General features: G+C 65.4%; 57 protein-coding genes (2 of these 57 cut by a window edge). 24 read left to right on the top strand and 33 right to left on the bottom strand.

Translation table 11 applies throughout. The features are described 5' to 3' along the window. The 3 genes in view from dxs to AC1D09_RS05070 are tightly spaced (at most 56 nt apart) and all read right to left on the bottom strand, a layout consistent with a single transcriptional unit that may run on beyond the window. Positions 1-1030: the 5' portion of a 1-deoxy-D-xylulose-5-phosphate synthase gene (gene dxs, locus AC1D09_RS05080; protein ID WP_477700961.1), read on the bottom strand. The gene continues 878 nt to the left of window position 1, outside the view; 1030 of the gene's 1908 nt are visible here — the first part of the coding sequence; its start codon is at positions 1028-1030; its stop codon lies beyond the left edge, outside the window. A gap of 55 nt (positions 1031-1085) precedes the next feature. Further along, a complete protein-coding gene (locus tag AC1D09_RS05075; RefSeq protein ID WP_477660709.1) occupies positions 1086-2006 on the bottom strand; it encodes a polyprenyl synthetase family protein in 921 nt (306 codons plus the stop codon). Positions 2007-2062: 56 nt separating this feature from the next. Beyond that, positions 2063-2320, bottom strand: coding sequence for an exodeoxyribonuclease VII small subunit (locus AC1D09_RS05070; protein ID WP_477660708.1), 258 nt, complete (start codon positions 2318-2320; stop codon positions 2063-2065). 282 nt (positions 2321-2602) lie between these two features. Here AC1D09_RS05070 and AC1D09_RS05065 point away from each other — a divergent pair, with 282 nt between their 5' ends. The 4 genes from AC1D09_RS05065 to AC1D09_RS05050 all read left to right on the top strand — a co-directional run bounded on the left by AC1D09_RS05065 (position 2603) and on the right by AC1D09_RS05050 (position 6167). Beyond that, complete coding sequence (locus tag AC1D09_RS05065) at positions 2603-3721, top strand: aromatic ring-hydroxylating oxygenase subunit alpha (protein ID WP_477660707.1); 1119 nt, start codon at positions 2603-2605, stop codon at positions 3719-3721. Positions 3722-3818: 97 nt separating this feature from the next. Beyond that, a complete protein-coding gene (locus tag AC1D09_RS05060; protein ID WP_477660706.1) occupies positions 3819-4781 on the top strand; it encodes a DMT family transporter in 963 nt (320 codons plus the stop codon). Positions 4782-4791: 10 nt separating this feature from the next. Then, positions 4792-5691, top strand: coding sequence for a sulfurtransferase (locus AC1D09_RS05055; RefSeq protein ID WP_477660705.1), 900 nt, complete (start codon positions 4792-4794; stop codon positions 5689-5691). A 47-nt stretch (positions 5692-5738) separates the two neighbouring features. Beyond that, the gene (locus AC1D09_RS05050; protein ID WP_477660704.1) at positions 5739-6167 is read left to right on the top strand and encodes a hypothetical protein; all 429 of its coding nucleotides are present in this window, start codon (positions 5739-5741) and stop codon (positions 6165-6167) included. 71 nt (positions 6168-6238) lie between these two features. Here AC1D09_RS05050 and AC1D09_RS05045 read toward each other — a convergent pair whose 3' ends face one another. The 8 genes from AC1D09_RS05045 to AC1D09_RS05010 form a co-directional block, all read right to left on the bottom strand. Continuing rightward, entirely contained in the window at positions 6239-6418 is a 180-nt protein-coding gene (locus AC1D09_RS05045; RefSeq protein WP_007865760.1) for a hypothetical protein, read from the bottom strand. A gap of 172 nt (positions 6419-6590) precedes the next feature. Then, positions 6591-7841 (bottom strand): FAD-dependent oxidoreductase, encoded by a 1251-nt coding sequence (locus AC1D09_RS05040; RefSeq protein WP_477660703.1) that lies wholly within the window; start codon positions 7839-7841, stop codon positions 6591-6593. Between the two features lie 72 nt (positions 7842-7913). Then, entirely contained in the window at positions 7914-8135 is a 222-nt protein-coding gene (locus AC1D09_RS05035) for a hypothetical protein (RefSeq protein WP_477660702.1), read from the bottom strand. A gap of 241 nt (positions 8136-8376) precedes the next feature. Beyond that, positions 8377-8601 carry a hypothetical protein gene (locus AC1D09_RS05030; protein ID WP_477660701.1) on the bottom strand — a complete coding sequence of 75 codons (225 nt, stop codon included), beginning with the start codon at positions 8599-8601 and terminating at the stop codon, positions 8377-8379. Positions 8602-8740: 139 nt separating this feature from the next. After that, the gene (locus AC1D09_RS05025; protein WP_477660700.1) at positions 8741-9583 is read right to left on the bottom strand and encodes a ZIP family metal transporter; all 843 of its coding nucleotides are present in this window, start codon (positions 9581-9583) and stop codon (positions 8741-8743) included. Positions 9584-9806: 223 nt separating this feature from the next. Beyond that, entirely contained in the window at positions 9807-10718 is a 912-nt protein-coding gene (locus tag AC1D09_RS05020) for a dienelactone hydrolase family protein (protein WP_477660699.1), read from the bottom strand. 131 nt (positions 10719-10849) lie between these two features. Then, complete coding sequence (locus AC1D09_RS05015) at positions 10850-11650, bottom strand: fumarylacetoacetate hydrolase family protein (RefSeq protein WP_477660698.1); 801 nt, start codon at positions 11648-11650, stop codon at positions 10850-10852. A 155-nt stretch (positions 11651-11805) separates the two neighbouring features. After that, positions 11806-12711: a helix-turn-helix transcriptional regulator gene (locus AC1D09_RS05010; RefSeq protein ID WP_477660697.1), complete on the bottom strand. Its 906-nt coding sequence runs from the start codon at positions 12709-12711 to the stop codon at positions 11806-11808. Between the two features lie 97 nt (positions 12712-12808). On the opposite strand from AC1D09_RS05010, the gene AC1D09_RS05005 reads away from it, so the two are divergent. From AC1D09_RS05005 to AC1D09_RS04990, 4 genes are all read left to right on the top strand, one after another. Then, positions 12809-13381, top strand: a complete 573-nt coding sequence (locus tag AC1D09_RS05005; protein WP_477660696.1) for a GbsR/MarR family transcriptional regulator — start codon at positions 12809-12811, stop codon at positions 13379-13381. A 66-nt stretch (positions 13382-13447) separates the two neighbouring features. Beyond that, positions 13448-13972 carry a thiol-disulfide oxidoreductase DCC family protein gene (locus AC1D09_RS05000; protein WP_477660695.1) on the top strand — a complete coding sequence of 175 codons (525 nt, stop codon included), beginning with the start codon at positions 13448-13450 and terminating at the stop codon, positions 13970-13972. A 36-nt stretch (positions 13973-14008) separates the two neighbouring features. After that, positions 14009-14428 (top strand): hypothetical protein, encoded by a 420-nt coding sequence (locus tag AC1D09_RS04995; protein ID WP_477660694.1) that lies wholly within the window; start codon positions 14009-14011, stop codon positions 14426-14428. A 46-nt stretch (positions 14429-14474) separates the two neighbouring features. Continuing rightward, positions 14475-15338, top strand: coding sequence for a fatty acid desaturase family protein (locus AC1D09_RS04990; RefSeq protein WP_477660693.1), 864 nt, complete (start codon positions 14475-14477; stop codon positions 15336-15338). On the opposite strand, the gene AC1D09_RS04985 is transcribed toward AC1D09_RS04990, so the two are convergent. From AC1D09_RS04985 to polA, 3 genes are all read right to left on the bottom strand, one after another. Then, positions 15301-16314, bottom strand: a complete 1014-nt coding sequence (locus AC1D09_RS04985) for a M28 family peptidase (RefSeq protein WP_477660692.1) — start codon at positions 16312-16314, stop codon at positions 15301-15303. The two genes, AC1D09_RS04990 and AC1D09_RS04985, sit on opposite strands and share 38 nt — an antisense overlap. A 109-nt stretch (positions 16315-16423) precedes the next feature. Next, positions 16424-17089, bottom strand: a complete 666-nt coding sequence (locus tag AC1D09_RS04980) for a hypothetical protein (RefSeq protein ID WP_477660691.1) — start codon at positions 17087-17089, stop codon at positions 16424-16426. Then, positions 17089-19920: a DNA polymerase I gene (polA, locus tag AC1D09_RS04975; protein ID WP_477660690.1), complete on the bottom strand. Its 2832-nt coding sequence runs from the start codon at positions 19918-19920 to the stop codon at positions 17089-17091. The genes AC1D09_RS04980 and polA overlap by 1 nt, the downstream gene beginning before the upstream one ends. 157 nt (positions 19921-20077) lie before the next feature. Between polA and AC1D09_RS04970 the strand changes: the two genes are divergently transcribed. The 4 genes from AC1D09_RS04970 (at position 20078) to AC1D09_RS04955 (ending at position 23162) form a co-directional block, all read left to right on the top strand. After that, positions 20078-20425 carry a hypothetical protein gene (locus AC1D09_RS04970; RefSeq protein ID WP_477660689.1) on the top strand — a complete coding sequence of 116 codons (348 nt, stop codon included), beginning with the start codon at positions 20078-20080 and terminating at the stop codon, positions 20423-20425. Positions 20426-20479: 54 nt separating this feature from the next. Further along, the gene (locus AC1D09_RS04965; protein ID WP_477660688.1) at positions 20480-21430 is read left to right on the top strand and encodes a homoserine kinase; all 951 of its coding nucleotides are present in this window, start codon (positions 20480-20482) and stop codon (positions 21428-21430) included. Positions 21431-21534: 104 nt separating this feature from the next. Then, on the top strand, positions 21535-22359 hold the full coding sequence (locus tag AC1D09_RS04960) for a BPSS1780 family membrane protein (protein WP_477660687.1): 825 nt from the start codon (positions 21535-21537) through the stop codon (positions 22357-22359). A gap of 32 nt (positions 22360-22391) precedes the next feature. Further along, positions 22392-23162, top strand: coding sequence for a FecR family protein (locus AC1D09_RS04955; RefSeq protein WP_477660686.1), 771 nt, complete (start codon positions 22392-22394; stop codon positions 23160-23162). Positions 23163-23165: 3 nt separating this feature from the next. Here the strand turns inward: AC1D09_RS04955 and AC1D09_RS04950 are convergent, their stop codons facing one another. Then, entirely contained in the window at positions 23166-25595 is a 2430-nt protein-coding gene (locus tag AC1D09_RS04950) for a UvrD-helicase domain-containing protein (protein WP_477700960.1), read from the bottom strand. 21 nt (positions 25596-25616) lie between these two features. Between AC1D09_RS04950 and AC1D09_RS04945 the strand changes: the two genes are divergently transcribed. The 3 genes from AC1D09_RS04945 (at position 25617) to AC1D09_RS04935 (ending at position 30593) form a co-directional block, all read left to right on the top strand. Next, the gene (locus tag AC1D09_RS04945) at positions 25617-26342 is read left to right on the top strand and encodes a hypothetical protein (protein ID WP_477660684.1); all 726 of its coding nucleotides are present in this window, start codon (positions 25617-25619) and stop codon (positions 26340-26342) included. Between the two features lie 77 nt (positions 26343-26419). Further along, on the top strand, positions 26420-29413 hold the full coding sequence (locus tag AC1D09_RS04940; RefSeq protein WP_477660683.1) for a VIT domain-containing protein: 2994 nt from the start codon (positions 26420-26422) through the stop codon (positions 29411-29413). A gap of 202 nt (positions 29414-29615) precedes the next feature. Next, complete coding sequence (locus AC1D09_RS04935) at positions 29616-30593, top strand: GMP reductase (RefSeq protein WP_477660682.1); 978 nt, start codon at positions 29616-29618, stop codon at positions 30591-30593. An 8-nt stretch (positions 30594-30601) separates the two neighbouring features. Here AC1D09_RS04935 and AC1D09_RS04930 read toward each other — a convergent pair whose 3' ends face one another. After that, on the bottom strand, positions 30602-31495 hold the full coding sequence (locus AC1D09_RS04930; protein ID WP_477660681.1) for an alpha/beta hydrolase: 894 nt from the start codon (positions 31493-31495) through the stop codon (positions 30602-30604). A 135-nt stretch (positions 31496-31630) separates the two neighbouring features. On the opposite strand from AC1D09_RS04930, the gene AC1D09_RS04925 reads away from it, so the two are divergent. The 4 genes from AC1D09_RS04925 to AC1D09_RS04910 all read left to right on the top strand — a co-directional run bounded on the left by AC1D09_RS04925 (position 31631) and on the right by AC1D09_RS04910 (position 35583). Continuing rightward, positions 31631-32317 carry a GntR family transcriptional regulator gene (locus AC1D09_RS04925; RefSeq protein WP_477700959.1) on the top strand — a complete coding sequence of 229 codons (687 nt, stop codon included), beginning with the start codon at positions 31631-31633 and terminating at the stop codon, positions 32315-32317. 32 nt (positions 32318-32349) lie between these two features. Beyond that, on the top strand, positions 32350-33231 hold the full coding sequence (locus tag AC1D09_RS04920) for a phytanoyl-CoA dioxygenase family protein (protein WP_477660679.1): 882 nt from the start codon (positions 32350-32352) through the stop codon (positions 33229-33231). Between the two features lie 4 nt (positions 33232-33235). Next, complete coding sequence (locus AC1D09_RS04915) at positions 33236-34594, top strand: NAD(P)H-dependent oxidoreductase (RefSeq protein WP_477660678.1); 1359 nt, start codon at positions 33236-33238, stop codon at positions 34592-34594. Positions 34595-34686: 92 nt separating this feature from the next. Further along, positions 34687-35583, top strand: coding sequence for an NAD(P)-dependent oxidoreductase (locus tag AC1D09_RS04910; RefSeq protein ID WP_477660677.1), 897 nt, complete (start codon positions 34687-34689; stop codon positions 35581-35583). Positions 35584-35683: 100 nt separating this feature from the next. On the opposite strand, the gene AC1D09_RS04905 is transcribed toward AC1D09_RS04910, so the two are convergent. Together AC1D09_RS04905 and orn are read right to left on the bottom strand one after the other, a co-directional pair. Then, positions 35684-37543 carry a DEAD/DEAH box helicase gene (locus AC1D09_RS04905; protein ID WP_477660676.1) on the bottom strand — a complete coding sequence of 620 codons (1860 nt, stop codon included), beginning with the start codon at positions 37541-37543 and terminating at the stop codon, positions 35684-35686. 356 nt (positions 37544-37899) lie between these two features. Then, positions 37900-38463 carry an oligoribonuclease gene (orn, locus tag AC1D09_RS04900; protein ID WP_477660674.1) on the bottom strand — a complete coding sequence of 188 codons (564 nt, stop codon included), beginning with the start codon at positions 38461-38463 and terminating at the stop codon, positions 37900-37902. 35 nt (positions 38464-38498) lie between these two features. On the opposite strand from orn, the gene AC1D09_RS04895 reads away from it, so the two are divergent. The 3 genes from AC1D09_RS04895 to rsgA are packed head-to-tail and all read left to right on the top strand — an operon-like array spanning position 38499 to position 41085. Further along, complete coding sequence (locus tag AC1D09_RS04895; RefSeq protein WP_477700958.1) at positions 38499-39788, top strand: M48 family metallopeptidase; 1290 nt, start codon at positions 38499-38501, stop codon at positions 39786-39788. Continuing rightward, positions 39785-40105 (top strand): 4a-hydroxytetrahydrobiopterin dehydratase, encoded by a 321-nt coding sequence (locus AC1D09_RS04890; protein WP_477660672.1) that lies wholly within the window; start codon positions 39785-39787, stop codon positions 40103-40105. The genes AC1D09_RS04895 and AC1D09_RS04890 overlap by 4 nt, the downstream gene beginning before the upstream one ends. Then, entirely contained in the window at positions 40102-41085 is a 984-nt protein-coding gene (gene rsgA, locus AC1D09_RS04885) for a ribosome small subunit-dependent GTPase A (RefSeq protein WP_477660671.1), read from the top strand. Before AC1D09_RS04890 ends, rsgA begins: the two co-directional genes overlap by 4 nt. A gap of 31 nt (positions 41086-41116) precedes the next feature. Here rsgA and AC1D09_RS04880 read toward each other — a convergent pair whose 3' ends face one another. The 6 genes from AC1D09_RS04880 to rpsP all read right to left on the bottom strand — a co-directional run bounded on the left by AC1D09_RS04880 (position 41117) and on the right by rpsP (position 45371). Further along, entirely contained in the window at positions 41117-42145 is a 1029-nt protein-coding gene (locus AC1D09_RS04880; RefSeq protein ID WP_477660670.1) for a CobD/CbiB family protein, read from the bottom strand. Positions 42146-42279: 134 nt separating this feature from the next. Next, positions 42280-42987: a CoA pyrophosphatase gene (locus AC1D09_RS04875; RefSeq protein WP_477660669.1), complete on the bottom strand. Its 708-nt coding sequence runs from the start codon at positions 42985-42987 to the stop codon at positions 42280-42282. Between the two features lie 130 nt (positions 42988-43117). Beyond that, positions 43118-43474 carry a 50S ribosomal protein L19 gene (rplS, locus tag AC1D09_RS04870; protein ID WP_074575637.1) on the bottom strand — a complete coding sequence of 119 codons (357 nt, stop codon included), beginning with the start codon at positions 43472-43474 and terminating at the stop codon, positions 43118-43120. A 143-nt stretch (positions 43475-43617) separates the two neighbouring features. Continuing rightward, the gene (gene trmD / locus AC1D09_RS04865; protein WP_477660668.1) at positions 43618-44397 is read right to left on the bottom strand and encodes a tRNA (guanosine(37)-N1)-methyltransferase TrmD; all 780 of its coding nucleotides are present in this window, start codon (positions 44395-44397) and stop codon (positions 43618-43620) included. 84 nt (positions 44398-44481) lie between these two features. Next, a complete protein-coding gene (gene rimM / locus AC1D09_RS04860; RefSeq protein ID WP_477660667.1) occupies positions 44482-45090 on the bottom strand; it encodes a ribosome maturation factor RimM in 609 nt (202 codons plus the stop codon). Positions 45091-45119: 29 nt separating this feature from the next. Beyond that, positions 45120-45371 (bottom strand): 30S ribosomal protein S16, encoded by a 252-nt coding sequence (gene rpsP, locus AC1D09_RS04855; protein ID WP_007865872.1) that lies wholly within the window; start codon positions 45369-45371, stop codon positions 45120-45122. Positions 45372-45567: 196 nt separating this feature from the next. Between rpsP and AC1D09_RS04850 the strand changes: the two genes are divergently transcribed. Together AC1D09_RS04850 and AC1D09_RS04845 are read left to right on the top strand one after the other, a co-directional pair. Then, on the top strand, positions 45568-46104 hold the full coding sequence (locus AC1D09_RS04850; protein WP_477660666.1) for an N-acetyltransferase family protein: 537 nt from the start codon (positions 45568-45570) through the stop codon (positions 46102-46104). 7 nt (positions 46105-46111) lie between these two features. Beyond that, positions 46112-46588 carry a hypothetical protein gene (locus tag AC1D09_RS04845; RefSeq protein ID WP_477660665.1) on the top strand — a complete coding sequence of 159 codons (477 nt, stop codon included), beginning with the start codon at positions 46112-46114 and terminating at the stop codon, positions 46586-46588. Positions 46589-46723: 135 nt separating this feature from the next. Here the strand turns inward: AC1D09_RS04845 and AC1D09_RS04840 are convergent, their stop codons facing one another. From AC1D09_RS04840 to AC1D09_RS04800, 9 genes are all read right to left on the bottom strand, one after another. Beyond that, complete coding sequence (locus AC1D09_RS04840) at positions 46724-47761, bottom strand: inorganic phosphate transporter (protein WP_477660664.1); 1038 nt, start codon at positions 47759-47761, stop codon at positions 46724-46726. 17 nt (positions 47762-47778) lie between these two features. Further along, the gene (locus AC1D09_RS04835) at positions 47779-48426 is read right to left on the bottom strand and encodes a DUF47 domain-containing protein (protein ID WP_477660663.1); all 648 of its coding nucleotides are present in this window, start codon (positions 48424-48426) and stop codon (positions 47779-47781) included. A gap of 155 nt (positions 48427-48581) precedes the next feature. Continuing rightward, positions 48582-48944, bottom strand: coding sequence for a DMT family protein (locus tag AC1D09_RS04830; RefSeq protein ID WP_477660662.1), 363 nt, complete (start codon positions 48942-48944; stop codon positions 48582-48584). Between the two features lie 21 nt (positions 48945-48965). Beyond that, positions 48966-49928, bottom strand: a complete 963-nt coding sequence (locus AC1D09_RS04825) for an AEC family transporter (RefSeq protein WP_477660661.1) — start codon at positions 49926-49928, stop codon at positions 48966-48968. Between the two features lie 49 nt (positions 49929-49977). Beyond that, positions 49978-52074, bottom strand: coding sequence for a TonB-dependent receptor (locus tag AC1D09_RS04820; RefSeq protein WP_477660660.1), 2097 nt, complete (start codon positions 52072-52074; stop codon positions 49978-49980). Between the two features lie 81 nt (positions 52075-52155). Next, entirely contained in the window at positions 52156-52581 is a 426-nt protein-coding gene (locus AC1D09_RS04815; protein WP_477700957.1) for a hypothetical protein, read from the bottom strand. Next, on the bottom strand, positions 52562-53134 hold the full coding sequence (locus AC1D09_RS04810; protein WP_477660658.1) for a DUF3299 domain-containing protein: 573 nt from the start codon (positions 53132-53134) through the stop codon (positions 52562-52564). Before AC1D09_RS04810 ends, AC1D09_RS04815 begins: the two co-directional genes overlap by 20 nt. Before the next feature lie 52 nt (positions 53135-53186). Next, positions 53187-53471, bottom strand: a complete 285-nt coding sequence (locus tag AC1D09_RS04805; RefSeq protein WP_477660657.1) for a hypothetical protein — start codon at positions 53469-53471, stop codon at positions 53187-53189. Between the two features lie 5 nt (positions 53472-53476). After that, positions 53477-54519, bottom strand: the 3' portion of a protein-coding gene (locus AC1D09_RS04800; protein WP_477660656.1) for an ABC transporter permease. Its footprint extends 160 nt past the window's final position; only the last 1043 of its 1203 coding nucleotides appear in the window; its start codon lies off the right edge, out of view; the stop codon is at positions 53477-53479.

Below are 54519 nucleotides of genomic sequence, written 5' to 3'. Positions count from 1 at the left end.
CCGGCGTGATGCCGACCAGTCGGGCGTCGTGCTCGGCCATGTCGCACAGCCACTGGCCGAAGACCTGGGTGAAGGTCTGCTTGGCCGGCGCGCTGGATTTTTGCAGGCCCATGGCCGGGTCGAACTTGCCGGGGCCGTGGTAGGCGATGGGGTCAGCTTCGGCCAGCTTGTAGCCCTGGCCTTTTTTGGTGACCACGTGCAGGAACTGCGGGCCGCCGTTGTTGTCCATCAGGTGCTTGATGTTTTCCAGCGTGGGCACCAGCGACTCGAGGTCGTGGCCGTCTATGGGGCCTATGTAGTTGAAGCCGAAGTTTTCAAACAGCGTGGCCGGCACGACCATGCCCTTGGCATGCGACTCCAGGCGCTTGGCCAGCTCGAGCAGCGGCGGCGCCACGCGCAGCACCTGCTTGCCCACATGCTTGGCCGACGCGTAAAAGCGCCCGCTCATGAGCTGGGCCAGGTAGCGGTTGAGCGCGCCCACGGGCGGGCTGATGCTCATGTCGTTGTCGTTGAGCACCACCAGCAGCTTGCAGTGGTCGTGCACGCCCGCGTTGTTCAGGGCCTCGAAAGCCATGCCGGCGCTCATGGCACCGTCGCCGATGATGGCCACGGCATGGCGGTGCTCGCCCTTTTGCTGGGCGGCCAGCGCCATGCCCAGCGCGGCGGAAATCGAGGTCGACGAATGCGCGGTGCCGAAGGTGTCGTACTCGCTTTCGTCGCGGCGCGGAAAGCCCGACAGCCCGCCGAACTGGCGCAGGCTGCCCATGCGCTCGCGCCGGCCCGTGAGGATTTTGTGCGGATAGGTCTGGTGGCCCACGTCCCAGACCAGGCGGTCCTCGGGGGTGTTGAAGACGTAGTGCAGGGCCACCGTGAGCTCCACGGTGCCGAGGTTGGAGCTCAGGTGCCCGCCGGTCTGGGAAACGCTGTCGAGCACGAAGGCGCGCAGCTCGTCGGCCAGGGGTTTGAGGCCGTTGCGCGGCAGCTTGCGCAGGTCGGCGGGGCTGTGGATGGTTTCGAGCAATGGGTACATCGTGGTGTCGTTGTTATGGCGAGGCCGGTTCCTCTTCCCTGGTTGTCTGTCCTGCTTAATGGTGGCGGTTGACCAGCATGTCGGCCAGCGCGCGCAAGGCCTCGGTGCGGGCCAGCCCGCTGGCGTCCAGGCCGGCCAGGGCCCTGGCCAGCAGCTGCTGCGCATAGGCCTTGGAGGCCTCCAGCCCCATCAGCGAAACAAAGGTGGGCTTGTCCTGGGCGGCATCCTTGCCGGCGGTCTTGCCCAGCGTGGCGGAGTCGGCGGTGACGTCGAGGATATCGTCGACCACCTGGAAGGCCAGGCCGACGGCCGCGCCGTAGTCGCGCAAGGCCTGCCAGGCCGCGGGCGCCACAGTGCCGCAGGCCGCGCCCATCATGACGCTGGCCTCCAGCAGCGCGCCGGTTTTCAGGCGGTGCATCTCGTGCAGCTGCTGCGAATTCAAGGGCATGCCCACGCTGGCCAGGTCAATCGCCTGGCCGCCGGCCATGCCCTGGAAACCGGCCGCCTGGGCCAGCATGCGGCACAGCCGCGCCTGCGTGGCGGCGTCGACCGAGCCATCTTCGGGCGTCAGGAATTCAAAGGCCAGGGCCTGCAGCGCGTCGCCGGCCAGCAGCGCCTGGGCCTGGCCGAACTTGACGTGCACCGTGGGCTTGCCGCGGCGCAGCACGTCGTTGTCCATGCAGGGCATGTCGTCGTGCACCAGCGAATAGGCGTGGATCAGCTCGACTGCGCAGGCGGCGCGCAAGGCGGCCTGGCCGTTGCCGCCCACGGCCTCACAGGCCGCCATGACCAGCAGCGGACGCAGGCGCTTGCCGCCGTCGAGCACGGCATAACGCATGGCGTCGCCCAGGCCGGCGGGCGCGGGCGCATCGGTGGGGCAGGCCACCCAGCGGGACAAGGCGCTCTCGACGGTGGCAAGCTGTCTTGCGCTCCAGTCGCTCAGCGTGAACAGGGGCAGTTTGTCAGGGGCGTTCAATCGGTATCTCTGTTTGTGTCTGGATAGGGTTGCGGGGTCGCGACTTTCGCGCCGCTTTACTCCTGCACCCAGGGCTTGAGTTCCGTGCCTTCGAGCACCTTGATCTGGGTTTCCACGGCTTCGAGCTTGTCGCGGCAGAACTTCAGCAGCTGCGCGCCGCGCTGGTAGCCTGTCAGCAGCTGGTCCAACGGCAACTGGCCGGACTCCAGGCTGTCCACCAGTTCCTCGAGTTCCTGCAGGGCCGCCTCATAGCTGGCGGGCAGCGCCGCGGCGGCAGGTGTGGAAGAGGTGGGGGATGAAGCGCTTTTGGCCATGGTTCTCTGGAGGTAGGCCTGATTTTAGGCCGTTGCGAAGGGATTGCGGCGCCCGGTACCCCGGGCTTGCAAATGCAATATTCGTATTATCCGGCGGCGGCGCGCAAAGCCCCCGGATTCACCCCGCGCGGGTACAATTGATAACAGTTCTCGATAACAACGGTGACCCCGTTGCGGGAAACCCGGCCTTGTTTTCACCCGTGGGCTGACGCTCAGCCTGCTTCCCTGGTTTGTCAACTGCCTCCAAAGCCTCGCGCGGCGGCATGTTCACCCGAAATTTGCATGTCTGATCTCAGCCTTCGCCTCCTTCAGGCCACCAGCCAGCTCCCGATTTCCAGCTACTTTGATGCGGGCCTGTACCAGCGGGAGCAGCAAAAGCTGTTCACGCACGGGCCGCGCTACCTGGGCCATGAACTGGCGGTGCCCAACCTGGGCGACTACTACGCCCTGCCGCATGAGGGCGAAGGCCGGGCGCTGGTGCGCAATGCTTCGGGCATAGAGCTGATCTCCAACGTCTGCCGGCACCGGCAGTCGACCATGCTGCAGGGCCGCGGCAACACCGGCAGCAACATCGTCTGCCCGCTGCACCGCTGGACCTACAACACCTCGGGCGAGCTCATAGGCGCGCCGCACTTCGAGATCGATCCCTGCCTGAACCTGAACCGCTACAAGACCACGACCTGGAACGGCCTGGTTTTCGAGGACAACGGCCGCGACGTCGCGGCCGAGATGGCGCAGCTGGCCACCCATACCGACCTCGATTTTGCGGGCTACCAGCTCGACAAGGTGCACCTGCACGAGTGCAACTACAACTGGAAGACCTTCATCGAGGTCTACCTCGAGGACTACCACGTCGGCCCCTTCCACCCCGGCCTGGGCGGCTTCGTCACCACCGACGACCTGCGCTGGCAGCTCGAGGCCGACTATTCGGTGCAGACGGTGGGCGTGTCGGACAAGCTCGGCAAGCCTGGCACCGACACCTACAAAAAATGGCACGACGTGGTGCTGCAGTACCGCAAGGGCGTGCCGCCCAAATACGGCGCGATCTGGCTCACCTACTACCCACACGTGATGGTCGAGTGGTACCCCCACGTGCTGGTGGTCAGCACGCTGCATCCGCAGGGGCCGGACAAGACGCTCAACGTGGTGGAGTTCTTCTACCCCGAGGAAATCTGCGCCTTCGAGCGCGAATTCATCGAAGCCCAGCAGGCCGCCTACATGGAAACCTGTGTGGAAGATGACGAAATCGCCCTGCGCATGGACGCCGGCCGCAAGGCCCTGCTGCTGCGCGGCGACAACGAATTCGGCCCTTACCAAAGCCCCATGGAAGACGGCATGCAGCACTTTCACGAGTGGTACCGCCGCGAGATGGGCGCCAGCAAAACCACACAGATGATCTAACCGCGCGCCCTTGCATATGATGGCTGCAGTCCCGCTTTTTTTCGGGGCCGCAGCCATTTTTCATTCCACCCGCCCCTTCCCCTGAGCCCACCCCGCCATGCAAGCTGTCTGGATGATTTTTTCCTCGTTCATGTTTGCGACCATGGGGGTCTGCGTGAAGTACGCGTCGGAGCATTTCAACAGCGCCGAGCTGGTGTTCTACCGCGGCGTCCTGGGCATTCTCTTCATGGCGGCCTATGCGCGTGCGCGCGGCATCACGCTGGCCACCCGCTACCCGGCCATGCACGCCTGGCGCAGCGTGATCGGCGTGATGTCGCTGTCGGCCTGGTTTTACGCGATTGCGCATTTGCCGCTGGCCACCGCCATGACGCTCAACTACATGAGCAGCGTGTGGATCGCGGCCTTCCTGGTCGGCGGCGCGCTGATGGCCTGGACGCCGCCGAAAACCAACACCAGCGCCCCGGCCAACACGCCCCCGGAGGGTGGCGCGGCCAGCCTGGGGGCCTTGTTTTCCAGCCAGGGGCCGCTGGTGATGGCCATTCTCGCGAGCTTTGCCGGCGTGGTCATGCTGCTGCGCCCGGCCATAGACCAGAACCAGACCTTTGCCGGCCTGGTGGGCCTGATGTCCGGTCTGGGCGCCGCCTTCGCCTATATGCAGGTCATGGCGATCTCGCGCATGGGCGAGCCCGAAACCCGCACCGTGTTTTACTTCGCCGTGGGCACGGCGGTGGCCGGCGCGCTGGGCATGGCGGTCATGGGCGTGACGCCCTGGAACTGGCGCCACGCGCTGTGGCTTCCGCCCATAGGCATGCTGGCGTCGCTGGGCCAGCTGGCCATGACCAAGGCCTATTCGATGTCGGAAAACCACGGCGGCACGCTGATGGTGGCCAACCTGCAGTATTCGGGCATTGTGTTCGCGGCCCTCTACAGCCTGATCCTGTTTGGCGACAATATTCCCCTGATCGGCTGGGCCGGCATGGTGCTCATCATCGTGAGCGCTATTGCGGCCACGGTGCTGCGAGCCCGCGCCGCGCCGAATGCCCCGGCTGAAGAGCATTAAGGAGTTCCCCATGAGCTACACCACCCTGATTTCCGCCGAACAGCTGCAAGCCCTGGTCGCCTCGGCCAAACCGCTGCGCATCTTCGACTGCAGCTTCGACCTCATGAAGCCGGGCCTGGGGCAGGAGCAGTACCTGGCCTCGCACATCCCCGGTGCCGTGTACGCCAACCTGGACACTGCGCTGAGCGCCAAACACGGTGTGCCCGGCGCCCACGGAATCATCACCGCCAGCGGTGCCGACGCGCCCGCGTCGGGCGGGCGCCACCCGCTGCCGAATCGCGAGAAGTTCGCGACCTGGCTGTCCAGCGTCGGTTTCGCCAACAACATGCAGGCCGTTGTTTACGACCGCAACGGCGCCAACTACTGCGGGCGCCTGTGGTGGATGCTCAAGTGGGCCGGCCACGAAAACGTCGCCATGCTCGACGGCGGCCTGCAGGCCTGGCAGGTGGCGGGCGGCGCGGTGAACAGCGGCGAGGAGCCCGCGCATTTCCAGGCCAGCTTCCTGCTCGCGCCGGCCAGGGCCACGCTGGTGTCGGCCGACACAGTGGCCGCGCAACTGGGGCGGCCGGCCCAGACCCTGATCGATGCGCGCGCCACGCCGCGCTTCAAGGGCGAGGTGGAGCCGCTGGACCCGGTGGCCGGCCATATCCCCGGCGCGCTGAACCGGCCCTTCAGCCAGAACATAGCGCCCGACGGCAAATTCAAGCCGGCCGCGCAGCTCAAGGCCGAGTTTGAAACCCTGCTGGCCGGCCGCGACCCGGCCACCGTGGTGCACCACTGCGGCAGCGGCGTCAGCGCCGTGCCCAACCTGGTCGCGATGGAAATCGCCGGCCTGGGCAGGACGGGCCTCTACGCCGGCAGCTGGAGCGACTGGTGCAGCGATCCGCAACGCCCGGTGGCACAGGGCTAGCAGTCCCTGTTAACGCCCCAACAAAAAAACGCCACCGGCCCTGCCTGGTGGCGTTTTTTTTAAGCCCGCACGAAGGCGGCGGCTCTCTTTATTTGGTGCCGCCGCTGGCCGGTGTGCCGGGGGCGGCCGAACCCGAATTCGAGACAGCAGCGCTGGCCTCCGGCGTTGGCGTGGGGCTGGTGCCGCTGCTGCTGGTGGAAGGCGTCGAAGGCGTGGAAGAAGTCGAGGGGCTGGAGCTGGACGGCGTCGAAGAGGTCGCGCCGGTGTCTTCAACTTTTTTCCCGCAGGCGCCCAACGCCAGCAGGGCAGCCAGGGCAAGAGCCGTTGCGGCAGCGGGTTTCAATTTGGATGCGTGCATGTCTGTTTCCTTGTATGAAGAGATGAAAGGATATGAGGATCAATCTGTCGATCGGCGGAAGTTGGCTGAACGCCAGCCAGCCACCAATTTATCCGCGCCTCGCGGCCATGCCCCATGAGACTGTGTCCCACAGGGCTGTAGGGATTTTTCGATGGGTGCGCGCTGAGGGCATGCACCGGAAGGCGCGCTTCAGCAGGCGCGGGCGTGGCCTGTCAGGCGGATGCGCCTGTGCGGGTTGTCGCGCCGCGCCCCCGAGCTGGGACCGGCGCCGCGGCTGCTCCTGGAGCCGTTGTCCGGCCTGTCACCCACCTGGCCTTTGGAAGGGCTGGGTTCGGGTTTGTGGGCATGAAGGGTGTCGCTGCTTTTCATCGGAAGGTCTCCTTCGGCTTGCAGGCCCCGGCCGGCTACACCGGAAGTCCGGCTCGCCTGCCACAAGGGCGCACAAAGGGGTGCACAGAGTCTGTTAGTTTCACTCTAAAAGCCGCGCGGCACGGCCGCTGTAGGCAATGCCTGCCCATGGCGTAGGAAACGGCCTACAAATCTAGGCGGGAGGCCGCGCCGGGGAGCGCACATGCTCGGGCCGCACGCCCACACCCACCGCATAAGCCGGCAGCGCCTGCAGCAGCGGCCAGCGGCGCATCAGCTTCAAGGGCCAGGGTAGCGCCATGGGCGGGGCCTCGCTGCCGCGCGCCGCCAGCACCGGGCTCAGCACGCGGTTCTGGATGGCCACCTGCGCCGCCTGCGTAAGCCGGGTCGGCAGCAGGCGCCGCTTTTCGACCTGCGCCAGGAATGGCGTCAGGGCCGCCGTGCCCACGCGCGCATCGGCCAGCGGCAGCGCCAGCGTGTTGGCCGCCGCCACCGCATCCTGCACCGCCAGGTTGATGCCGACGCCGCCCACGGGCGACATGGCATGCGCGGCGTCGCCTATGCACAGCAGGCCGGGCCTGTACCAGCGCTCCAGCCGGTCCACCGTCACGCTCAGCAGCTTGATGTCGTCCCAGCTTGCCAGCGCGTCCATGCGGCCCGCGAACAGCGGTGCCGCTTTCACCATGTCGGCCCGGAAGGCCTCCAGCCCACGCGCACGCACGGCCTCAATCCCGCCCTTGGGAATCACATAGGCGCACTGCCAGTAGCTGCCGCGGTCAATCATGGCCAGGAAGATGCCGGTGGTGATGCGCCCGCCCGTGGTGGAAGGATCTCCCGGCAGCTTGGGCAGCCGCATCCACAGCACGTCGATGGGCGCGCCCAGGTCGCGCACCACCAGCCCGGCGGCGGCGCGCACCGTCGAACGCCGGCCGTCGGCGCCTACGACCAGGTCCGCCCTCACCTGCAAGGGGCCTTCCGGCGTCGTGACATGCACGCCCGTCACCGTGCCGCCCTCCTCGCTCAGCCCCGTGACTTCGGCGTTCTGCAGCAAACGGAAACCGGGGTAAAGCTCGGCCTCGTCGCGCACGAAATCCAGGAACTCCCACTGCGGCATCATCGCGATGAACTGGCAGCGTATGCGCAGGCGCTTGAAGCTGGCGAGCACCACCTGGGTGTCGCCGACGATCGCGCGCAGCTCGCTGACCTCTTCGTGCGGGCGTGCCAGGAATTTGTCCAGCAGGCCCAGCTCGTGGATCACCTGCAGCGTGGACGGATGCACGGTGTCGCCGCGAAAGTCGCGCAGAAAATCCGCGTGCTTTTCAAGCACCAGCACCTCCACGCCGGCGCGTGCCAGCAGCAGGCCCAGCATCATGCCGGCCGGGCCGCCGCCGGCAATGCAGCAGCGGACCTTGAGAACTTCGGCCATGGTGTCTCCCTCGGGGAAAAGTCCCCCGACCTTATAGAAGCTTGCCGCGCGGTGCAAGCGCGGAGCAGGCGCTCAAGCCGGCGGCGCAGGGGCCGGGCCCGGTTTCAGGCTTGTACCCGGGGAAGCGCCGGATGCGGCGCCGGCGTCGCCCTCATCGTGGTTGTGGCCGTCGTCCTCGATGGCTTGCCGGGCATGGTGGGCATGGTGGGACTCTTTGGGGCTGATTTCGGGAAATGGCTTGACGACCGGCTGGTGCAGCAGCTCGGCGCCTTCGGGGCTGGTGTCTATCGGCATGTCGGTTCTCCTTGCAGCAGTCAAACCCTGCGGGAAACCCGAAACGGGTGTCCTGCCTGCGTTGCGCATTTCCTGTGCGCCTTATGACACTACACCGGTTCCGATTTCATTGCCGGCAGCGATTTTTTCGCCTATATCACCGTCATTGGCATGGGCGTGGTCTGTACCTCGCCCGGGTCCGGCGGCGTGTCCAGGGGCGGTAGCGGCTCGGGCGGCGGAACGTTGGGGTTTGTGGCCGCCATCACAGGCCTAGCAGCATGAGCGGAATGTCGTGGGTCGCCAGCGTCGCGGCGGCCGCCATGCTGGCGAAGACCGTGATGAAGAACGCGATGTAGGCCGCGGCACGCGGGCGGCGAACAATGCGCGGCTTGTGCGGCGATACCCGGCGAGACGGCCTGCCCGTGCCAAAAGCCGTCGACGGGCGGAAGGCGCTGGAAACCGTGGTGGGTTCTGAATGGAAGTTCATGGCGGGCCTGCCTTTGCACAAGGAAACTGGGGCACGTAAGACTCACCACCATCTTCCCGCCCTGCCCGGCCGGGGTTTGTAGGCCGCCACGCCATGTCCGTGTCAGCGCCGCCTTACAGCGCCGCCAGGCCGAAAAACCTCAATGGTGGTGCGCCATCCCGCTGATCAGCGTGACCAGGCCTATGCCAATCGCCAGCCAGGCGATCTGCGCCATGGTTTCGCGGGCGGTCACGCGTTTTTGCAGCTGCGGGATCAAATCGGCCAGCGCGACATAGATAAAGCTGCTCGAGGCCATGATCAGGAAAAACGGCAGGTAGTCATAGAGCTGGTCGACCAGCGCATAGCCGACCACGCCGCCCAATGCCGTCACCGCGCCGGCCAGCGACACCTTGATGAGGGCGGCGCGCCGGTTGTTCGAGGTCTGGCGCAGCACCACCAGGTCGCCCATGTGGTGGGGCACCTCGTGCACCAGTACCGCCAGCGCCGCGACCACGCCCAGCCGCAGGTCCGCCATAAAGGCCGAGGCGATCAAAATGCCGTCGCCGAAGGCATGCACGCTGTCGCCGGCCAGCACGGCCCAGCCGCCGGTGCGGGCTTCACCATGCCCATGGCCGTGGCCGTGGTGGCTGTGCGCGGCATGCACATGCCCGGTATGGTCATGCTGCGCATGCGCCGCCGCTTCGGGGCCGTGGTGCTCGCCGCCGTGGTGTTCATGGCCGTGGTGCCAGAGCTCGGCCTTGTCGAGCAGGAAAAAGAACACCAACCCCACCAGCAAGGTCGCGAACAGCTCCTTGGCGCCGGCCTGGCTTTCAAAGGCCTCGGGCAGCAGGTGCATAAAGGCCGTGGCCAGCAGCGCGCCGGCGGCCAGGCTCAGCATGTGCTGGGTGTAGCGGGTCAGCACGCCGAAGCTCAGCAAGGCCGCCAGCCACACGCTGCCTATGCCGGCGGCCAGGGTTCCCATCAAGATTGCTAGCAAAGTCATAGCTACATATGCCCGTATTGACTGGGCCGAAGCCCAAATTGATCAGCCCAAGCCTGCAGGGGCAACCCGGAGGTTACACCACAGACGACAAAACCCCGGGCGCGGCATTCAATGCCAGCGGGCCGGGGTTCTTTTAATCTTATCAAGGCTGTCAAGAGGGGGCGGCGTAAAAAAGCCGCCAGCCCTTTTCAGGGGAGGCGGCTGACATCCTGCCAGCGGGGAATCAGACTACACCGTGGCTCTTAAACCACGCCAGTGCGCGCTTGAAGCCGTCTTCAGCCGCATCCTTGCGATAGCTGGGCCGGTAATCGGCATGGAAGGCGTGGGGCGCCTGCGGGTAGACCACAAATTCGGAGGCGGCTGCCGCCTTGTTGCCTTTGGCGCCGGCTTCGGCCAGCGCGTCCTTCATCTGGTTGACGGTGGTCAGCGGGATGCCACCGTCCTGGCCGCCGTAGAGACCGAGCACCGGCGCCTTCAGGCCTGCCGCGAGGTCCAGCGGGTGCTTGGGCGTGAGCGCCGAGGGCTGGCCGACCAGGCGGCCGTACCAGGCCACGCCGGCCTTGACGTTCTTGCTCTGCTCAGCATACAGCCAGGTGATGCGGCCACCCCAGCAAAAGCCGGTGATGCCGACCTTTTTGGTGTTGCCGCCGTTGGCGCCCGCCCACTTCACCGCGCCGTCCAGGTCGGCCATGACCTGTTCGTCAGGCACCTTGGAGACGACCTCGGCCATCAGCTTGGCCATTTCGTTGTATTTGCTGGGGTCGCCCTGGCGCGCGTAGAGCTCGGGGGCGATGGCCAGGTAGCCGGCCTTGGCGAAGCGCCGCGCGGTGTCGGCGATGTATTCGTGCACACCGAAGATCTCCTGGATCACCAGCACCACCGGCAGGTTGGTCCTGCCGGCGGGCGCCGCGAAGAAGGCGGGCACCTTGAAGCCGTTGACCTCGTAGGTGGTCTCGCCGGTCTTCAGGCCTTCCGAGGAGGTCTTGATCGCGGTCTGCGCCATGATGGGCATGGCGGTGGCGGCATAACCGACACCCAGAGCCGTTTTGAGCGCGGTGCGGCGGCTGGCGCCGGCTTCAGTGCTCCGCCCAGGCAGCAAGGCATCGAAGTCTTTTTTCTGGTCGTGTTCAAGCATGGCGGTTTCCTCAGAAGTAGTTGTTGGAAGGCAAGCTATCGGAGTCTATGCGGCCCCGGAAGTTCTTGCCACCGCGGGGCGATGGCATGGTGTTTTCCCTTGCCCCGCCCCTTCCGCACTTCGCCCTTGGCTTAGACGATCTTGACGCTGAGCTCCGGCAGGCCGTCGATGTGGCATTCGATGACGTCGCCCTTGACCACCGGGCCGACGTTTTCGGGCGTGCCTGAATAAATGAGGTCGCCGGGGAAGAGCTCAAAGGCCTCGGACAGCTTGGAGATCTGCTCGGCCACCGACCAGATCATGTGGTTGAGCGTGGCGTTCTGCTTGAGCTGGCCGTTGACCTTGAGCCAGATCGCACCCTTGGTGTAGTGGCCGGTCTGCGCCACCTTGTGGATGGGGCCTATGGGGGCCGACATGTCGAAGCTCTTGCCGATTTCCCAGGGTTTTTTCTGGTCGCCCATGCCGCGCTGCAAATCACGCCGCGTCATGTCCAGGCCCAGCGCGTAGCCGTAGACCAGGTCCAGCGCCTTGTCCATGGGGATGTTGCGCCCGCCCTTGGCCAGCGCCGCCACCAGCTCAACCTCATAGTGGTAGTTCTTGGTCAGCGTGGGATAGGGATGGTCAGCGACCTTTCCGGGCGGCACCACCTGGATGGCGTCGGTCGGCTTCTGGAAAAAGAAGGGCGGCTCGCGGCTCGGGTCCGAGCCCATCTCGATCGCATGGGCCGCGTAGTTGCGGCCTATGCAGTAGATGCGGCGCACCGGGAACATCTCGGTGCTGCCCGCGATGGGGATGTAGGTTCCGGCCACCGCGAAGGGCGTGGCCGGCGCATTGGCCGCCGTGCCGGGCGTGGCGCAGCCGACGACCGCGCCCGTCGCCATCAGGGCGCCTGTTTGCAGAATTCCGCGTTTGCTCATGTCTGGTTGTGTCATGGATGTCTCCTGGATTGATAAAAGCTGGAGCTTGTTGTCGGCGTTTTTCTCCAACCCTAAAGCTTAGGGCGGACACGGCTTGCCCAGGCGGACGCAATTACGCATTTACCGGACGATTCAATGCAGTGCTGCTGCAGCGCAGCAGGCGCGGTGACTCAGGCGCCAGAAATTTTGGCGCGCACGCTGTCGCGATAAGCCTTGGGCGTCTGGCCGAAGCGCTGGCGAAAGCGCCGCGCGAAATAGGCTTCGTCGGCAAAACCCGAGGCATGGGCGATGCTCGCGATGCGCTGGCCGCTGTGCGCGAGTTGCTCCTGGGCAAATTCCAGCCGCCGCTCGGTCACCAGGTCGGTGAAGGTCTTGCCGGTTTCCTTTTTCAAAAGGTGGGCGAGGTAGTTGGGCGAGAGAAAAGCGGCCGCTGCCGCGTCGGCCAGCGTGACTTCGCCGGCCAGGTGCTCGCGGATGTAGCGCACCGCGCGCTGCAGGCTGGCGCGCCGGCTGCCCTGCTGCGCCTGGCTGGCCGAAAAGCGCAACAGGTCGGCTTCGTACTTGCGGCAGACCAGGCCTATCAGCTGCAGCATCAGGCCGCGGATCATCTCGATGGAGCCGAAGCGTCTGTGCGCGTTTTCAAACGCGAGTTTTTCCAGCAGCGCCTCGATCTCGGGAAACTCGTCCTCGGAGAAATAAAAATCGGCGTATTCCTGGAACAGAAAGGGCGCCAGTTCGGGCGCGCGGCTCAAGGGCACGTCCTCCAGGTCCAGCGGGTCCACGTCCAGGCCGGGCCGCAGGAACTGCTGCGACATATTGATGATGACGTAGCGCGAGCCCTCGGGGTGCGGGATCACATGCACGCGATAGGGCAGGATAAAACTCAAATAGCCACGGCGGAAAGGCCGCACCGTGCCGGCCACGTTCTGCTCGGTGTCGCCCTGCAGGCTGATCTGGATCTGGAAATACTCATGCCGGTGCGGGCGCACCAGCGGCGGCCGCACCAGCTGGGACCGGATGTCGAAGTCCAGGTGGTCGGCCCGCTCGGACATGCCGTAGGTCTTGATATCTGTCATGCGCCGTATTCTCGGGCTTGCACCTGCCCTGTTGTTTCTTTTTCGCATCTTTAATTTCTGTATTGACAGAAATTTCAGACAACGTATAGTCGGAACCATGGAACTCAGCCCCGTCGCCCGCAAATTTGTCGTCCATTGGGGAGAAATGGGCACCGCCTGGGGCGTGAACCGCACCGTTTCGCAAATCCACGCCCTGCTCTTCTTCCACGGCCGCCCGCTGCATGCCGAGGACATCGCCGACACTCTGGCCGTGGCGCGCTCCAATGTCAGCACCAGCCTTAAGGAGTTGCTGAACTGGAACCTGATACGCGCCACCCACGTTCTGGGCGACAGGCGCGACTATTACGAAACCTCGCTGGACGTCTGGGAGCTGTTCCGCACCGTGGTGCGCGAGCGCAAGGAGCGCGAATACGACCCGACGGTGCGCATGCTGCGCGAACTCGTCAAGGACCAGGGTTTTGAGGCCGAGCCCGCCGACGCCCAGGACCGCGTGCGCGAAACCCTGAGGCTGATGGAATCGCTGGGCCTGTGGGCCGACGAGATGCTGCGCCTGTCGCCCAACACGCTTGAAAAAGTGCTGCGCATGGGTGCCAGCGTGCAGAAGTTCGTGCGCGGCGACAACGATGCCAAGCCCATGGACCCTTCGGAGTTGCTGCCGCCCACCTTCTAAAAGGCCGGTCGGCTTTTTTTTGACCATTGATTTCTGTTTGTACTGAAATTTATAAAGGAGAGAAAAATGACTGCAAACCACAACACCGCCCGCCTCGATACGGGCAATGCGGGCAATACCCGCTACGACAGCCTCAAAGCCGGCATGGACCCGGCCATCTATCCGCTGACCCTGTACTACGAATCGGCCTGCCCGCTTTGCAATGCCGAAATGAGCAATCTGATGCTGCGCAACACCGAAGGCTATTTGCGCTTTGCCGACGTCTCGGCACCGGACTTTTCGGGGCCACCCGCGGGCACCATGATGCAGGACCTGCTGGAGCTGATCCACGCACGCAGGGCCGACGGCCGCGTACTCAAGGGCGTGGAAGTGTTCCGCCTGGCCTATGAGGCGGTCGGCCTGGGCTGGGTCAGCGCCGCGATGCGTTTGCCGCTGCTGCGCCCGTTCGCGGAATGGGGCTACCCGGTGCTGGCGCGCAACCGCCACCGGATTCCGCGCGGAATGGTGCGGCTGATGTTTGAAGGTGCCGTGCGGCGCGCGGCCGAACGCTCGGCCGCCGCCCGTTGCGATTCCGCCAGTTGCTCGCGTTAAACAAAGTTCTTCAAACCAAGAAAGGAAACACCCATCATGGAAGCGCATCTCGATGCCACCCTGTTTTTTGTCTCGCTGCTGGTCGCGGTGGTCGGCCCCATTGTGGCGATCAGCTACCTCAAGCCCATCCTCTACAAGGTGCTGCGCATGCTGTGCGACGCGGACGGCGGCGCGGAGTTCTGGATACGCTGCGCCTACCTGCTGGCCGTGTCGGGGACCCTGCTGCTGATGCTGAGCTTCGGCGAATTCACCGACCGCAACAGCGCGATCGATGCGATGCGGCGCTCGCTGTGGCTGGTGATGGCGGGCGTGTTCGCCACCGTGGCCATCATCTCGCGCAATGTCTGGACGCAGGTGCGCCAATGGATCGCGGCCAGGGAACTGGCCGCCCATGTGCAGAGTGCCCGAGCCGTCGCGCCAGCCACACCGCCTGCCGCCGCCGGCGGCACTCTCTGAAAGCGAGCGCGCACCGCAAGACCGGATCGCACGAGGAGGCCAAGCCATGTCTCTGGATATCAACACAAGCCGTGCAGCCGCCAGCGCAAGGCCCAGGCCCACCCAAGTCCGCTGGGACGACCTCGTGGCCTTGCGCCCCCGCCAGGTGGCGCTGAACCTGGGCCTTTCCGCGCCCTGGCTGGCTGGCTCGCTGTGGGCCGCGCAGCAAGACCTGTATTGGCTGGCGATGCCGCTGTCGGCAGCCTTCTTCCTGACCGCGCTGCGCCAGGCCCATGACAGCTACCACGCCAGCATAGGCGTGCCGCGCCGCTGGCTGGATGCCGTGCTGTTGATGCTGACCCTGGGCATGCTGTGCTCCACCCACGCCATACGCCACACCCACCTGGCGCACCACCGCAACCCGCTGGGCGAAGGCGACGAAGAAGGCGGCTGGGCACGGCAAGCCGGCTGGCGCGCCCTGCTGCTGGGGCCGCTGTTCAGCCTGCGCACCCACGCGCAGGCACTGCGCGACGGCAGCCCGCGCACGCGGCGCTGGGTATGGATGGAGCTGTCATTGATCGCCGCGACCTGGCTGGCCGCCATCGCGACCGAGCAGGCCTGGCTGCGCTACCACGTGGTGGCGATGATGGGCTCCAACGCCCTGGTCGGATTTTTCGCGGTGTGGAGCGTGCACCATGGTTGCGACGCCGGCGGCGTGTTCGCGCGCACCGAACGGCGTGCCTGGGTCAACCGCCTGACCGTGAACCTGCTCTACCACGTCGAGCACCACCTCTATCCCGCCGTGCCGGCCAACCATTTGCCCATGCTGGCAAGCCGGCTGGATGCGGCCGACCCACGATGGACCCAGATCCGAGTGCTGGAGCTGCCGAAAACTAGCGCGGCGGCGCAGCAGGCGCAGCATGCTGCATGACAACCGCGCGCACGCCATCGACGACTTTTGCCATACGTCCGTAGTCCAGCCTGTCCGCCGTATCCCGCGGCGTGTGATAGGCCTTGTTCCTGTAAAAGGCCGTGTCGGTGACCATCATTCCCACAAAGCCTTCATTCCAATAATTGAGATGGTCCGAAAAATCGACGCCCACCACGAAACTCGGCGCATTGATGGAATACACCGGCAGGTCCGAGGCCGACTTCATGGCGGTCTTCACCTGGCGCGAGACATCGCCGTCCTCGTAAAAGCCCACTAAAGAAATGAAATTCCCCGTAGTCGGGTAAATGGCATTCAGGAGCCGCACGGGATGGTCCTGGCTTCCTGGTTCGTCGCTGAAGTAGCCGATGCACTCCAGCGACAGCATGAGCGAGGCGCGCTTGCCGGACTCGGCAAGTGACCGGGCGTGAACGGCGCTGCCCATGTAGGGCGTGCGGAAGAAGGGAGGCTCTTCGTTCGTGTAGACCACCAGTTCCACCCGCTGGCGAAACGACTGGCCCTTGAGCAGCCGTGCGAGCTCAAGCAGCCCCGCCACACCACTGGCATTGTCGTCCGCGCCCGGCTGCTCGCCGGCCACGTCGTAATGAGCGCCTACCACCATCACTTCAGGTGTATCAGGGCCCAGCTTCACGACCAGGTTTCGGTAAGGCCGGCCCTCGGCAGTGAAGTGCTGGCTCTCGACCTTGAGGCCCAGCCGGGCAAGCTGCGACTCCAGGTACACGGCGGCCCCCTCCAGCCGGCTTTCATTGTCAAAGGTGCGATCCGCAAAATCGGTGGAAAGTTTGCGGACCAGTCGCTCCAGCCCGGCAGCGGACGCGGTTTTCCCAGCCGGCGCCGCCATTTCACTGGCGGTCACAAAAGGCTGGGTCAGTCTGTACCAGGCGTAGCCTGCCGCGGCACCGGCCGCCAGCACAGCCAGAGCGGTAAAGAGGGCGAAAATTTTCCGGGTTCTTCTCATAGGTCGGCCCACGGCAAAGGGACCGGGGACACATTAATGTGCCTTGTCCCAGTTCGGCCCAACACCGATTTCAGGTAACAGCGACACATCAGGTGGTGCAAGGCGTTGTTCAACGCGGCTTCCGGAACGGTGCGCCACGGCGTGACCAGTGCGCCGCTGCGAATGCCAATCCAAGGCCCACGGCAAACAGCACAAAGCCCCAGAGCAGGTACCTGCCTGGCTCCTCGGCGGCCTGCCGCCGCACCCAGACCTCGTAATAGTCGCCCTGCTTGCCCGCGCTGAGGGGCAACAGAAGGTAGTAGGCTTTGCCATCTTGCAGGTCGTAGAGGCCCTGCTGCACATAGTGGCTGCCCAGATTCAGGCTTGGGTCGACCGGCCCGCCTTTTTTGCTGCGCCGCAAGCGTTCGCGCTTCCTCATGGCATAAGTCAGGCGCTCGGGGGTGAGCTCCATCAGACCCGGCCCGAAACGCGTGTCGAACTGCCAGGACCAGTCCCGGGTCACGACGGCAATCGGCCCGTCGCGGGGCTGGATGTCCAGCGGCAGAACCAGGGGAACCTCGCCCGTCTTGCTCTTCTGGTGATGCGCGAATTGCTCGCCGCCGGGCAGGCTTGTCACCGGTACGGCGCGCGAATCCCTGGGGCCCGAATGTGCTACGAGATCACCGCCCCACAGAGGTAAATACACGAGGTCAAAGAGCACCAGCGCCAGGCCCAGCAGGGCCATCGCTGCGCCGGCCCGGACACAATGCCTGGCCGCAACAAAGGATCGCGCCATCAATGCGCCTTGTCCCAGTTGGGCCCGACGCCGATCTCGGCGAGCAGCGGCACCTTCAGGTCCGCCACACCGGCCATCAGGCGCGGTATCTCGGTGCGCACCCATTCGACTTCGGCCTCGGGCACCTCGAACACCAATTCGTCATGCACCTGCATGATCATTTTGGTGGCGCGTTTCTCTTCGTCGAGCACTTGCTGCACCTTGTTCATGCTGAGCTTGATCAGGTCGGCCGCCGTGCCCTGCATGGGCGCGTTGATGGCCTGGCGTTCGGCGGCCTTTTTGCGCGGGCCGTTGCCGCCGGTGATTTCAGCCAGATACAGCTGCCGGCCGAATACGGTTTCGACATAGTGGTGTTTCTGGGCAAACGCCACCGTCTCGTCCATGTAGTTCTTGACGCCGGGGTAGCGCTGGAAATATTTGTCGATATAGGCCGCCGCGGCCTTGGTCTCTATGCCCAGGTTGCGCGCCAGGCCGAAGCTGCTCATGCCGTAGATCAGCCCGAAGTTGATGACTTTGGCATAGCGGCGCTGTTCGCTGCTGACCTGCTCCAGCGCCACGCCGAAGACTTCGGCGGCCGTGGCGCGGTGCACGTCCAGACCGTTGGTGAAAGCGCTGAGCAGCGCTTCGTCGCCGCTGATGTGGGCCATGATGCGCAGCTCGATCTGCGAGTAGTCGGCGCTGGCGATCACGCTGCCGGGGGGCGCGATGAAGGCCTCGCGCACGCGCCGGCCTTCCGCCGTGCGGATCGGGATGTTCTGCAGGTTGGGGTCGTTGCTCGACAGCCGCCCCGTGACCGCCACAGCCTGCGCATAGTGCGTGTGCACCCGGCCGGTGCGGGGCAGCGCCAGTTGCGCGAGCTTGTCGGTGTAAGTGCCTTTGAGCTTGCTGAGCGAGCGATGCTCGAGCAGCTTGGCGGGCAGCGGATAGTCTTCGGCGAGTTTTTCGAGCACCTCTTCATCGGTGCTGCGCGCGCCGCTGGGGGTCTTCTTGATGACCGGCATGCCGAGCTTGTCGAAAAAGATCTCGCCCAACTGCTTGGGGCTTCCCAGGTTGAAGGGCTGGCCGGCGATCTCATAGGCTTCGGCTTCAAGCTGGATGATGCGCTGGCCCAGCTCATGGCTTTGCGCGGCCAGCGTGGGCGCGTCAATCATCACGCCGTTGCGTTCGATGCGGTACAGCGTTTCGCTGCTCTGCATTTCCAGCTCGTAAATGAAGCGCAGCTTGTTATTGGCCTGGATCCGCGGCCACAGCACGCGGTGCACGTCCAGCGTCTGGTCGGAGTCTTCGCAGGAATATTCGGCGGCCTTGGCGATGTCGACCTGGTTGAACTTGATCTGGTGCGCGCCCTTGCCGCACAGGTCTTCGTAGTTGATGCCGCTGCGGCCCACGTGCCGCTCGGCCAGGCTGGCCAGGCCGTGCGGCTTGGTCACTTCCAGCACATAGCTTTGCAGCATGGTGTCGTGCGCATAGCCTTGCACCTCGATGCCGTGGTTGGCGAACACATGGCGGTCGTATTTGACGTGCTGGCCCAGCTTGGGTTTGGCCGGGTTTTCCAGCCAGGGCTTGAGGCGGGCCAGCACCTCGTCGCGAGGCAGCTGCGCGGGCGCGTCGGGATAGTCGTGCGTGAGCGGGATATAGGCCGCCTCGCCGGGCTTGACGCTAAAGCTCAGGCCGACGATTTCCGCCAGCATTTCATCGAGCGAGGTGGTTTCGGTGTCCAGCGCGACGAGTTCGGCCGCCTCGATCTTCGCCAGCCAGCGGTCGAAATCCTCCCAGGTGAGCACCGTGTCGTAGTTGAGGTTGCTGGTGCGCTGGGCCGGCGGTGTGTCGGTCAGGGGCGCTTCGTCAAACAGGCCCGGCGAATCCGAGCGGCCGCCCGAACCACCCGCCGGCGCGGGTTTGTGCCGGCCTTCGGGTCCGGCGGGCAATTCAGCGGGCATGCTTTCGGTGTCGATCTGCTTGACCAGGCCCTTGAAACCGTATTTTTCGTAGAAGGCTTTCAGGGCTTCGGTCTGCTGCCCGCCCATGGCAATCGCATCCAGGGCCGGCAGGCCGGCGATGTAGTCGTCCAGCTCGCAGTCTTTCTTGATGGTCAACAGTTCCCGGCCCTTGGGCAGCCAGTCCAGCGACTGGCGCAGGTTCTCGCCGACCACGCCCTTGATCTCGCCGGCGCGCGCCACCAGCGCGTCCAGCGAGCCGTATTCGAGCAGCCACTTGACAGCAGTCTTCGGGCCGACCTTGGGCACGCCCGGCACATTGTCGACCGCATCGCCAACCAGGGCCTGATAGTCAACCATCAGCCGCGGCGGCACGCCAAACTCGGCCTCGACCCCGGCCACGTCCCGGCGCCTGTCGTTCATGGTGTCGATGACGGTGATGTTTTCGTCGACCAGCTGGCTCAAGTCCTTGTCGCCGCTGGAAATAATCACCTCAATGCCCTGGCTGGACGCCAGGCAGGCCAGCGTGCCTATCACGTCGTCGGCTTCCACGCCGGGAACGTCCAGCACCTTCCAGCCCAGGAGGCGCACCACCTCGTGGATGGGCTCGACCTGGCTGCGCAAGTCGTCGGGCATGGGCGAGCGCTGAGCCTTGTAGTCAGGATAGAGCGCGTCGCGAAATGTCGGCCCCTTGGCGTCGAACACGCAGGCGGCGAAGTCGGCGCGCACATCCTTGCGCAGCTTCTGCATCATGTTGACCATGCCGCGTATGGCACCCGTGGCCGGGCTGGCCGGGTCGCCCGGGTTGGCGCGCAGGTCGGGCATGGCGTGAAAGGCGCGATACAGGTAGCTGGAGCCGTCCACCAGCAGCAGCGTTTTTTTGTCGGTACTCATGGGGCCTGATTGTCGGGGATATCGGCCCGGCCCCGCCGGGTACGCCGCTGGCGCCCCGAACCATCCCCGGCAAGCGGTTTTTGCCTACACGGCCAGCCTCTTTATTACGACAGGGCGGGGCTTTGTCGCCCAGCCGCCGCAGGCCTACAATGCAGGCATGAACCACGCTTTCCGCCTCCTTATCGCTGCAGCCGCAGCGCTGCCGCTGGCCGCGGCCATGGCCCAGGCACCCGCGCAAAACACCGCGCCGCCCGCCAAGGCAGAGGCGGCGCCGGCCCCCTCGGGACGCCCCGACCAGGCCATCAAGCGCATACGCACCGAAGATGCCGGCACCCGCATCGACGAGCTTCGCGTGGGCGGCGAAACCCAGCAGATCACCGTGCAACCCAAAACCGGCGGCGCGGCCTATGAAGTCAAACCCGCCGAAGGCGCACGCGGTAGCGCACCGGGGTCAACCAGCAACGACACCAACGGCAGCCGCGTGTGGAACGTGCTGAAGTTCTGATTTCCACCCTCTCCAGACACACAACTCCAAGAATTCCAGGGTTCAGTTTCAGGCATGGCCGTATACACCGAAGTCTCGTTTGACGAGGCTGCAGCGTTCTTGAACGCCCTGAATCTGGGGCAGCTGCAGAATATCAAGGGTGCCGCGGGCGGCATCGAAAACACCAACTACTTTGTGGACACCGACCAGGGCCAGTATGTGCTGACCCTGTTCGAGCGCCTGAGCTTCGAGCAATTGCCCTTTTACCTGCACCTGATGCAGCACCTGGCGGCGCACGGCATCCCTGTGCCCGACCCGGCAGGCGACACCAAAGGCAACATCCTCCATGAGCTCAAGGGCAAACCTGCATCGGTGGTCAGCAAGCTGCGCGGCCACAGCGAACTCGCGCCCACGGCGGCGCACTGCGCCGGCGTGGGCGAGGCGCTGGCGCGCATGCACCTGGCCGGCCTGGACTACCCGCGCCGCCAACCCAACCTGCGCGGCCTGGAATGGTGGAACGAAACAGTGCCCGTGGTGCTGCCCCACCTGACGCCCGAACAAAGCAGCCTGATCCTGGGCGAGCTGGCTTACCAGAACCATGTGGCGGCTTCTTCGGCCTGCCGCAGCCTGCCCAACGGCGTCGTGCATGCCGACCTGTTCCGCGACAACGTGATGTTCGAGGACGGCAAGCTCACCGGCTTTTTTGACTTTTATTTCGCCGGCTGCGACACCTTTTTGTTCGACATTGCGGTCTGCCTCAACGACTGGTGCATAGACCTGGCCACCGGCGCCAAGGATGACGAACGCTCCGCGGCCTTTCTGGCGGCCTACCAGGCGGTGCGCCCGCTGACCGCGCAGGAACGCCAGTTGCTGCCGGCCATGCAGCGCGCCGGCGCCCTGCGCTTTTGGCTGTCCCGGCTGTGGGATTTGCATTTGCCGCGCGAAGCCGCCGTGCTCAAGGCGCACGACCCCAGCCACTTCGAGCGTGTGCTGCGCCAGCGGCTTGCGCAGCCTTACCTTCTTTAAGTCCCGCGGGCGCGGCGGGCAGCGCCCGCCGGTTTGAGGCACACTGCCCCTGCAATCCCCGCCCGGTTCCGCCCTGGCAACCCTTTCCCGAAGTCCCGAAGACCATGAAACTCAACATCGTTCCCGCGAGCACCGGCATCACCTGGGTCAAGCTGGGCGTCAAAACCTTTTTGCAGCAGCCGCTGGCCATGTCGGGCCTGTTTTTCCTCTATATGGCGGTGGGGACGCTGCTGTCGCTGTTGCCGGTGCTGGGGCTGATCCTCGCCTTCATGATCGTGCCGGCCGCCACGCTGGGCCTGATGGCCGCCACGCAGGAAGCCCTCAAGGGTAAATTTCCCATGCCCACGGTGCTGGTCAGCGCTTTCCGCGCGGGCCGCCAGCGCATGCGCGCCATGCTGGTGCTGGGTGCCCTGTATGCCGCGGCCTGCCTGCTGATCGTGATGGTGGTGCCCTTCCTGGTGGATGCGCCGCCCGTGCCGGCCGCCGCGCCCGCAACCGCCGAGGCCGGCCGCGAAGCCATGCTGGCGCCGCAGTTCCAGCTGACCATGCTGGTCACCATGCTGCTTTACCTGCCGGTCTCGCTGCTGTTCTGGCATGCGCCGGCACTGGTCCACTGGCACGGCATTTCACCGGTCAAAAGCCTGTTTTTCAGCTTTGTCGCCTGCATACGCAACGCGGGCGCCTTCCTGATGTACGGCCTGGGCTGGTTCGCCGTGTTCCTGGGCATGGGCATTGTGCTGAGCATCATCACCGGCCTGACGGGCAGCGCCACCCTGATGGCCGCGGCCATGATGCCGCTGGCGCTGCTGATGGCAGCCATGTTTTCCACCTCGATTTACTTCACGTTTCGTGATAGCTTCGTGGCCACGCCACCCGACGATTCGACGGGGAGCGCTGAGGACGCCCATAACATTGACGACAAATCCTGACGACCCCACCGTTATCCCACCGGAGATTCTTCATGACCCAGCACCAGTTGCAAGGCCGTAGCGAAAAAGAGATTTTGTGGTTTCAAAGACGTGACACGCTCAAGGCCGCCGCGGCCTGGGTCGCCATGGGCGGCTTGCCCGCCGCCATGGCCCAGCAGCGCAGCAATATCGTCGAACTTCGGGGCGACGCCCTGCTCAACGGCGGCCGGCTGCAAAACGGCCAGACCATCATGACCGGCGACCAGATACAGACCGGGCCGGGCTCCAACCTGATGTTTGTCATCGGCAACTCGGCCTTCCAGGTGCGCGAGAACTCGATGATCACGGTGGAGCGCGGCAGCTCGCTCAACAGCGTGAGCCTGCTGCGCATGATCACCGGCGCCGTGGTCAGCGTCTGGGGCAAGGGCAGCAGCCGCTCCATCGTCATGCCCACCCTCACGGCCGGCATACGCGGCACCGGCGTGTATGCCGAGGTGTTCGCCAACCAGGACAATCGCAGCTATTTCTGCAACTGCTACGGCACGGTCGACATGGAGTCGAACGGCGAAAAAGTGCTCTCGCAGTCCAATTACCACCAGGCCTTCTGGGGCGAGGTGGCACCCAGGGACGGCCGCCGGCTGAGTCCCGCCAATGCCATCAACCACAGCGACGAGGAACTGGAGTTCCTGGCCGGCCTGGTCGACCAGCGGACCGCCTGGCAGATCGCCGGCAAAAAAGGCGTGAAGGACGGCCGCGGTTACATGGACCCGCAGCCCGGCCAGATGCACCCGGCGCAGATACCCGTCGTCCCGCCAACGAGATAGGCGCTAGACCACAGTCAGTTTGGCGACACTGAGCGCCAGCCACTTCACGCCGTGACGCGTGAAATTGATCTGCGCGCGCGCATCGTCGCCGCTGCCTTCGAGCATCATCACCTTGCCTTCGCCGAACTTGGCGTGAAACACTTCCATGCCGGCCTTGAGCCCGTGCGAGGGCGCGGCCTTTTGCGGCGGCACCGGCGGGTTGGCAAAACGTTCGGAAGCGCCGGCCTTGGACGAAAACACGCTGCTGGCCCAGTCCTTGCGCCCGCCGCCCGCCTGGCCGCTGCCGCCCCAGGCACCTGAGCCGCCCATGCCCGAGGCAAAACCCTGGTTCTTGGGCGTGATCCATTTGAGCGCGGCTTCGGGCAGCTCGTCAAAAAAGCGGCTCTTGAGGTTGTAGCGCGTCTGGCCGTGCAGCATGCGGGTCTGCGAGTGACTCAGGTAGAGCCGTTTGCGCGCGCGCGTGATGGCGACATACATCAGGCGGCGCTCTTCCTCCAGCCCGTCGCGGTCGCTCATGGAATTTTCGTGCGGGAAGATGCCGTCTTCCAGGCCGGTGATGAAGACACAGTCGAACTCCAGCCCCTTGGAGGAATGCACCGTCATGAGCTGCACCGCGTCCTGGCCGGCCTGCGCCTGGTTGTCTCCGGATTCCAGCGCCGCATGCGTCAAGAAGGCGGCCAGCGGCGACAGCGTTTCGCCGGTTTCGGTGTCGGGCGCCAGGGCCTCGGGCAAGGGCTCATTAAGCTGCGGAGCCGATGCATCCAGCCCCTGGCTGGCCGGCGACTGCGTGAGCCGCGCGCCCAGTTCGTCGACCGGCAGCGCCACCGCGTCGCGGCCGAAACCTTCCTGGCTCACGAAGGACTCGGCGGCATTGACCAGTTCGGCCAGATTCTCCAGCCGGTCCTGGCCTTCTTTTTCAGTTTTGTAGTGTTCTTCCAGGCCGCTGTGCTGCAGCACCAGCTCGATGATCTCGCGCAGGCTCAGGCCCGTGGTCTGCTCGCGCAACACGTCGATCTTGGCGGCGAAAGCGCCCAGGTTGGCACCGGCCTTGCCCGGCACGGCGCTCACGCCGTCGTAAAGCGAGCAGCCCGCGGCGCGCGCGGTGTCCTGCAGCTGCTCTATGCTGCGCGCGCCTATGCCGCGCGGCGGGAAGTTGACGACGCGCATGAAGCTGGTGTCGTCGCGCGGGTTCTCCAGCAGGCGCAGGTAAGCGAGCGCATGCTTGATTTCGGCGCGCTCGAAAAAGCGCAGCCCGCCGTAGACGCGGTAAGGCACGCCGGCATTAAAAAGCGCGGTCTCCATCACCCGGCTCTGCGCATTGCTGCGGTAAAGCAACGCGATCTCCTTGCGCTCCACGCCATCGCGCACCAGCTGCTTGACCTCATCGACAAACCACTGCGCCTCGGCGAAATCGCTGGCCGATTCATACACGCGCACCGGCTCGCCGGGGCCGGCCTCGGTGCGCAGGTTTTTGCCCAGGCGCTTGCTGTTGTGGCTGATCAGCTCGTTGGCCGAGTCGAGGATGTTGCCGAAGCTGCGGTAATTGCGCTCCAGCTTGATCTGGTGCTGCACCTCGAACTCGCGCACGAAGTCGGCCATATTGCCCACGCGCGCGCCGCGAAAGGCGTAAATGCTCTGGTCGTCGTCGCCCACCGCGATCACCGAGCCGCCGGGCATGGCCTGGCCGCCCTGGGCGGCATCCCCCTGCCCCGCCAGCATCTTGATCCAGGCGTACTGCAGCTTGTTGGTGTCCTGGAACTCGTCGATCAGGATGTGACGAAAGCGCCGCTGGTAGTGCTCGCGCACCGCCGCGTTGCCCTGCAGCAGCTCGTAGCTGCGCAGCATGAGCTCGCCGAAATCGACCACGCCTTCGCGCTGGCACTGCTCTTCATAAAGCGCGTAGATCTCGACCTTTTTGCGGCCCTCTTCGTCGCGCACCTGCACGTCCTTGGCGCGCAGGCCGTCCTCCTTGTTGCCGGCGATGAACCACATCAGTTCCTTGGGCGGGAAACGCTCGTCGTCGATGTTGAACTGCTTGCACAGGCGCTTGATGGCCGAGAGCTGGTCCTGCGTGTCCAGGATCTGGAAGCTTTGCGGCAGGTTGGCCAGCTTGTAGTGGGCGCGCAAAAAGCGGTTGCACAGGCCGTGGAAGGTGCCTATCCACATGCCGCGCACATTGACCGGCAGCATGGCCGACAGGCGGGCCAGCATCTCCTTGGCGGCCTTGTTGGTGAAGGTCACGGCCAGGATGCCGCCCGGCGAGACCTGGCCGGTCTGCAGCAGCCAGGCGATGCGCGTCGTCAAAACCCGGGTCTTGCCGGAGCCCGCCCCCGCGAGAATCAGGGCATGCGTGGGGGGCAAGGTGACCGCGGCCAGTTGCTCCGGGTTAAGATTTTGTAAGAGTGGGGAGGTTGGCGCGACTTCTGAGAACATCCCTCATTGTAGAAAGCCCCGATGAAACCATTTGTTCCCCGCCCTTCGGCCCTGCCCTTCACAGCGGTAATCGCCCTCCTGGCGGCACTGGCGGCCGGCCAGGCACGGGCCCAGTCCTTTTGCGCCAGCGACGGCCAGCCCCGGCCCGCGCAGCTCCTGGAGCGTTTCATCAACGCCAATTGCGAGAGCTGCTGGGCCGACCCCGCCACGCCCAAGGCCAACGCCGGCCAGCTCGCGCTGGACTGGGTGCTGCCCGGCGACAAGGGCGACGACGCACCGCTGTCCGCCGTGGCTGCCCGCGAGGCGCTGGACCGCCTGGCGGCACTGCGCCAGAGCCCGCCCACGCAAACCCTGGCCAGCACCCTGCCGGTGCGCGGGCTGCAGGGCGCGACCCTGCGCGTGGCCCACGGCCTGCCGCTCAGCGGCTACCTGGGCACCTCGATTGAGCTCAAACCCATCCCCGCGGCCGCCAAAGGCCGGCAGTGGACGGCCTGGCTGGCCCTGGTCGAAACCCTGCCTGCGGGCACCGAAGGCTCGGCGGTGGAGCGCAACCTGGTCAGGAATGTGATCCAGGTGCCCTGGGACGGCCGCAAGCCGCCGGCCAAGGGCGCACCGAATCGTTTCTTCGATGCGCGCTCCATGAGCATCGCGCAAGGCGCCAATCCCGAACGCATGCGGGTACTGGGCTGGGTGGAGGATGACAAGGGCCGGGTGCTGGCCGCCGCGCAGTCGCGCTGTACCTCTTGAAAATAATTCGCGCCGCTTAACCCCTTTCTGCCGCACGCCCCGTTTCAGGGTGCATCGCCAACAACAAGGGGATTTCAATGCCACACGGCTACACCGCACGCAGCATCATCCGTTTCCTCCAGGCCGCAGCCGCGGCCTGTTTCAGCCTCCAGGGGCTGGCCCTCAGCCCGGTCGCGCAGCCTCCCCAGGACATCAAGTTCATGCCGCCGCCCGACTGGCGGCCGCCGGCCATCTCCGTTAACCACAATATGGGCCAGCCCATACAGCTGCGCGCGGCTTTGGTGGAGGTCGACGTCTTCGGCGACCAGGCCCGCACCCGTGTCGAGCTGCGCCTCTTCAACCCCAACCCCCGCGTGCTCGAAGGCGAGCTGCAGTTCCCGCTGCAGGAAGGCCAGGTGGTGACCGGCTTCGCGCTGGACGTCAACGGCCGGCTGCGCGACGCGGTACCCGTGCCCAAGGCCAAGGGCCAGGAAATCTTTGAAGACATACGCCGCCGGCGCGTGGACCCGGGGCTGCTGGAAGCCGCGGCCGGCAACCAGTACAAGCTGCGCGTCTACCCGATCCCGGCCATGGGGGAGCGGCGCGTGGTGCTCAGCATCACCGAAACCCTGGCGCGCCGGGGCGATGCCGGCGTGCTCAGGGTGCCGCTGGCCTTCGCCTCCACCGTCGGGCAGTTGCAAGTCAGTGTTCGCGCCCACGGCGCGGCCCGCCAGGATATGCAGCTGCTGCAGGCGCCCGCCGGCACCGGCCTGAACGCCGGCAGCACCGGCATGGAACTGAGCCTGCAAAAAAACCAGTGGCAGGCGCCGCAAGGCCCGGCCGGCTGGCTGCAGCTCGCGCTGCGCCGCACGGGCAAGCCGCAAGTCATGGTGGGCGAGACCGCCGGCAAGACTTTTTTTGCCGGGCAGCTTGACCTGCGCGACGAACCGGTGAGGCGGCCCGCGCCGTCGCACATCGCGCTGGTGTGGGATGCCTCGGCTTCGGCCGCCTCGCAGGCCCGGGTGCTGCCGGTGCTGGAGGCCTATTTCCGCAAGCTCGGCCAACCCGTGAAGCTCAGCCTGCTGGTGGTGCGCAACAAGGCCGAAGCCGTGCGCAGCTTCACCGTGGCGCCGGGCCGCTTTGAGGAACTGGCCGACATGCTGCGCGCGGAGCCTTTCGACGGCTCCAGCAATTTCGACGAGCTGCCGATTCCCGCCGACGTGGACACCACCCTGATGGTGACCGACGGCCTGATGACGGACGGCAAAAAAACCATTCGCTACACCCACACGGCACCCGTGATGGTGATCAACGGCGCAGCTTCCGCCGACATGGCGCGGCTAGCCCGGCTGGCCGACCGCACCGGCGGCACACTCGTGGATGCCGCCCTGCAATCGCCCGACGAAGGCGCGCAGGCCATGCTGATGCAGGGCTGGCGCATCGCGAAGCTGGACAGCCTGTCGGCGCGGCAGCTGGTGGCGCCGACAACACGCGTGAGCCAGGGCCGCATCGCGGTGGCCGGCGAGCTGCTGGACAGCAGCGCCCGCGTCGACATCACACTCGCGCACCCGGACGGGCGCCGGCGCACGCTGGCCTTGCAAGTCAATGCCAAGCCGGTCAGCGGCCACTGGCCCGGCCAGCAATGGGCCCAGTGGCGCAGCGCCGAGCTGGCCGAAAACCCCGGCCTTCACAGCGGCGAACTCCAGCGCATCGCGGCGGCGCACGGCATCGTGGGGCCCAACAGCTCGCTGATCGTGCTGGAACTGGCCTCCGACTACGCGCGCTACAACCTGCCCGCCCCGCCCGAACTGGCAGACGAAGTCGCGCGGCTGGGCCAGCAGCAACTCGCGCAGGCGACGCAGACACGGCAGGCGCACATCGAAGCCATGGTGCGGCAGTTTGATGAGAAGCAGCGCTGGTGGGACAAAGACTTTCCCAAGGACACGCCCAAGCGTGCCGAGCCCAAGGCCGAGATGCAAATCAGCCAGGGCGCTGTGGGTAGCCTGGCCGGTGCGGCACGTTCACGCGAGCACGCCAGGCCCACACCGATGCCGGCGCCCGCCGCGGCAGCTCCCGCTACACCGGCCCCATCGGCCGCACCCGCCATGGCCGCCGAAGCACGTGCCGACACCGCCGACCTGCGCCGCGCCAAACAGGCTGCAGCCGTGCCCGCCGCCACCATCGCGCTGCAAGCCTGGACGCCCGACGCGCCCTACATGAAGCGCTTGCAGAATGCCGCCAAGGACGATCTCTACCGCGTCTACCTCGACGAGCGCGCCGCCTACCTCAGCAGCAGTTCCTTTTACATGGATGCGGCCGGTGTGTTTTTTGAGCGCGGCCTGCCCGAGCTGGGCCTGCGCGTGCTCTCCAACCTCGCGGAGATGAACCTGGAAAACCGCCAGCTGCTGCGCCTTTACGCCTACCGCCTGGTGCAGGCACGCCGCAACGACCTGGCCGTGCCGGTGTTCGAACGCATCAGCGAACTGGCACCCAACGAGCCGCAGTCCTGGCGCGACCTGGGCCTGGCGCTGGCCGAGAGCGGCCAGCCGCAGCGCGCCGTCAATGCCTTGTGGGAAGTGGTGTCGCAGCCCTGGAACGGCCGCTTCGCCGACATCAACATGATCGCGCTGGCCGAACTCAACGCGATTGCCGCCCAGGCAAACGCCGGCGGCCAGCCCGCGCTGGACCTCAGCCGTGTGGACACTCGCCTGCGCCGCAACCTGCCGCTGGCCTTGCGTGTGGTGATGGCCTGGGATACCGACGACACCGACATCGACATGTGGGTGAGCGACCCGAACGGCGAGAGGGCCAGCTACGCCAACCGGCTGAGCTACCAGGGCGGCGCCATGAGCCCCGACGCAACGGGCGGCTACGGCCCCGAGGAGTTTTCGCTCAAGACGGCCAAACCCGGCAAGTATGGTGTGGAAGCCCAGTTTTTCGGCCATCGCCAGCAGGTGCTGTCGGCCGGCACCACGGTGATGGTGCGTGTGACCACCGGCTTCGGCACGCCGCAGGCGCGCGACGAATGGACCACCTTGCGGCTCACGCGCGGCCAGGAGACGGTGCGTGTGGCCGAGGTTGAGGTGCGCTGACACCGTTACCGCCAAGCGAGATGCCACTTTGCATATAAAGGCTATACCGCCTTGGCGGGTGCGGCCCGCATAGGAGGCGCATAGAATCAATCACCGGGCCCAAGCAATTGCGCCCGGTTTTTTGTTGCCGCCCAGGCAGCGAAAGCCGGTCCAGTCCAAGCGCCTTCTGTTTCTTCAACAGTTTTTAAGGAGCTTGGGAATCATGGAAATCTTCGACTACGACAACATCCTGCTGCTGCCGCGCAAATGCCGCGTGGAAAGCCGTTCAGAATGCGACGCCAGCGCGACGCTGGGCGGGCGCAGCTTCCGCATCCCGGTGGTGCCGGCCAATATGAAGACGGTGGTCAACGAGGAGATTTGCGCCTGGATGGCGAAGAACGGCTACTTCTACGTGATGCACCGCTTCGACCTGGACAACGTCCAGTTCGTGAAAGACATGAAGGCGCGCGGCGCCTATGCCTCCATTTCGCTGGGCGTGAAAAAGCCCGACTACGACACGGTGGACCGCCTGGCCGCCGAGGGCCTGGTGCCCGAATACATCACCATCGATATCGCGCACGGCCATGCCGACACGGTGCAGAAGATGATCGCCTACCTCAAGCAGAAGCTGCCGGCATCCTTTGTGATCGCCGGCAACGTGGGCACGCCCGAAGCCGTGATAGACCTCGAGAACTGGGGCGCCGACGCGACCAAGGTCGGCATAGGCCCGGGCAAGGTCTGCATCACCAAGATGAAAACCGGCTTCGGCACCGGCGGCTGGCAGCTGTCGGCGCTCAAGTGGTGCGCGCGCGTGGCGACCAAGCCCATCATTGCCGACGGCGGCATACGCGAGCACGGCGACATCGCCAAGTCGGTGCGCTTTGGCGCAACCATGGTGATGATTGGCTCCATGCTCGCGGGCCTGGAAGAAAGCCCGGGCAAGACCGTGGAGGTCGACGGCAAGCTCTTCAAGGAGTACTACGGCAGCGCCTCGGACTTCAACAAGGGCGAGTACAAACACGTCGAGGGCAAGCGCATCCTGGAGCCGGTCAAGGGCACACTGGCCGACACGCTGCGCGAGATGGAAGAAGACATCCAGAGTTCCATCAGCTATGCCGGCGGCACCAAATTGCTGGACATCCGCAAGGTCAACTACGTCACGCTGGGCGGCGACAACGCGGGCGAACACCTGCTGATGTAAGGGCCTGCTTACGCAGGCTTGGCGGAAAGCCCCAGCAAATCCAGCGCCAGGCCGTGCAGGCGGTGGTCCGTCTCCGCCAGCGCGTCCAGCGCGCTGAAGTGGTTGCGGCGCAAATGCGATTCGCACACCGGCACGATGCGCTCGCCCCAGGCCTGCTGGATCAGCAGGTTTTGCCGCAGGAACTCGGCGCTTTCGTCAGCCCCCGCCACGCTGTAGAGCGTGCCGCGGCGCGGCGCCGGCAGCAGCGCCGGGCTGGCCTTGGCGACCTGCTCGGGCGTGAGCTTGAGCGAATCCTTGACAAAGGGCGCATGGCGCATCGGCTCCAGGTCGTAAAGGCCTGAAATCGACAGCGCATTTTTCACCAGGTCCGCCGGCAGGTCGCCGGCATAGGCCTTCCAGTCGCACAGCAGCAGCATGGCTGCGAGGTGTCCGCCGGCCGAGTGCCCGGCCACCGTGATGCGGCTGGGGTCGCCGCCGTAGCGGGCGATGTGGCGCCAGGTCCAGGCCAAGGCCTTGACCATCTGCATCGTGATCTCGGGAATCGTCACCGCGGGGCACAGGGCGTAGTTGGGCACCACGACACAGGCGCCGGCCTCGGTGAAGGGCGGCACGATGAAGGAGTGGTCGGACTTGTCCAGGGCCCGCCAGTAGCCGCCGTGGATGAACACCATCACCGGCGCACCCTTGCCCGGCTTGGCGCCGTGGATGCCGAAACCGCCGGCCGGAAACACATCCAGCATTTCACCCGCATGGTTGCCGTAAGGCACGTCAACCTGGCAGGGCAGGCGCTTGCGCACGGCCTGCGAGTCGGCGGCCCAGCGCGCGAAGTAGGCCGGGTGCTCGGGCACCAGCGCGCGATTGTTGTACATGCGGTCCAGCCAGGCGGGATCGAAGGGGTTCATTGTTGTTCTCCTGAAAAATGGCAAATCAGCCAGTGGCCGCCATCTTGGCACAGCCCGGCCAGCCTATCGACGACCCCGGGTAAACCCGAAATCACCGGCTCCGAGATCAGCGTATTCTGTATACAGAGTACAAATATGCCATCCCAGCTGATCAAAATCGAATCCACCCCCGACCTGGTCGACCAGGTCTACCGCAACCTGCTGGACGCCATCAGTGAGGGCTCGCTGGCGCCGGGCGCGCGCATCACGCAGGAAGAGATCGCCGCCCAACTCGCGGTCTCGCGCCAGCCGGTGCTGCAGGCCTTGCGCCTGCTGAAAAAAGACGGCTTTGTGCTGGACGCGCCGGGCCGCGGCGTGCTGGTCGCGCCGCTGGATGTAGCCTGGCTGGTGCAGATTTACCAGGTGCGCAGCGCGCTCGATGCGCTAGCCGCCCGCCTGGCCGCGCAGGCGCATGCCCGGCTGGACCCGCAGCTGGTCAGCCAGGGCCGCGAAGCCGCGCGCGGCAGCGACGTCAAGGCCATGATGGCGGCAGACGCGCGCTTTCACGCGGCGATTTATGAAGCCTCGGGCAACCCGCTGATCGCCCAGAGCGCGCAGCTGCACTGGCACCACATACGCCGCGCCATGGGCGCGGTGCTGCAGCTGTCGACCATGCGCGAATCGATCTGGGACGAACATGAAGCCATCGCCCAAGCCATCGCCGCCGGCGACGCGGGCAAGGCCGAAACGCTGATACGCGAGCACGGCGAGGAAGCAGGCCACAACCTGGCCAGGCTGCTGTCCAGCGCCCTGGCCCGGCCCGCCGCGTCCACCGCCCCCTGAAGCGCACGAACAACTACCGAAGGAGACATGCGATGAGACTGAGCCCCGAACAACTTACCCAATTCGACCGCGACGGCTACCTGTTTTTCCCCGGCCTGTTCACGCCTGAGGAAATCCAGGTGCTCAATGACGCCGTGCCCGAGCTCTACAGCCGGCACGAGAACTACAACATCCGCGAAAAGGGCAAGGACGCGGTGCGCACCAACTTCGCGGCGCATATGTACAGCGAGCCCTTTGCGCGCCTGGCGCGGCACCCGCGCATGGTGGAGCCGGTGGAAGACCTGCTGGGCGAGCAGCTCTATATGCACCAGTTCAAGATCAACGGCAAGATGGCGTTTGAAGGCGACGTCTGGCAGTGGCACCAGGACTACGGCACCTGGCTCAATGACGACATGATGCCGACCGAGCGCGCGATGAACGTGGCCATCTTCCTGGACGAGGTGACCGAGCACAACGGCCCGCTGATGTTCATTCCCGGCAGCCACAAAAAAGGCGTGGTCGATGCGAAACACGACCTCACCACCACCAGCTACCCGCTGTGGACGGTGGACAACGACCTGATACGCCAACTGGTGCAGCGCGCCGGCGGCAAGCAAGGCGGCATCGTCAGCCCCAAGGGCCCGGCCGGCTCCATGATTTTGTTCCACTCCTGCCTGGTCCACGCTTCGGGCAGCAACCTCTCGCCCTTTAACCGGGTCAGCGTCTACCTGAGCCTGTGCGCCGTCAGCAACCACATACGCCGCCACAAGCGCCCCGAATACATCGCCCACCGCGACTTCACCCCCATCAGCTGCCTGCCCGACGACTGCCTGCTCAAGGACTACCCGGTGGACCTGCCCTGGAAGGACGGCGTGCCCGCCACGGCACTGCAGACTTCGATGGAAGAAATCGCGCCCGAGCGCAAGGCGGCTTGAGGCCATGAACCTGTATACGAAACTCCAGCAACGCGCGGCTGACAACCAACCGGTGCGCATAGGCCTGATAGGCGCGGGCAAGTTCGGGTCCATGTACCTCGCGCAAATCCCGCGTACGCCGGGTGTGCACCTGGTGGCGATCGCCGATTTGTCGCCCGACGCGGCGCGCGCCAACCTCGCCCGCGTGGGCTGGAAACCCGAGATGGCCCAGGCCGCCTCGGCGCAGGCGGCGATCAAGGCCGGTACGACCTGGATCACCGACGACTGGCAGGCGGTGGTCACACATCCGCAGATCGACATCATTGTGGAATGCACCGGCAACCCGATTGCCGCGGTGGAGCATTGCCTGCAGGCTTTTGCGCATGGCAAGCATGTGGTCAACGTCACGGTGGAGGCTGACGCTTTTTGCGGCCCGCTGCTGGCGCGCAAGGCGGCGGAGGCCGGCGTGGTGTATTCGCTGGCTTTCGGCGACCAGCCGGCATTGATCTGCGACCTGGTGGACTGGGCCCGCACCTGCGGCTTCCCGGTGGTGGCGGCGGGCCGCGGCCACAAGTGGCTGCCGCATTTTTGCGAATCCACGCCCGAGACGGTCTGGGGCAACTACGGCCTCACGCCCGAGCAGGCCGCGCGCGGCGGGCTGAACCCGAAGATGTTCAACAGCTTTCTGGACGGCTCCAAGCCTTCCATAGAATCCACCGCCGTGGCCAATGCCACGGGCCTCACGGTGCCCAGCAACGGCCTGCTCTACCCGCCGGCCAGCGTGGAAGACATTCCCTATGTGACACGTCCCATCAGCGAGGGCGGCGTGCTGGAGCGCAAGGGCATGGTGGAAGTCATCTCTTCACTGGAAGCCAACGGCCGCAAGATTCCCTACGACATCCGCATGGGCGTCTGGGTCACGGTGGAGGCCGAGACCGACTACATCAAGAACTGTTTTGAGGAATACAACGCGCACACCGACCCCAGCGGGCGCTACTTCACGCTGTACAAACGCTGGCACCTGATAGGCCTGGAGGTCGGCGTCTCGGTCGCCAGCGTCGCGCTGCGCGGCGAGCCGACCGGCGTGGCGACTTGCTGGAACGCCGACGTGGTGGCCACGGCCAAGCGCGACCTGCAGCCCGGCGACATGCTGGACGGCGAAGGCGGCTATACCGTATGGGGCAAGCTGCTGCCGGCCGGCACCTCGATGAAGATGGGTGGACTACCGCTGGGCCTGGCGCACCAGGTCAAGGTGGTGCGCGCGGTCAAGAAGGGCCAGAGCCTGAGCTGGGACGACGTGGCCATGGACACCTCCACGCCCGCGTTCAAAGTACGGCAGGAAATGGAAGCCATGTTCGCGCCGGCCCTGAAAAAAGCCGCGTAAAAATACATCTGGAAACGCTGCCTAGAAAGCTCGCTGACAGCCTTCTCGCGCAGCCGGCCTCATGATGGCTGAAAGCCATTGTGAGGACACGAATGACCACCGCCAGCGACACGCCCCTTCCCCGCATTGCCTTCCTGGGCACGGGCATCATGGGGCTTCCCATGGCCGGGCGGCTTTGCGCAGCCGGCTGCGCGCCGCAGGTGTGGAACCGCACGCCGGCCAAGGCCGGGCCGCTGGCCGCGCTGGGCGCCGCCGTCCACGCGCGCGCCGCCGCCGCGGTGGCGAACGCCGACATCGTCATCAGCATGCTCGAAAACGGCCCGGTGGTCGAAGAGGTGCTCTTCGCGCAAGGCGTGGCCGCCGCGATGAAACCGGGGGCCTTGTTTCTCGACATGGCGTCCATCCAGCCGCGCGAAGCGCGCGACCATGCGGCGCGCCTGGGTGCGCTGGGCATTTCGCATCTCGATGCGCCCGTGTCGGGAGGCCCCGGCGGCGCGGAAACCGGCACGCTGGCCATCATGGCCGGCGGCAAGGCGGAAGATTTCGCGAGGGCCTTGCCGGTGCTCCAACACTTCGGCCGCGCGACCCACGTGGGCCCGCACGGCAGCGGCCAACTCACCAAGCTGGCCAACCAGATGATTGTGGGCATTACGATAGGCGCGGTGGCCGAAGCGCTGCTGTTCACCTCGCGCGGCGGGGCCGACATGGCCAAGGTCAAGGAAGCCATCACCGGCGGCTTTGCCGGCAGCCGCGTGCTGCAAGTGCACGGCCAGCGCATGCTGGAGCGCGACTTCGCGCCACGCGCGCGCATGGACATCCAGCTCAAGGACATGCGCAACGCGCTGGCGACCGCACAGGAGATCGGTTTTGAGGCGCCCATCACGGCGCTGTTCGAACGGCTTTATGCCGACGGCGTGGAGAACGGCCTGACGGACCTGGACCAGTCGGCGCTGTTTGTCGAACTGGCCAGCCGCAACGGCATGAGTTGACGGCGCCCCGGCGCGGGCCTGCCCCGGGTCCAGACATGAAAAAGGCCGCTGCGGACAATGCCCGCAGCGGCCTTTTTATTGGCGTAGCCGTCGCGAAGGATCAGTCGCGCACGGGCTTGGAGAACTTGCCGCCCTTCTTGGCCGCATCACGGGGCACAAACACCTTGCCGGCGGGCTTGGCAAAACCAGGCTTGCGGTTGGCGAAGTCGGGGCGCGGTGCGAAGCCTTCGTTGCGCGCGCCGAAATTGCGGTCGTCACGCTGGGCGAAGCCGGCGTTGTGGCCACCGCCGAAGCCGCCGCGGTCGTCCTGGCGGCGCGGGCCGCGGTCGTTGAAACCGGAGCGGTCGGCATAGCCGTTGCCCTGCGGTGCGGGAGGACGGCCCTGGAAGGAGCCGCGGTCGTCGCGCTCGAAACGGTTGTTGCCGAAACCGGCAAAGCCACCGTTGCTGAAGCCACCGGCCGGCTTGCGGCCGGCAAAGCCGCCGCGGTCACCGCCGAAGTTGCCGCGCGGGCGCTCGGAGGTGGGGGCGAAACGCTGCTGCGGCTCCAGGCCGGCGATCACGCTGGGCTTGAGGTTCTGCTGCATGTAGTGCTCGATGTCCTGGATCTTGCGGCGATCGCGGAACTCGGCGATGGTGACGGCCTTGCCTTCGCGGCCGGCACGGCCGGTGCGGCCGATGCGGTGCACATAGTCTTCGGCCTTCATGGGCAGGCCGTAGTTGATCACGTGGGTGATGGTGGGCACGTCCAGGCCGCGGGCGGCCACGTCGGTCGCCACCAGCACCTGCACGCGGCCGTCGCGGAAAGCCATCAGGCGGCGGTTGCGCAGGCCCTGGCTCAGCGCGCCGTGCAGCGCCACGGCGCTGAAGCCTTCCTGGACCAGGTCGTTGGCCAGGCCGTCGCACTCAACCTGGGTGCTCGCGAACACGATGGCCTGGTTGATGGTGGTGTCGCGCAGCAGGTGGTCCAGCAGCTTGCGCTTATGGGTCATGTTGTCGGCCCACAGCAGCGATTGCGTGATGGAGGTGTGCTTTTCGTGCGGCGAGTCGATCTCGACGCGCTGCGGCGTGCGCATGACGCGCGTGGCCAGCTGCATGATGCGGGGCGCGAAGGTGGCGCTGAACATCATGGTCTGCTTGCGTTCTATCGTGAGCTGGTTGACTTCCGTCAGGTCGTCGGCAAAGCCGAGGTCCAGCATGCGGTCGGCTTCGTCGACGACGAGGAACTGCACCTGGTCCAGCTTGATCTGCATGCTGCGCTGCAGGTCGAGCAGGCGGCCGGGCGTGGCGACCACGAGGTTGGCGTTCTGCAGCTTGGCGATCTGCAGCTGGTAGGGGATGCCGCCAACAACGTTGGCGATGCGCAGGCCGCGGCAATGGCGCACCAGGTCGATGGCGTCGGCGCAGACCTGCTGGGCCAGCTCGCGCGTGGGGCACAGGATCAGCGCGCCGGGCGTGGCGGCCTTGAAGTTGCGGGGGCTGGTCGGGTCCTTGCGCTTGGGCTTTTTCAGCGGCGCTTCGCCGCGGGCGACGGCTTCAGCGCTCAGGCGTTCGAACTCGGCGCGCTCAAAGCGCTCGGCTTCTTCCTGCTGCTTGAGCAGGGTGTGCAGCACGGGCAGCAGGAAAGCGGCGGTCTTGCCGCTGCCGGTCTGGCTGGAGACCAGCAGGTCGGTGAACTTGGCGGCCTTGGGATCGGCATCCAGGGCCTGCATGGCCTTGGGGATGGTCGCCATCTGAACCGCGGTGGGCTTGGTAAAACCCATGTCGGCGACGGCCTGCAGCAGTTCCTTGGCCAGGCCCAGCGCTACAAAACCGTTGGGTTCGGCCACGACTGCGTCGAGCGAAGTGGAGGCCTCAGGTGCGTCGGAAAAATCCGGAACGGCGTTGAAAGCGGTGTCGTTGTTGTCGTTGGCAATGGCTTCAGGCAAAAAGTCGCCACGAGCCTCAAAAGAGTCAGTCATGTTTTTTTCTCACTAATCACCTGTTCGCAGCGCTTTTGGCGAGGGAACAGGAAACTTCACCTCCCGCGATGCGGTAGGCTTCGTTCATGGTTAATAAAACATCAACCATCAAACGAATATGCAGCCCGGGCGGCAAACTTGACGCTGTGCCCGAAGCGGTGACTCCGTTGTTGGAGTCCAAAAGTGTGAGGTAGATGTACAAATGCAGCGCACCCTGTGCAACTGCAAGCCCACGATTATAGCGTGCTTTACGGGTTTCTACCAGTCCCCGCCTGATCAAGGCTATCGGGCCTTGCAGGCGCTCTCATTTCAGGAGCAGTTCACGCCTATCCAGCTTGACGAAACCAGTCAAAGAGTCACTTCAGGAAGTGTTCCCGGTAGTGCTCCAGCTCGTCGATGGATTCGTGCACATCGGCCAGCGCCGTATGGCTCTGGCGCTTCTTGAAAGCGCTATAGACCTCCGGCCGCCAGCGCTTGGCCAGTTCCTTGAAGGTGCTGACGTCGACGTTGCGGTAGTGCAAAAAGGCTTCCAGCTTGGGCATGTACTTGACCAGGAAACGCCTGTCCTGGCTGATGGTGTTGCCGCACAGGGGCGAACTGCCCTTGGGCACGTACTGGGCCAGGAAGGCCAGTATCTGCGCCTCGGCGTCGGCCTCATCCACGGTGCTGGCCTTGACTTTGTCGATCAGGCCGCTGCGGCCGTGGGTGCCCTTGTTCCAGGCATCCATCTGGTCCAGCAATTCGTCGGTCTGGTGGATCGCCAGGACCGGGCCTTCGATGCGCGGTGTGAGCTGCGGGCCGGTCACGATCACGGCGATTTCGATGAGGCGCTCTTTTTCCGGGTCCAGCCCGGTCATTTCGCAGTCCAGCCAGACGAGGTTCTGGTCTGATTTTTTGAGTGTGGTTTCAATTTCGGGCATGCCGAGATTCTCGCTGATCGCCTAAACTGCCCGCTATGACCGACTATTCGCTTGTTTTCACCGGGGTATTCTCGGCTTTGCTGGTGCTGGGCCTGCTCACGAAGTTCTACCTGGCTTCGCGGCAGATTCGCCACGTGGCGCGCCACCGCGATGCCGTGCCCGCGGCCTTTGCCGGCACCATCTCGCTCGAAGCCCACCAGAAAGCGGCCGACTACACCATCACCAAGGCGCGCTTCGGCCTGCTGGAGACGGCCTTCGTCTCGGCCGTGCTGCTGGGCTGGACCCTGCTGGGCGGAATCGACACGTTGAACCAGGCGCTGGCCGGCTCCGGCCTGGCAGCCTGGGGCGCGCTGGCGCCGCAGCTGGCCCTGCTGGCCGCCTTCGGCCTCGTCAGCGGCCTGCTGGACCTGCCCTTTACCCTCTACAGCACCTTCCGCATCGAGGAGCGCTTCGGCTTCAACAAGATGAGCTTCAGGCTCTGGCTGGCCGACCTGGTGAAATCCACGCTGGTGGGCCTGGTCATAGGCCTGCCCATCGTGGCGCTGATCCTGTGGCTGATGGGCAGCGCGGGGCGCCTGTGGTGGCTCTGGGCCTGGGGCGCCTGGATGGGTTTTAACCTGCTGGTGCTGGTGCTCTACCCCACCGTGATCGCGCCGCTGTTCAACAAGTTCAAGCCGCTGGAGGATGAAACACTGAAGGCGCGCGTGACGGCCCTGATGCAGCGCTGCGGCTTCGCGGCCAAGGGCCTGTTCGTGATGGACGGCAGCAAGCGCTCGGCCCATGCCAACGCCTATTTCACGGGTTTCGGCGCGGCCAAGCGCGTGGTGTTTTACGACACCCTGCTCAAGCAGCTGAACCCCGGCGAGGTCGATGCCGTGCTCGCGCACGAGCTGGGCCATTTCAAGCACAAGCACATCATCAAGCGCATCGTCTCGATGTTCGCCATGAGCCTGGCCGGCTTCGCGCTGCTGGGCTGGCTGTCGTCGCAGGTGTGGTTCTATACCGGCCTGGGCGTGCGGCCGAATCTCAACGGCGCCAACGACGCGCTGGCCCTGCTGCTGTTCCTGCTGGTGGTGCCGCTTTTCAGTTTTTTCATCTCGCCGGTGTTCGCGCAGTTCTCGCGCAAGCACGAGTTCGAGGCCGACGCCTATGCCGTGGCCCAGACCGACGGCAGGGATTTGCAGAGCGCGCTGCTCAAGCTCTACAAGGACAACGCCAGCACGCTGACACCCGACCCGGTGTTCGTGAAGTTCTATTACTCGCACCCTCCCGCCTCCGAGCGGCTGGGCCGCATGACCCCTTCCCTTGAAAGTGCCGCGACATGAGCAACCCCATCCACCAGAACCGGCGCGCCCTGAGCGCCACCGAAATCGTCACGCAGCTGAGCAAACTCAACGGCGAGCAGGCCCTGGGCTGGCGCCTGATCGACGGCTCGCTGGAAAAAACCTACAGCTTCAAGAACTACTATGAGACCATTGCCTTCGTGAACGCGCTGGCCTTTATCGCCAACGCCGAGGACCACCATCCCGACCTCGCGGTGAGCTACGGCAAGTGCACGGTGCGCTTCAACACCCACGATGTGGACGGCATCTCCGTCAGCGACTTCTTCTGCGCGTCCAAGGCAGACGCCCTGCTCGCTTGAGCAAACCCCGGCGCCCCGCCGCGGCCCCCATCGCGGGCACGCAGCCGGGGCTGGTGGTGGCCGGCTTCGGCCGCCATGTGCTGGTGGAAACCGAAACCGGCGAACGCCTGATCTGCCACCCGCGCGGCAAAAAAAGCCAGGCCGTGGTCGGCGACCGCATCCGCTGGCTGGCTTCGGAGGACGAAGGCACCATCGAAAAAATCGAGGAGCGCCGCAACCTGTTTTACCGGCAGGACGAGATGCGCACCAAGTCCTTCGCGGCCAACCTGGACCAGGTGCTGATCCTGATCGCGGCAGAGCCTGAATTTTCGGAAAGCCAGCTGACCCGCGCGCTGATCGCCGCCGAAGCCGAAGGCATCACCCCCGTCATCGCGCTGAACAAAAGCGACCTGGGCGAGCCTTTCACGCGCGCCTGGGCGAAGCTGGCGCCCTACCGCACCATGGGCTACCGCATGCTTTCGCTGGCGATCAAGCCCAAGGTCGAAGCATCGAGGCCGGCGAATACCCAGGCCACGGAATTGCATGAACTGGTCGAGCTGCTGCGCGGCAAAAAAACCCTGGTGCTGGGCCCCTCGGGCGCCGGCAAAAGCAGCCTGACCAACCTGCTGGTGCCCGATGCGCGTGTGCTGACGGCGGAGATCTCGCAGGCGCTGAATTCGGGCAAGCACACCACCACCAGCACCACGCTGTACTGGGTGGACACCGGGGACGGCAACACGCGCGCCACGGCGCTGATCGATTCGCCGGGCTTCCAGGAATTCGGCCTGCACCACATAGAGCCCATGCGCCTGGCCGGCTACATGCCGGACCTCAGGCTTCATGCGCAGGACTGCAAGTTTTATAACTGCACCCACCTGCATGAGCCGGGCTGCGGAGTGATTGCCGAGGTAAATGCAAGCGACCACCCCAGCAGCATCAGCGCCAACCGTTACCGGCTGTACAGCGAGCTGTTCGCGGAGCTTTCGCAGAGCCGTTATTAAAACCCGGCGGCCCGATGGGCCGCCGCGCCGCTCAACCCAACAGTCGGGCCAGCGTCAACAAGGCCAGCAGCACCATCCAGAGCACCACGGAGCGCCACACCAGCCCCACGATGCTGCGCAGGTGCGCGATTTCGGGTTCCCGGCCCGGCGTGGCCTCGGTGGCGATGCTGTCTTCCGAGTCCAGCCCGCCGGCCTGGAAACCCTGGGAGGTGTTCGGCGAGAACGTGGCCTTGAGCGCCTCGCCGCCCAGGCGCACGTTGACGGCGCCGGAGGTGGCGGCCAGGATGATGCCGTCGTTGCGGTTTTCGGCGGCGGCCGGCGCATTGGCCGCAAAGCGCTGCGTGTAGTTGCGCCAGGCGTCGATGGCGTCCTCAAAACTGCCGACCACCGCAAAGCCCAGCGAAGTGACGCGCGCCGGCACATAGTCGATCACGCCCCAGGCGCGGCTGGCGGCCAGTTGCAGCGCCATGCTGGCGCCCTCGCCCGCCGCGGCGGCGGTTTTGCGCTTGTAAGCCCAGTAGCGCGAGACGAATTCGCTCATGCGGTAAAGCACCGCGCCCGCGGGGCCCAGGCCCAGCGCGGCCAGCACTGAAAACCAGGCCAGCACGCCGAATACATGGCGGTGGGCGGCCAGCACCGAATACTCGATGACGTGGCGCACGATTTCGCTGCGCGGCAGCTCGCTGGCGTCCACCTGGCGCCACTGCGCAAGCAGCTCGCGCGCCGTGGCCTCGTCGCCGTCGTCAAGCGCGTCGCGTATGTCGGTGAAGTAGTGGCTGAACTGGCGAAAACCCAGTGTGACGTAAAGAATCGCCACGCTCCAGGCAAAGGCCAGCACGACGTTGATGCTCCAGAGCAGCCAGTGGATCAGCATGGTGACCAGCGCCGGCACGATGACGGCGACCGTCCAGGCGATCCAGCCGTGCTGGGGTTTGCCTGCGTCCAGGCTGCGGTTGGTCCAGCGCGCCCATCCGCGAAAGCCTGCATGAACCCAGTTGCCGCGGGCCAGTGGCCGGGCCTGTTCGATGATGAGTGCAAACAAAACGGCGAGAAAGCTCATGCATGAATCATAGCGGGCCCCCACGCTCCCCCACTTCGTGTGGGTCGCTGCCCCCCGAGGGGGCCGCCCGCCTGCGGCCCGGCGAAGCCGGTTCCGCGGCTCATGCTGGCCTGAAATCCGGCCTCAGCAGCACCTCAGGCGCTTAAAAAACGGTAGAGATTGCGCAGCATGCCGGCGGTGGCGCCCCAGATGTAGCGCTCCCTGGCTTCACCGCTGTCCGCTTCGCTGGAAGGATCGGAGTAGGGCATCGACAGCCATTGCCGGATAACGCCGTCGAATTCGGCCTCGTGGCGGCGGTGGTGGGCGGGGTTCATCAGGTAGCCCAATGGCACCTCGAACACGTCGGCGACCTCGCCGGGGTTGGGTTGCAGCGCGAAGCCGGGTTTCACGAGCGCCACCACCGGCGTGATGATGAAGGCCGTTCCCGTGACATAGGTCGGCAAGGTGCCCAGCACCTCGACATGGCCGCGCGGCAGGCCGATTTCCTCGTGGGCTTCGCGCAAGGCGGTGTCCACCGCATCGCGGTCGGTGTCGTCGGTGCGGCCGCCCGGCAGGGCCACCTGGCCGGAATGCGTGGAGAGGTTGGTGGTGCGCTCGGTCAGCAGCAAAGTCACCTCATCGCGCATGACCAGCGGCACCAGGACGGCCGCCAGTGCCGGCGTGCGGTCGGTGAATTTTTTTTCGACGCTGTGCTCGGGTGTCCAGACCGGCGGATGCCGGAAGCGCTCGCGCAGGGCCTGCGGCGACAGCCGCTCCAGCGGCACGCCCGCCAGGTGGTCGTCAATGCCCAGTACCGGGATGCTGCGCGGGTCAAACTTGGGCAGCGGCTTGTAGGAGTTCATGGAGCGCGTCGGCGTGGGGCTGTGGGTTGTTGGCTTGGGGCCCCAGGACATAAAAAAAGCCGCTCGGTGAGCGGCTTTTTAAAAGGGGCTGTTGGGGCTGCCCTGGGTCCGGCCGGGCCGGACCGGCAGATCAGGCGCCCAGCTTTTCCTTGATACGTGCGGATTTGCCGCTGCGGCTGCGCAGGTAGTACAGCTTGGCGCGACGCACATCACCGCGGCGCTTGACTTCAATCTTGGCGATCAGCGGGCTGTACACCTGGAAGGTGCGCTCGACGCCTTCGCCATTGGAGATCTTGCGGACGATGAAGCTGGAGTTCAGGCCGCGATTGCGCTTGGCAATCACCACGCCTTCAAAAGCCTGCACACGCTTGCGGTTGCCTTCAACCACGTTCACGCTCACGATGACGGTGTCGCCAGGGGCGTATGCGGGGATGGTCTTGTTGAGGCGGGAAATTTCTTCCTGCTCGAGGGTCTGGATCAGATTCATGATTTTTCCATCTAACTTTTTCGTTCATGCACGCGCTACGCTAAAGACCGCAAATCCATGGATTCACCCGAAGATGATTCAGATGGTTGCAGTGGCCGCCAGAGGATCGAAAAGCCTTTGATTATAGCAAGCCGGGGCTTTTCTCAAGCATCCTTGTCGGGGTTTTCAAGCAGATCGGCCAGAAAAGCCTCGTCGCTTTCGCTCAAATGCCCACGCTCACGCGCTTTTTGCACCAATTCAGGGCGTTCGTGTTGCGTCAAAGCCAGCCGCCGCTCACGCCGCCAACGCTCGATATGGGCGTGGTTTCCCGACATCAGGGTGGCCGGCACAGGCTGGCCGCGCCAGCTCTCGGGCCGCGTGTAGTGGGGACAGTCGAGCAGCCCGTCCAGCGCCGGATTGAAGCTGTCCAGCTGGTGGCTGCCCTCGTCGTTGAGCACGCCGGGCTGCAGGCGGGCCACCGCGTCCAGCAAGGCCATGGCGGCAATTTCACCGCCCGACAGCACAAAGTCGCCCAGGCTGATCTGCAGGTCCACATGCGCCTGGATAAAGCGCTGGTCCAGCCCCTCGTAGCGCCCGCACACCAGCACCGCGCCGGCACTGGCCGACCAGCTTTCGACGCCGGCGTGGTCCAGTGTCTTGCCTACCGGCGAAAACAGCACCGTCGGCACCTTGGGCGCGCCGGCGGCGGCGCGGTCGGCCTGGATGGCTTCGAGGCACAGCGTGAGCGGCTCGGCCATCATCACCATGCCGGGGCCGCCGCCAAAAGGCCGGTCGTCGACCCGGCGGTAATTGCCGTCGGCAAAATCGCGGGGGTTCCAGAGCTTGACCTGCACCAGGCCCGACTCATAAGCACGGCGCGTGACGCCGCTGGCCAGGAAAGGCGCAAAAAGCTCGGGAAACAGGGTGATCAGGTCAAAGCGCATGGGAAGGCTATTTTGCGCGAGCCGGGCGCCGGGGGGAAATGAGCCGGGAAAGGCCCCGAAATAGACCGCGGAAAGCGGCAGGCCTCAGTAGTCGGGCTGCCAGTCCACGGTGATGCATTTGCCCGCGATATCGACGGTGTCGACATAGACCGAGACAAAGGGAATCATGCGTTCGGCGGTGCCGCTGCTGCCGCCCTCCTGCTGGACGGAGTACTCGACGCACAGCACGGAATGCGGGCCGGTGGCCATCAGGTCGCGCACCAAGCCCAGGTCTACGCCTTCGCGGTTGACCACTTTCAGGCCGATCAAATCGACCCAGTAGTACTCGTCTTTGGAGGCGGCGGGAAAGCTGCTGCGCGGCAAAAAGATGCGGGCGCCGCGCAAGGCCTCGGCGGCATTGCGGTCGTCCAGGCCGGCGAACTTGGCGACCACGGAGTCGGAGTGAACCTTGGCCTCGTCCACGCTGAGCGTGACGGTGCCGGAAAACACGGTGAAACCCGGACGGAATTTGGCGTCGGGCGCTTGCAAAAACCAGGATTTGGCCGCGAAAAGCGCTTCCGGATCAGAGCTGTGCGGCAGGATTTTCACCCAGCCCTTGACGCCCCAGGCATCCAGGATGCGCCCGACTTCAACGGCGTCGTCCGGCAAGCTTGAAGGTGTCAAGCCCGCGGACGGCGAGAGGCCGGGCTGCATCGAAACTTGGGTTAAAAGCTTCGGGGATTTCAGGCGGCCTTGGCGGCGCCTTGCTTGACCAGGCGCAGCACGGTCGGGGACGGCTGTGCGCCCACGCCGATCCAGTGGGTCAGGCGGTCTTGCGCAATGCGCAGGCCTTCTTCGCCACCGGTGGCGATCGGGTTGTAAAAACCGATGCGCTCGATGAAACGGCCGTCGCGGCGGACGCGCTTGTCAGCCACAACAATATTGAAAAAAGGACGGTGCTTGGAACCGCCGCGTGCAAGTCGAATGACGACCATGATTTATCCTTCGGGTGGTGGGGCTTACCGGTAAAGTAGTTACCCCAATGTTCTGCAGCGCTTGAGACACACGACATGGCCACCCGGCCAGCGAATTGCTGCAAAGCCTGAGATTATAGCCTGCCGGACGGTTTTACCGGAAATTCGCCCTTTTCCCCATCCTTCTCCCGCCGCTCCACAATCAAGCGCCGTCCCCATGCCCCTCATACGCCCCAGCCGCGACCAGGACATTCCCGCCATCACCGCCATTTACGGCCACCACGTGCTGCACGGCACGGGAACCTTTGAAACCGAGCCGCCCGGCGCGGCCGACATGGCGGCCCGCCGGGCCGACGTGCTGTCCAAGGGCCTGCCCTACCTGGTCGCCGAGCAGGACGGGGAAATCGCCGGCTTCGCCTACGGCAACTGGTTCAAGCCGCGCCCGGCCTACCGTTTTTCAGTGGAGGATTCGATCTACCTGGCACCCGGGCTGCACCGCAAAGGCCTGGGCCGCGCCCTGCTGGCCGAACTGCTGGCGCGGCTTGAAGCCGTGGGCATACGCAAGGCCATGGCCGTGATAGGCGACTCGGCCAATGCCGGCTCGGTGGGCGTGCACCGCGCGCTCGGCTTCACCGAAGTCGGCACCGTCCGCTCCTGCGGCTGGAAATTCGGCGCCTGGCGCGACATCGTCATCATGGAAAAAGTGCTGGGCGCCGGCGACACCCAGCCGCCACCCGAGCCGCCCGCCGCATAATCGCCGCATGCAAACCGCCACAGCGTCCTCCCCAAAAGCCCCGAAAAACAAAACCCTCGCCGCCTGGCTGGCCTTCATAGGCGGCCAGTTCGGCATCCACCGCCTTTACCTGTTCGGCCTGGGCGACGTATGGGCCTGGCTGCATCCCATCGTCGCGGCGCTGGGCTGGTGGGGCGTGGAGCGTGTACGGATGTACGGCCAGGACGACCAACTGGCCTGGGTGCTGATTCCCCTGCTGGGTTTCACCCTGGCCGGCACGGCGCTGACCGCGATTTATTACGGCCTGATGCCGACCGACAAATGGAACGCGCTGCACAACGCAGCCGCGCCGGACACCAAAGCCGGCAACACCAACTGGCTGACCATAGGTGCGGTGGTGTTCGCCCTGCTGTTCGGCACGATTTCACTGATGTCCAGCATTGTCTTCAGCTTCCAGCGTTACTTCGAGTACCAGGTCGAAGAAGCGAAGAAAATCAGCCAATAGATAGGGCCCCCACGCTTTTCACTGCGTGTAATGCGCTGCCCCCCGAGGGGGCCGCTGCGCCTGCGGCCTGGCGAAGCCAGTTCCGCGGCCCCTGCTTGGTTAAGCGCCCCTCTCTCGCCAGGTGTGTTCGTTTGATCAGAACACCTGAAGACTGACCCAGTAGGCGATCGCAGCCACGAAGGCCGAGGCAGGAATCGTGAAAATCCAGGCCCAGACGATGTTGCCGGCCACACCCCAGCGCACGGCCGAAGCGCGCTGCGTGGAGCCCACGCCCACGATGGCGCCGGTGATGGTGTGGGTGGTGGAAACCGGAATGCCCAGCGCCGTCGCCAGGAATAGCGTCAGCGCACCGCCGGTTTCGGCGCAAAAGCCGCCCACGGGCTTGAGCTTGGTGATTTTCTGGCCCATGGTTTTGACGATGCGCCAGCCGCCGAACATGGTGCCGAAGCCGATGGCGATGTAGCAGACGATGACCACCCAGACCGGCAGGTGCTCGGTGGTCGCCATCATCCAGACCGGCAGGCCCTGCACATTGCTGGTAGTCGCGGCGATCAGCAGCAACCAGATGATTCCGGCGGTTTTCTGCGCGTCGTTGCCGCCGTGGCCCAGGCTGTAGGCGCCCGCGGACACCAGCTGCAGCCGGCGGAACCAGCGGTCGGCACGCGAGGGCGTGGCGCGGCGGAAAACCCAGGCCACCGCCACCATCATCAGCGAACCCAGCAAAAACCCCAGCAGGGGCGACACGAAAATAAAGGCCACCACCTTGAACACGCCCGAGGCGATCAGCGCGCTGGCGCCGGCCTTGGCGATCACGGCCCCGACGATGCCGCCTATCAGCGCATGCGAGGAGCTGCTGGGGATGCCGTAAAACCAGGTGACGATGTTCCAGGTGATAGCCCCCATCAGCGCGCCGAACACCACATGGGTGTCGACCACCCCCGGCGCGACGATGCCCTTGCCTATGGTCGCCGCCACGCTCAGGTGGAAGATGAAGTAGGCGAGGAAGTTGAAGAAGGCGGCGAACAGCACCGCCTGCCCCGGCTTGAGCACGCCGGTCGACACCACCGTGGCAATCGAGTTGGCCGCGTCATGAAAGCCGTTCATGAAGTCGAAGGCGATGGCCAGGAAGACCAGCAGGAACACCACCCACAGGGCGGCCTGTACGGTTTGCATGATTCAGGCGCCCGCGATCAGGAGTTCTCGAGGACGATGCCCTCGATCAGGTTGGCCACATCCTCGCACTTGTCGGTGATGGTTTCGAGCAGTTCGTACACCGCCTTGAGCTTGATGACCTCGCGCACGTCGGGCTCCTCGCGGAACAGCCGGCTCATGGCCGAGCGCATCACGCGGTCGGCGTCGGATTCGAGCTTGTCGATTTCCTCGCAGGTCTTGAGCGCGGCTTCGGCCGTCGCGGCATCGCTGACTTTTTCGATCAGCGCCACGGCGTCCTGCAGGCGTTCGCAGCATTTGACGCTGAGGTCGGTCAGCCGCACGATGTCATCCGTCATGTGGCGCACGTCGTACAGCGCCATGGTTTCGGCCGAGTCCTGGATCAGGTCGGCGACGTCGTCCATGGTGTTGATGAGCTTGTGGATCTGCTCGCGGTCTATCGGCGTGATGAAGGTCCTGTGCAGCGCGCGGTTGACTTCATGCGTGATGCGGTCGGCGGCGCGCTCGGCGTGGTCGACTTCCCGGTTGAAGGCTTCGCGCTTTTCCACGTCGCTGTAGTTGGCGACCAGCTTGGAAAAAGCATGCGCCGCCTCCACGATGCGTTCGGCATGCTGGTTGAACATCTCGAAAAAATTGCCTTCGCGCGGCAGCAATTTGCCAAACAGCATGTCTATTCCTCAGGAAGTAAGTCAAAAATATGACGAAAGTGTAACGCCCCCACGTTCGTTCACTGCGTGTAACTCTCTGCCCCCCGAGGGGGCCGCTGCGCCTGCGGCCCGGCAAAGCCGGTTCCGCGGCCCCTGCTTGCTTAAGAGTTGTCCGGTTAAGCGCTGCGGAAGATGAAGTAGACGGCGCCCACCATGCACAGCGCTGCCCAAAGATAGTCGAGCTTGAGCGGCTCGTTCAGGTAGAACACCGCGAAGGGCACAAACACGCTGAGGGTGATGACCTCCTGCATGATCTTGAGCTGGCCCACGCTGAACTGGGTGAAGCCTATGCGGTTGCCGGGCACCTGCAGCAAGTACTCAAACAGGGCGATGCCCCAGCTGATCAGGGCCGCGGTGTACCAGGGCGACGCCGCGAGGTTTTTCAGGTGGCCGTACCAGGCGAAGGTCATGAAGACGTTGGACAGCAGCAGCAGGCCTATGGTCTGCGCCGACACCGGCAGTGACTGGAGGAATTGCATCAAAGGACTCCGGGACAGGCGTCAGCCGAAATGGCCGACCAAAATCAGCACCACGGTCAGCGTGACCAGGGCCAGCGCGGTGGACACCACCACGCTGGCGGTGATCAGCTCTTCGGCGACCTTGTAGCGCTGGGAGAACAAAAACACATTGGCGCCTATCGGCAGGGCCGAGGCCACCACCATCACCGACATGGGCACGCCGCCCACGCCCAGCAGGCGGCACAGGCCGAATACCAGCAAGGGGTGCAGCAGATTCTTCACCCCGGCCAGTGCCAGCGCCTGGCGCCAGTGCTCGCCCACGCGGGTGTTGGCCAGGGTCACGCCGACCAGCACCAGCGCCAGCGGGCCAAAGGCGTTGGCCATGAGTTCCAGCGGTTTGTCGACGACGGCGGGAATTGTGAAACCGGTCTGCGCGAACAGCAGGCCGGCGATGATGGGCAGCGGCACCGGGTGCAGCAGCGCGTTTTTCACGGCCATCATCACGGTGGCCACCGGGTGGCGCGGCGCGCTGGTCACTTCGTCGCTGGTGCCCAGCTTTTGTTCATGGGCCACCGCGAGTTCCAGCACCACCGTGGCGCTGGTCAGCAGCACCAGGGAATGCACGGACACCAGCGTGAACAGCGTCACCAGCCCCTGGGGTCCGTACATCAGGCCTATCAGCGCGATGCCAATCATCACGGTGTTGGAAAAGGTGTTGGCCAGCGCCAGCACCGCCGCGCGGCGGTTAAAGCCCTGCACCAGCAGGGTCCCGCCGAAGAGCACGATGACGGCCAGAAAGTAGGCCAGCACCGGCTTGAAGTCAAGCTGCTCGACACGCACCCGGCTCATGGTGCGAAACAGCAGCGCCGGCGTGAGCAGCAGAAAGATCAGGTTGGACAGGTCCTTGATGGCATTGGCCCTGATCCACTGCGCCCGGCCGGCGAAAAAGCCCGCGGCAATCAACAGCACAACCGGGAAAAGGGACTCAAAGACCAGCGAGTTCATTGCCGCAATCTTAGCTTGCCGTCCTTGGCCCCCTGCTTCCGGCTGTCGCTTAAAACGCCAGTTGCATGCCCACCTTGAGGCTGCGCCCCGGCAGCGGCGCCTTCGGGAACGCCGTGGTCGTCAGCACCGAAGCCGCGCTGTAGGCCAGCTGGTTGGTCAGGTTGTCGACCTTGGCATACCAGAGGATGTTGCTGGCGCCGGCCTTCATGCGGTAGGTAGCGGCCAGGTTCCACAGCGTATAGGCCGGGGTCGCGCGCTGGCCGTCGGCCACGCGGTTTTGCGCCATGGAATGGTCAAAGCCTATGCTGCTGCCCCAGGGCCCGCTGGCCCAGATGAGGCTGGCGCCCACACGCGCCGGCGCGATGCGCGGCAGAGGCTGGCCGTTGCTGAGGTTGGTGGCCCGCACCACATCGCCGCGCAGCGCCAGGTCCACGCTGGACGCGCCTTCGAGCAGGCGGATGTTGCCGCTGGCTTCCAAGCCCACAAAACGCGCGCGCACGCCGGTGTAGGCGAACTCCGGCAGCAACGGGTTGTCCGGGTTGCTGTCGTCCACGCCGTCGCCGTCCAGGTCGGCCGGGTTCAGCGCGCCGTCTTCCTGCCCGTAGCGGTTGCCCGTGGCCAGCAGGCCTATGTAGTTCTTGAAGCGGTGCACATAGGCATTGGCGCTGAAGCTGTTGGCGCCCGACTTCCAGCTGGCGCCCAGGTCCAGGCTGGTCGATTTTTCCTTGCCCAGGGTGGGGTCGCCGGTTTCCCAGGCCCTGGTCGCCACGTGCGGGCCCTGGGCGAAGAGTTCATAGTCCTTGGGCGCGCGTTCGGTGTAGGCCAGGTTGCTGGTCAGCTGCCAGCCCGGCGCCGCATTCCATAAGGCGCCCAGCGCGTAGCTGTGCGGCGTGAAGTCGCGCGTCAGCGGCGCAAAGCGCGCCACCAAAGGGTTGCCCAGCGACTCCACTTTCACCGACTCCAGCCGCCCGCCAAAACTCAGCTTGCCCCAGCTCGTGGCGTACTCCTCATAAGCGAACACGGCGTTCTGCGCGGTCTTGCTGTAGGGCGCAAAGGCCTCGGCGCCGTCGGCCGAAAAACGGTTGTTCTCGGACTGGAAGCCGACCAGGCCTTCGAGGTTTCCGATGCGCGCATGGCGCGCCTCCAGCCGCACATCACTGCCCTTGTTCTTGAACACCGTGCCCGGGTTGGGGCCTTCAAACTCGGTGTGCTGGTAGTCGGTGTGGCTCAGCTGGCCTTTCACACTGCGGATAAAACCGCCCAGGTCGCGTAGCTCGCCTTCCAGCGCCACACGGTTCGACTTCATGTCAATCGTCACGTCGTCTTCGGCCACGGTGCCGTAGTTACTGCGGTAGGTGCTGACCGACGCGCCCAGGTAGCCATGGTCAAAAAACACCGAGCCGCCGGCCGCGCCGCCATGCACCTTGCTGTCTGAATTGCAAATACGGTTGGTGATGGTGTTCACGCCACCCTTGCCGCAGGCCAGGTCGGTGGGCACCTTCACATCGCCGGTCTCGCGGTTGAACACATCCACATGCAGCGCATAACGGTTGTTGCCGCCTTCGAGCAGCACACCGCTGCTTTTTTCGCGGTTGCCGCTGGCCAAACCCAGGTCGACCTTGCCGCCCACGCCGCCTTTTTCATCGAACAGCGGCTCGCGCGGGATGCGGTTGTCGATCACATTGACCACGCCGCCCACGGCGCTGCCGCCGTAGAGCAAGGCGCCTGGGCCGCGCAGCACCTCGACGCGTTCGATGCTGATCGGGTCGCTGGTGACGGCATGGTCATAGCTCAGGCTGGAGGCATCCAGCGTCGCGCCGCCGTTGCCCAGGATGCGGATGCGGTCGCCGTCCAGTCCGCGGATGATGGGCCGGCTGGCGTTGGGCCCGAAGTAGGTGCTGCTCACGCCGGGCACGCCGTCCAGCGTTTCGCCCAGCGTGGTTTTGCTGCGCAGCAGCAGCCCGGTGCCCGAATACTGCGCGGCCGGCGCGATCAGCTCGGCCGTGCCCAGGGGGTTACCGGTCACGGTGACTTCCTTGAGGCTGGGCGCGGTGGCTGGTGCGGGGGCGGTGGCCTGGGCACTCGCCAGGCCGCAAGAAAGCGTTGCCGCGGCGCAGAGCACGCGGCTGATAAAAGGTGGTTTCATGGTGACTCGCTGAATCGGGAAAAATCAAAAAGGCATGGCTGCGCCTGGCCTGGCGGCCGGAGCGAAGCAAACGAGGGAGATTCAGCGAGTGGGAGGCGGGCCGCGCGCGTCAAACAGCGCCGCCCAGCGGGCGAGCGCTTCGCCGCGGGAGATATCAAAAGCCAGGCTGGAAAGCACCAGCGGCAAACTCAGCATGGGCAGCGTAGGCGCCGCCTGGCCGTGGCTGGCCTGGTCAAACAGGCGGCAGTCCGAATCGCCGTCATGCGAGGAAAACAGCGAGGCCAGCCAGCCGCCTTCATCCCGCTCTTCGGCATGCGCAGGAGCGGCGTGCTCAGGGTGGTGGCTGTCCTGGTGCGCATGTACATGCGCATGCAGATGCGCCTGCGGGCCATGCACCACGCCGTGCATCAGCCCCAGCAATTGCGCAAGCAAAAGCGCGGCGGCCAGCAGCCAGGCCAGGGCCCCGGCGGAACCTGAACTCCGGCGTTTATTTGACGCTGGTGGCATCCGTGATGCGGTAATAGAGGCCGTAGGCGTCGTCATTCAAGACCAGGAAACGCCCTTCCACCACCACCGGCTCCATGCTGTATTTCACCGGCGTCTTGGTCTTGACCTCGACCATGCTCTCGGGTCCGCCCGGCAGGCAGAAGGCACAGGTCAGCGGCACCGAGGACAGCAGGAAATGTTTTTGTTTTTCGCCCGGATCCAGCGGCATCATGAAACCCTGGATGCGCTGGGTTTTCTGGTTCAGCGCCATCTGGTCCAGGGTGAAGACCGGCAGGATGCGGTTTTTCTCATTCTTGGTTTTCACCGCCGTCAGCACCGACCAGGGCACCACGTCGCCGCGAGCCGCCAGCGGCGGAAACGGGCTGTTGGCGCCATGCACGCCCGCGCCCTGGCCTATCGGCAAGTCAAAGCCCGGCGCCGCGGCAGTTGCAGCCGGCTTGGCGCCGCCCGCCACCGGCGAAGACAGGGTCTGCGCCTGCAGGCCCGCGGCCGTGAGGGACAAACCGCAGGCCAGCAAAGCGTGGCTCAGGCAATTGCGAAGGATGGGGTTCATGCGGGACTCCTGCAGGTGTGGCACCGGTTCAGGCCTGGGCGGTTCGCCGGGCTCAGTGAACGTGCTTCATGCCGCAGTATTTGCCGACGGCCAGCCCTTTGCAAGCGGCTTGCAGTTCTTTTTCGCAAACCTCGTCTTTTTTACCCGACTCCAGGCACTTGGCCGCGGCTTCGTGGGCGGCGGCCATGGCGCGGTGGCGCTGGATGTCTTCCTTGGTTTCCTTGTCGCTGTGCTGCGCGTAGGCCAGCGAAAAGGTAGCGCTCAGGGCCAGCGCGGCCACGCCGCCCAGGACGGGCGAGAACTTGAGGAATTGCTGGACGAAACGAAGGCTTGGCATAAAAGTTACCTTGATTGGAGAAGTTCAAACACACTGACCCGGTAGGCCTCCCAGGCGGGCAGCAGCGCGGACGCCAGCGCCACCCCCAGGGCCAGTACCGGCACGCTTACCAGTTCGACCGGCCAGGACACGGCGCCGATCAACACGGATTTTTCGAGCTGCAGCGCCCAGCCCAGCAAGGCCGTCAGCCCCTGGCCCGCCAGCACGCCCAGCAGCGTGGCCAGCAAGGCCAGCCACAGGGCTTCGCACAGCAGCAGGCCGGCCACCTTGCCCGGCGGCGCGCCCAGCATGCGCAGCAGCGCCAGGTCGGCCCGGCGCTCGCGCACCGCGCCCCAGAGCGCGATGAACACGCTCAGGCCCGCCGTGAGCAGCAGCACGCCGGCCAGCGCGCGCAGCACGTCGGTGCCCACGCCCACCATGCTCAGCAGGCGCGTGATCTCCAGCGCTGGCGCGGCGGCCTGCATCTCGGTGCTGCTGTTGATATAGCGCGGAAAGGTCACCGCCGCCAGCGGCGTTTTGTACTGGATCAGCGCCAGCGTGATTTCGCGGTCTTCCTCCAGCACCTTGCGGTCGTCGTCGTCCAGCGCGGTGTCGGTCTCATGCACCTGCCAGACCGATTCGGTGGCCGTCAGCACCAGGCGGTCCAGCACCGTGCGGCTGGGCGCCAGCACGCCGGACACCACATAGGGGCTGAGCTTGTGCTCCTCGCCCCCGCCGCCCAGGCCGTGCGTGCCGGTGAAGCTGTCGCCCACTTTCAGGCCGGTCTGCCGCGCCACCTGCGCGCCTATCACCGCCTGCATGGGCTTGGCCCACAGCGTGCCCTCGGCCAGCTGCGCGTCGTAGTGGCTGATGTAGTCGGGCGTGGTGCCCACAATGCGAAAGCCGCGGAAGCTGTCGCCCAGGCTGATGGGAATGATCTTGGCGACCTGGGGATGTTTTTCGAGTTCCTTCACCGCGGCCAGCGGCACATTGCCGGTCGGCACATCGAGGTGGAAAACCCCCGAAAGAATCAGCTGCATGGGGCTGCCCTTGGCGCCCACCACTACGT

Source organism: Polaromonas sp. P1_A2, assembly GCF_056406895.1.
The sequence above is the reverse complement of the archived record's forward strand: the minus strand, read 5'-3'. Positions and strand labels throughout refer to the sequence as shown.

What these genes read in the sequence shown, in the direction of transcription:
- AC1D09_RS04915 (WP_477660678.1), top strand. Translation starts at nt 33,236, where the DNA reads ATGAACCTGTATACGAAACTCCAGCAACGCGCGGCTGACAACCAACCG.
- AC1D09_RS05030 (WP_477660701.1), bottom strand. Translation starts at nt 8,601, where the DNA reads ATGAACTTCCATTCAGAACCCACCACGGTTTCCAGCGCCTTCCGCCCG.
- AC1D09_RS05010 (WP_477660697.1), bottom strand. Translation starts at nt 12,711, where the DNA reads ATGACAGATATCAAGACCTACGGCATGTCCGAGCGGGCCGACCACCTG.
- AC1D09_RS04830 (WP_477660662.1), bottom strand. Translation starts at nt 48,944, where the DNA reads ATGCAATTCCTCCAGTCACTGCCGGTGTCGGCGCAGACCATAGGCCTG.
- AC1D09_RS04835 (WP_477660663.1), bottom strand. Translation starts at nt 48,426, where the DNA reads ATGCTGTTTGGCAAATTGCTGCCGCGCGAAGGCAATTTTTTCGAGATG.
- AC1D09_RS04910 (WP_477660677.1), top strand. Translation starts at nt 34,687, where the DNA reads ATGACCACCGCCAGCGACACGCCCCTTCCCCGCATTGCCTTCCTGGGC.
- AC1D09_RS05070 (WP_477660708.1), bottom strand. Translation starts at nt 2,320, where the DNA reads ATGGCCAAAAGCGCTTCATCCCCCACCTCTTCCACACCTGCCGCCGCG.
- orn (WP_477660674.1), bottom strand. Translation starts at nt 38,463, where the DNA reads ATGCCCGAAATTGAAACCACACTCAAAAAATCAGACCAGAACCTCGTC.
- rplS (WP_074575637.1), bottom strand. Translation starts at nt 43,474, where the DNA reads ATGAATCTGATCCAGACCCTCGAGCAGGAAGAAATTTCCCGCCTCAAC.
- AC1D09_RS05035 (WP_477660702.1), bottom strand. Translation starts at nt 8,135, where the DNA reads ATGCCGATAGACACCAGCCCCGAAGGCGCCGAGCTGCTGCACCAGCCG.
- AC1D09_RS04875 (WP_477660669.1), bottom strand. Translation starts at nt 42,987, where the DNA reads ATGAACTCCTACAAGCCGCTGCCCAAGTTTGACCCGCGCAGCATCCCG.
- AC1D09_RS04985 (WP_477660692.1), bottom strand. Translation starts at nt 16,314, where the DNA reads ATGAGAAGAACCCGGAAAATTTTCGCCCTCTTTACCGCTCTGGCTGTG.
- AC1D09_RS04890 (WP_477660672.1), top strand. Translation starts at nt 39,785, where the DNA reads ATGAGCAACCCCATCCACCAGAACCGGCGCGCCCTGAGCGCCACCGAA.
- AC1D09_RS04940 (WP_477660683.1), top strand. Translation starts at nt 26,420, where the DNA reads ATGCCACACGGCTACACCGCACGCAGCATCATCCGTTTCCTCCAGGCC.
- AC1D09_RS04840 (WP_477660664.1), bottom strand. Translation starts at nt 47,761, where the DNA reads ATGCAAACCGTACAGGCCGCCCTGTGGGTGGTGTTCCTGCTGGTCTTC.
- AC1D09_RS05045 (WP_007865760.1), bottom strand. Translation starts at nt 6,418, where the DNA reads ATGAAAAGCAGCGACACCCTTCATGCCCACAAACCCGAACCCAGCCCT.
- AC1D09_RS04930 (WP_477660681.1), bottom strand. Translation starts at nt 31,495, where the DNA reads ATGAACCCCTTCGATCCCGCCTGGCTGGACCGCATGTACAACAATCGC.
- AC1D09_RS04960 (WP_477660687.1), top strand. Translation starts at nt 21,535, where the DNA reads ATGAAACTCAACATCGTTCCCGCGAGCACCGGCATCACCTGGGTCAAG.
- AC1D09_RS04880 (WP_477660670.1), bottom strand. Translation starts at nt 42,145, where the DNA reads ATGAGCTTTCTCGCCGTTTTGTTTGCACTCATCATCGAACAGGCCCGG.
- AC1D09_RS04950 (WP_477700960.1), bottom strand. Translation starts at nt 25,595, where the DNA reads ATGTTCTCAGAAGTCGCGCCAACCTCCCCACTCTTACAAAATCTTAAC.
- AC1D09_RS04955 (WP_477660686.1), top strand. Translation starts at nt 22,392, where the DNA reads ATGACCCAGCACCAGTTGCAAGGCCGTAGCGAAAAAGAGATTTTGTGG.
- AC1D09_RS04995 (WP_477660694.1), top strand. Translation starts at nt 14,009, where the DNA reads ATGGAAGCGCATCTCGATGCCACCCTGTTTTTTGTCTCGCTGCTGGTC.
- AC1D09_RS04925 (WP_477700959.1), top strand. Translation starts at nt 31,631, where the DNA reads ATGCCATCCCAGCTGATCAAAATCGAATCCACCCCCGACCTGGTCGAC.
- AC1D09_RS04945 (WP_477660684.1), top strand. Translation starts at nt 25,617, where the DNA reads ATGAAACCATTTGTTCCCCGCCCTTCGGCCCTGCCCTTCACAGCGGTA.
- polA (WP_477660690.1), bottom strand. Translation starts at nt 19,920, where the DNA reads ATGAGTACCGACAAAAAAACGCTGCTGCTGGTGGACGGCTCCAGCTAC.
- AC1D09_RS05020 (WP_477660699.1), bottom strand. Translation starts at nt 10,718, where the DNA reads ATGCTTGAACACGACCAGAAAAAAGACTTCGATGCCTTGCTGCCTGGG.
- AC1D09_RS04965 (WP_477660688.1), top strand. Translation starts at nt 20,480, where the DNA reads ATGGCCGTATACACCGAAGTCTCGTTTGACGAGGCTGCAGCGTTCTTG.
- AC1D09_RS05065 (WP_477660707.1), top strand. Translation starts at nt 2,603, where the DNA reads ATGTCTGATCTCAGCCTTCGCCTCCTTCAGGCCACCAGCCAGCTCCCG.
- AC1D09_RS05025 (WP_477660700.1), bottom strand. Translation starts at nt 9,583, where the DNA reads ATGACTTTGCTAGCAATCTTGATGGGAACCCTGGCCGCCGGCATAGGC.
- AC1D09_RS04810 (WP_477660658.1), bottom strand. Translation starts at nt 53,134, where the DNA reads ATGAACCCCATCCTTCGCAATTGCCTGAGCCACGCTTTGCTGGCCTGC.
- trmD (WP_477660668.1), bottom strand. Translation starts at nt 44,397, where the DNA reads ATGCGCTTTGACCTGATCACCCTGTTTCCCGAGCTTTTTGCGCCTTTC.
- AC1D09_RS04905 (WP_477660676.1), bottom strand. Translation starts at nt 37,543, where the DNA reads ATGACTGACTCTTTTGAGGCTCGTGGCGACTTTTTGCCTGAAGCCATT.
- AC1D09_RS04895 (WP_477700958.1), top strand. Translation starts at nt 38,499, where the DNA reads ATGACCGACTATTCGCTTGTTTTCACCGGGGTATTCTCGGCTTTGCTG.
- AC1D09_RS05005 (WP_477660696.1), top strand. Translation starts at nt 12,809, where the DNA reads ATGGAACTCAGCCCCGTCGCCCGCAAATTTGTCGTCCATTGGGGAGAA.
- AC1D09_RS04805 (WP_477660657.1), bottom strand. Translation starts at nt 53,471, where the DNA reads ATGCCAAGCCTTCGTTTCGTCCAGCAATTCCTCAAGTTCTCGCCCGTC.
- AC1D09_RS05040 (WP_477660703.1), bottom strand. Translation starts at nt 7,841, where the DNA reads ATGGCCGAAGTTCTCAAGGTCCGCTGCTGCATTGCCGGCGGCGGCCCG.
- AC1D09_RS05060 (WP_477660706.1), top strand. Translation starts at nt 3,819, where the DNA reads ATGCAAGCTGTCTGGATGATTTTTTCCTCGTTCATGTTTGCGACCATG.
- AC1D09_RS04920 (WP_477660679.1), top strand. Translation starts at nt 32,350, where the DNA reads ATGAGACTGAGCCCCGAACAACTTACCCAATTCGACCGCGACGGCTAC.
- AC1D09_RS05015 (WP_477660698.1), bottom strand. Translation starts at nt 11,650, where the DNA reads ATGACACAACCAGACATGAGCAAACGCGGAATTCTGCAAACAGGCGCC.
- rpsP (WP_007865872.1), bottom strand. Translation starts at nt 45,371, where the DNA reads ATGGTCGTCATTCGACTTGCACGCGGCGGTTCCAAGCACCGTCCTTTT.
- AC1D09_RS04970 (WP_477660689.1), top strand. Translation starts at nt 20,078, where the DNA reads ATGAACCACGCTTTCCGCCTCCTTATCGCTGCAGCCGCAGCGCTGCCG.
- AC1D09_RS05000 (WP_477660695.1), top strand. Translation starts at nt 13,448, where the DNA reads ATGACTGCAAACCACAACACCGCCCGCCTCGATACGGGCAATGCGGGC.
- AC1D09_RS04935 (WP_477660682.1), top strand. Translation starts at nt 29,616, where the DNA reads ATGGAAATCTTCGACTACGACAACATCCTGCTGCTGCCGCGCAAATGC.
- AC1D09_RS04980 (WP_477660691.1), bottom strand. Translation starts at nt 17,089, where the DNA reads ATGGCGCGATCCTTTGTTGCGGCCAGGCATTGTGTCCGGGCCGGCGCA.
- AC1D09_RS04815 (WP_477700957.1), bottom strand. Translation starts at nt 52,581, where the DNA reads ATGCCACCAGCGTCAAATAAACGCCGGAGTTCAGGTTCCGCCGGGGCC.
- AC1D09_RS05055 (WP_477660705.1), top strand. Translation starts at nt 4,792, where the DNA reads ATGAGCTACACCACCCTGATTTCCGCCGAACAGCTGCAAGCCCTGGTC.
- AC1D09_RS04845 (WP_477660665.1), top strand. Translation starts at nt 46,112, where the DNA reads ATGCAAACCGCCACAGCGTCCTCCCCAAAAGCCCCGAAAAACAAAACC.
- rimM (WP_477660667.1), bottom strand. Translation starts at nt 45,090, where the DNA reads ATGCAGCCCGGCCTCTCGCCGTCCGCGGGCTTGACACCTTCAAGCTTG.
- AC1D09_RS04825 (WP_477660661.1), bottom strand. Translation starts at nt 49,928, where the DNA reads ATGAACTCGCTGGTCTTTGAGTCCCTTTTCCCGGTTGTGCTGTTGATT.
- AC1D09_RS04820 (WP_477660660.1), bottom strand. Translation starts at nt 52,074, where the DNA reads ATGAAACCACCTTTTATCAGCCGCGTGCTCTGCGCCGCGGCAACGCTT.
- AC1D09_RS04990 (WP_477660693.1), top strand. Translation starts at nt 14,475, where the DNA reads ATGTCTCTGGATATCAACACAAGCCGTGCAGCCGCCAGCGCAAGGCCC.
- AC1D09_RS04850 (WP_477660666.1), top strand. Translation starts at nt 45,568, where the DNA reads ATGCCCCTCATACGCCCCAGCCGCGACCAGGACATTCCCGCCATCACC.